Origin of the sequence: Empedobacter sp. R750 (genome assembly GCF_030324345.1) — a bacterium.
In the GTDB taxonomy this organism is placed as follows: Bacteria; Bacteroidota; Bacteroidia; order Flavobacteriales; family Weeksellaceae; genus Empedobacter; species Empedobacter falsenii_C.
Genome location: NZ_JACAGF010000003.1, coordinates 121,113 through 170,185, shown reverse-complemented (window position 1 = coordinate 170,185; position 49,073 = coordinate 121,113). Strand labels below are relative to the sequence as shown.

General features: G+C 31.7%; 46 protein-coding genes (1 of these 46 only partly in view). 26 read left to right on the top strand and 20 right to left on the bottom strand.

The window, feature by feature from the left end; translation table 11 throughout:
- Positions 1-126 precede the first annotated feature (126 nt).
- Entirely contained in the window at positions 127-1,020 is an 894-nt protein-coding gene (locus HXZ74_RS04900; RefSeq protein ID WP_038331920.1) for a lysylphosphatidylglycerol synthase transmembrane domain-containing protein, read from the bottom strand.
- Between the two features lie 121 nt (positions 1,021-1,141).
- Here HXZ74_RS04900 and HXZ74_RS04895 point away from each other — a divergent pair, with 121 nt between their 5' ends.
- Genes HXZ74_RS04895 through HXZ74_RS04875 form a run of 5 tightly spaced genes read left to right on the top strand, consistent with a single transcriptional unit; the run spans position 1,142 to position 4,863 of the window.
- Positions 1,142-1,942, top strand: a complete 801-nt coding sequence (locus HXZ74_RS04895) for an SDR family NAD(P)-dependent oxidoreductase (protein WP_286474102.1) — start codon at positions 1,142-1,144, stop codon at positions 1,940-1,942.
- Positions 1,943-1,945: 3 nt separating this feature from the next.
- Positions 1,946-2,398: a GNAT family N-acetyltransferase gene (locus HXZ74_RS04890; RefSeq protein WP_286474099.1), complete on the top strand. Its 453-nt coding sequence runs from the start codon at positions 1,946-1,948 to the stop codon at positions 2,396-2,398.
- A complete protein-coding gene (locus tag HXZ74_RS04885; protein WP_286474096.1) occupies positions 2,398-3,333 on the top strand; it encodes an SGNH/GDSL hydrolase family protein in 936 nt (311 codons plus the stop codon). Before HXZ74_RS04890 ends, HXZ74_RS04885 begins: the two co-directional genes overlap by 1 nt.
- Position 3,334: 1 nt before the next feature.
- A complete protein-coding gene (locus HXZ74_RS04880) occupies positions 3,335-4,273 on the top strand; it encodes a hypothetical protein (protein WP_286474093.1) in 939 nt (312 codons plus the stop codon).
- Positions 4,274-4,287: 14 nt separating this feature from the next.
- Positions 4,288-4,863 (top strand): hypothetical protein, encoded by a 576-nt coding sequence (locus HXZ74_RS04875; protein WP_286474090.1) that lies wholly within the window; start codon positions 4,288-4,290, stop codon positions 4,861-4,863.
- A 56-nt stretch (positions 4,864-4,919) separates the two neighbouring features.
- On the opposite strand, the gene HXZ74_RS04870 is transcribed toward HXZ74_RS04875, so the two are convergent.
- The 3 genes from HXZ74_RS04870 to HXZ74_RS04860 are packed head-to-tail and all read right to left on the bottom strand — an operon-like array spanning position 4,920 to position 8,433.
- Complete coding sequence (locus HXZ74_RS04870) at positions 4,920-5,807, bottom strand: DMT family transporter (RefSeq protein WP_038331936.1); 888 nt, start codon at positions 5,805-5,807, stop codon at positions 4,920-4,922.
- Between the two features lie 49 nt (positions 5,808-5,856).
- Positions 5,857-6,411 carry a DNA-3-methyladenine glycosylase I gene (locus tag HXZ74_RS04865; protein ID WP_286474088.1) on the bottom strand — a complete coding sequence of 185 codons (555 nt, stop codon included), beginning with the start codon at positions 6,409-6,411 and terminating at the stop codon, positions 5,857-5,859.
- Positions 6,412-6,429: 18 nt separating this feature from the next.
- The gene (locus HXZ74_RS04860) at positions 6,430-8,433 is read right to left on the bottom strand and encodes a thioredoxin domain-containing protein (protein ID WP_280045284.1); all 2,004 of its coding nucleotides are present in this window, start codon (positions 8,431-8,433) and stop codon (positions 6,430-6,432) included.
- A gap of 76 nt (positions 8,434-8,509) precedes the next feature.
- Here HXZ74_RS04860 and putP point away from each other — a divergent pair, with 76 nt between their 5' ends.
- The 8 genes from putP to HXZ74_RS04820 all read left to right on the top strand — a co-directional run bounded on the left by putP (position 8,510) and on the right by HXZ74_RS04820 (position 17,988).
- Positions 8,510-10,009 carry a sodium/proline symporter PutP gene (gene putP, locus HXZ74_RS04855; protein ID WP_125348690.1) on the top strand — a complete coding sequence of 500 codons (1,500 nt, stop codon included), beginning with the start codon at positions 8,510-8,512 and terminating at the stop codon, positions 10,007-10,009.
- The gene (locus tag HXZ74_RS04850) at positions 10,009-10,389 is read left to right on the top strand and encodes a DUF2750 domain-containing protein (RefSeq protein WP_125348692.1); all 381 of its coding nucleotides are present in this window, start codon (positions 10,009-10,011) and stop codon (positions 10,387-10,389) included. Before putP ends, HXZ74_RS04850 begins: the two co-directional genes overlap by 1 nt.
- Before the next feature lie 204 nt (positions 10,390-10,593).
- A complete protein-coding gene (gene mutL, locus HXZ74_RS04845; protein WP_038331948.1) occupies positions 10,594-12,378 on the top strand; it encodes a DNA mismatch repair endonuclease MutL in 1,785 nt (594 codons plus the stop codon).
- Between the two features lie 4 nt (positions 12,379-12,382).
- Complete coding sequence (locus tag HXZ74_RS04840) at positions 12,383-13,123, top strand: rhomboid family intramembrane serine protease (RefSeq protein WP_280062852.1); 741 nt, start codon at positions 12,383-12,385, stop codon at positions 13,121-13,123.
- Between the two features lie 3 nt (positions 13,124-13,126).
- Positions 13,127-14,011, top strand: coding sequence for a rhomboid family intramembrane serine protease (locus HXZ74_RS04835; RefSeq protein ID WP_280062853.1), 885 nt, complete (start codon positions 13,127-13,129; stop codon positions 14,009-14,011).
- A 1-nt stretch (position 14,012) separates the two neighbouring features.
- Positions 14,013-15,053 (top strand): endonuclease/exonuclease/phosphatase family protein, encoded by a 1,041-nt coding sequence (locus HXZ74_RS04830; RefSeq protein ID WP_280062854.1) that lies wholly within the window; start codon positions 14,013-14,015, stop codon positions 15,051-15,053.
- A 33-nt stretch (positions 15,054-15,086) separates the two neighbouring features.
- Entirely contained in the window at positions 15,087-16,616 is a 1,530-nt protein-coding gene (locus HXZ74_RS04825) for a helicase HerA-like domain-containing protein (protein ID WP_280062855.1), read from the top strand.
- A gap of 4 nt (positions 16,617-16,620) precedes the next feature.
- Positions 16,621-17,988, top strand: a complete 1,368-nt coding sequence (locus HXZ74_RS04820) for an exonuclease domain-containing protein (RefSeq protein WP_280062856.1) — start codon at positions 16,621-16,623, stop codon at positions 17,986-17,988.
- A gap of 97 nt (positions 17,989-18,085) precedes the next feature.
- Here HXZ74_RS04820 and HXZ74_RS04815 read toward each other — a convergent pair whose 3' ends face one another.
- Both HXZ74_RS04815 and folK read right to left on the bottom strand, forming a co-directional pair.
- Complete coding sequence (locus HXZ74_RS04815) at positions 18,086-19,492, bottom strand: OmpA family protein (protein ID WP_286474086.1); 1,407 nt, start codon at positions 19,490-19,492, stop codon at positions 18,086-18,088.
- A gap of 80 nt (positions 19,493-19,572) precedes the next feature.
- The gene (gene folK / locus HXZ74_RS04810; RefSeq protein WP_286474083.1) at positions 19,573-19,983 is read right to left on the bottom strand and encodes a 2-amino-4-hydroxy-6-hydroxymethyldihydropteridine diphosphokinase; all 411 of its coding nucleotides are present in this window, start codon (positions 19,981-19,983) and stop codon (positions 19,573-19,575) included.
- Between the two features lie 28 nt (positions 19,984-20,011).
- On the opposite strand from folK, the gene sppA reads away from it, so the two are divergent.
- The 6 genes from sppA (at position 20,012) to rodA (ending at position 27,841) form a co-directional block, all read left to right on the top strand.
- On the top strand, positions 20,012-21,781 hold the full coding sequence (sppA, locus tag HXZ74_RS04805) for a signal peptide peptidase SppA (protein ID WP_286474080.1): 1,770 nt from the start codon (positions 20,012-20,014) through the stop codon (positions 21,779-21,781).
- A gap of 168 nt (positions 21,782-21,949) precedes the next feature.
- Complete coding sequence (locus HXZ74_RS04800) at positions 21,950-22,975, top strand: rod shape-determining protein (RefSeq protein ID WP_038331974.1); 1,026 nt, start codon at positions 21,950-21,952, stop codon at positions 22,973-22,975.
- Between the two features lie 14 nt (positions 22,976-22,989).
- A complete protein-coding gene (gene mreC, locus HXZ74_RS04795; RefSeq protein WP_038331976.1) occupies positions 22,990-23,841 on the top strand; it encodes a rod shape-determining protein MreC in 852 nt (283 codons plus the stop codon).
- A complete protein-coding gene (gene mreD / locus HXZ74_RS04790) occupies positions 23,831-24,346 on the top strand; it encodes a rod shape-determining protein MreD (protein ID WP_125348710.1) in 516 nt (171 codons plus the stop codon). Before mreC ends, mreD begins: the two co-directional genes overlap by 11 nt.
- A complete protein-coding gene (gene mrdA / locus HXZ74_RS04785) occupies positions 24,343-26,328 on the top strand; it encodes a penicillin-binding protein 2 (protein ID WP_115001499.1) in 1,986 nt (661 codons plus the stop codon). Before mreD ends, mrdA begins: the two co-directional genes overlap by 4 nt.
- Positions 26,297-27,841, top strand: a complete 1,545-nt coding sequence (gene rodA / locus HXZ74_RS04780; RefSeq protein WP_286474077.1) for a rod shape-determining protein RodA — start codon at positions 26,297-26,299, stop codon at positions 27,839-27,841. Before mrdA ends, rodA begins: the two co-directional genes overlap by 32 nt.
- A gap of 58 nt (positions 27,842-27,899) precedes the next feature.
- Here the strand turns inward: rodA and HXZ74_RS04775 are convergent, their stop codons facing one another.
- The 14 genes from HXZ74_RS04775 to HXZ74_RS04710 all read right to left on the bottom strand — a co-directional run bounded on the left by HXZ74_RS04775 (position 27,900) and on the right by HXZ74_RS04710 (position 42,860).
- Positions 27,900-29,195, bottom strand: a complete 1,296-nt coding sequence (locus HXZ74_RS04775) for a TlpA family protein disulfide reductase (protein ID WP_286474073.1) — start codon at positions 29,193-29,195, stop codon at positions 27,900-27,902.
- Positions 29,196-29,255: 60 nt separating this feature from the next.
- Positions 29,256-29,480, bottom strand: coding sequence for a hypothetical protein (locus HXZ74_RS04770; protein ID WP_286474071.1), 225 nt, complete (start codon positions 29,478-29,480; stop codon positions 29,256-29,258).
- A 31-nt stretch (positions 29,481-29,511) separates the two neighbouring features.
- Entirely contained in the window at positions 29,512-31,584 is a 2,073-nt protein-coding gene (locus HXZ74_RS04765) for a DUF8694 domain-containing protein (RefSeq protein ID WP_286474069.1), read from the bottom strand.
- Positions 31,585-31,677: 93 nt separating this feature from the next.
- Entirely contained in the window at positions 31,678-32,826 is a 1,149-nt protein-coding gene (clpX, locus tag HXZ74_RS04760) for an ATP-dependent Clp protease ATP-binding subunit ClpX (protein ID WP_280062867.1), read from the bottom strand.
- A gap of 237 nt (positions 32,827-33,063) precedes the next feature.
- Complete coding sequence (clpP, locus tag HXZ74_RS04755; RefSeq protein WP_115001487.1) at positions 33,064-33,729, bottom strand: ATP-dependent Clp endopeptidase proteolytic subunit ClpP; 666 nt, start codon at positions 33,727-33,729, stop codon at positions 33,064-33,066.
- A 50-nt stretch (positions 33,730-33,779) separates the two neighbouring features.
- On the bottom strand, positions 33,780-35,099 hold the full coding sequence (locus tag HXZ74_RS04750) for a trigger factor (protein WP_038331998.1): 1,320 nt from the start codon (positions 35,097-35,099) through the stop codon (positions 33,780-33,782).
- A gap of 279 nt (positions 35,100-35,378) precedes the next feature.
- A complete protein-coding gene (gene accC, locus HXZ74_RS04745) occupies positions 35,379-36,743 on the bottom strand; it encodes an acetyl-CoA carboxylase biotin carboxylase subunit (protein WP_280062869.1) in 1,365 nt (454 codons plus the stop codon).
- A 20-nt stretch (positions 36,744-36,763) separates the two neighbouring features.
- On the bottom strand, positions 36,764-37,246 hold the full coding sequence (accB, locus tag HXZ74_RS04740; RefSeq protein ID WP_115001483.1) for an acetyl-CoA carboxylase biotin carboxyl carrier protein: 483 nt from the start codon (positions 37,244-37,246) through the stop codon (positions 36,764-36,766).
- A gap of 125 nt (positions 37,247-37,371) precedes the next feature.
- Positions 37,372-37,569 carry a 50S ribosomal protein L32 gene (gene rpmF / locus HXZ74_RS04735; protein WP_019975824.1) on the bottom strand — a complete coding sequence of 66 codons (198 nt, stop codon included), beginning with the start codon at positions 37,567-37,569 and terminating at the stop codon, positions 37,372-37,374.
- A 55-nt stretch (positions 37,570-37,624) separates the two neighbouring features.
- Positions 37,625-38,206: a YceD family protein gene (locus HXZ74_RS04730; protein ID WP_280062870.1), complete on the bottom strand. Its 582-nt coding sequence runs from the start codon at positions 38,204-38,206 to the stop codon at positions 37,625-37,627.
- A 72-nt stretch (positions 38,207-38,278) separates the two neighbouring features.
- Positions 38,279-39,352, bottom strand: a complete 1,074-nt coding sequence (gene pdxA, locus HXZ74_RS04725) for a 4-hydroxythreonine-4-phosphate dehydrogenase PdxA (protein WP_038332007.1) — start codon at positions 39,350-39,352, stop codon at positions 38,279-38,281.
- Between the two features lie 9 nt (positions 39,353-39,361).
- The gene (locus tag HXZ74_RS04720) at positions 39,362-39,838 is read right to left on the bottom strand and encodes a hypothetical protein (RefSeq protein ID WP_038332010.1); all 477 of its coding nucleotides are present in this window, start codon (positions 39,836-39,838) and stop codon (positions 39,362-39,364) included.
- A gap of 9 nt (positions 39,839-39,847) precedes the next feature.
- The gene (locus tag HXZ74_RS04715; RefSeq protein WP_038332013.1) at positions 39,848-40,234 is read right to left on the bottom strand and encodes a RidA family protein; all 387 of its coding nucleotides are present in this window, start codon (positions 40,232-40,234) and stop codon (positions 39,848-39,850) included.
- Positions 40,235-40,247: 13 nt separating this feature from the next.
- Positions 40,248-42,860, bottom strand: coding sequence for a putative LPS assembly protein LptD (locus HXZ74_RS04710; protein ID WP_286474066.1), 2,613 nt, complete (start codon positions 42,858-42,860; stop codon positions 40,248-40,250).
- Between the two features lie 72 nt (positions 42,861-42,932).
- Between HXZ74_RS04710 and HXZ74_RS04705 the strand changes: the two genes are divergently transcribed.
- The 7 genes from HXZ74_RS04705 to HXZ74_RS04675 all read left to right on the top strand — a co-directional run.
- Positions 42,933-44,228, top strand: coding sequence for an N-acetylmuramoyl-L-alanine amidase family protein (locus HXZ74_RS04705; RefSeq protein ID WP_257467976.1), 1,296 nt, complete (start codon positions 42,933-42,935; stop codon positions 44,226-44,228).
- Between the two features lie 59 nt (positions 44,229-44,287).
- Positions 44,288-45,262, top strand: a complete 975-nt coding sequence (locus tag HXZ74_RS04700; protein WP_286474064.1) for an MlaD family protein — start codon at positions 44,288-44,290, stop codon at positions 45,260-45,262.
- A 53-nt stretch (positions 45,263-45,315) separates the two neighbouring features.
- Positions 45,316-46,641 carry a 4Fe-4S dicluster domain-containing protein gene (locus HXZ74_RS04695; RefSeq protein ID WP_185144083.1) on the top strand — a complete coding sequence of 442 codons (1,326 nt, stop codon included), beginning with the start codon at positions 45,316-45,318 and terminating at the stop codon, positions 46,639-46,641.
- A 71-nt stretch (positions 46,642-46,712) separates the two neighbouring features.
- Positions 46,713-47,141 carry an LNS2 domain-containing protein gene (locus HXZ74_RS04690; protein WP_115001477.1) on the top strand — a complete coding sequence of 143 codons (429 nt, stop codon included), beginning with the start codon at positions 46,713-46,715 and terminating at the stop codon, positions 47,139-47,141.
- Positions 47,142-47,180: 39 nt separating this feature from the next.
- Positions 47,181-47,972 carry a (Fe-S)-binding protein gene (locus HXZ74_RS04685; RefSeq protein WP_115001475.1) on the top strand — a complete coding sequence of 264 codons (792 nt, stop codon included), beginning with the start codon at positions 47,181-47,183 and terminating at the stop codon, positions 47,970-47,972.
- Between the two features lie 197 nt (positions 47,973-48,169).
- Complete coding sequence (locus HXZ74_RS04680; protein ID WP_038332024.1) at positions 48,170-48,637, top strand: hypothetical protein; 468 nt, start codon at positions 48,170-48,172, stop codon at positions 48,635-48,637.
- A gap of 114 nt (positions 48,638-48,751) precedes the next feature.
- Positions 48,752-49,073, top strand: the 5' portion of a protein-coding gene (locus tag HXZ74_RS04675) for a LemA family protein (RefSeq protein ID WP_180904995.1). 281 nt of this gene lie beyond the right edge of the window; only the first 322 of its 603 coding nucleotides appear in the window; it begins with the start codon at positions 48,752-48,754; its stop codon lies beyond the right edge, outside the window.

Below are 49,073 nucleotides of genomic sequence, written 5' to 3'. Positions count from 1 at the left end.
TTCGTAATTGGATTGCAAATATAGGGCTGTTTTTGAATAATCCAAATAGTTAAAATGAAAAAAATTAAATAAAATTTAATGTTAGGACTTAACTCTTTTCATTTCAAAGAAATAATTTTTCAGATTTTAAAAAGAAATATTCGTCTTTTTCTTTTTCTCTTCAATTTTAACCCCTTTAAACAGGTAAATAATCCCAATAAATGAAATCGAAATGGTGATGATAGAGAAGATAAATGCCGCACTTGTTGCTAAAGTTTCATCAAAATTGAATCGATGTGCAGCGTACATAAACACAGCTTCTCTAATCCCAAATCCGCTAAAAGAGATAATCGATAAAATTCCTGAAACTAAAAAGATCAATAAATATATACTGAAATTATCTGGATGAATATTCAATCCTTCCAAAACAAAATACAACATACCAACTTGTATCAATTGTAATACAATCGAATAAATCATCGAGTTATAAAATGTGCGTTTATGAATAGGGAAAATCATTCCTAAAATAAATGGAACAGCTATAAAACCAACCAAAGAAAGGATTAATGAACCATATTGTACCCAAGGATAATCAGTCAGATTTGAGAAAAATATTAGAAAAATGATGATTAACAACATTGCACAAAGACCGATAATTTTGTCAAGAAAAACCGCCTGCGAAATTTCTTTTAGACTGATTTTATAGTTTTTATTCAACACATAGACTTTGTATGCATCGCCACCAATTCCACCTGGAACAAAGGTATTGTAAAACATTCCTAAGAAATATAATCGTGCATTTGATTTGTACGATAAGTCGAGATTGATATCCCGAAAATAATAATCTAATCGAAAAACAGACAAGGCTTGCGAAAGAACATAAAGAATAACAGCTATAAAAATATACGCCCAATTCGCATTTTTGTAATGACTGAAAATATCAAAAATATGTAGTTTAACAAAGAAGATATAATAGATTAACGCAATACTAATCGTTAATTTAATTCCTGTTATAATATATTTTTTAGTTTTTGGATTCAATTGAAATCTTTTGATAATTAACGCACAAATTTAGAGAATCTTCTAATAACCATTCAAAAAATTATTTATCTACCAATATTTGTCTGATATTATGTAGTTTTGTGGATAAATTAATCGAATCATGCAATCAAAAGTTATTGTAATTACAGGCTCTTCTTCGGGTGTAGGATTGACTTTGGCAAATTATTTTCACGATAAAGGACATCAAGTTTATGGTTTATCAAGAACAGCTAAAGGTCAAAAAAAATTTAAACATATTGCGACAGATGTTTCGGATAAAGAAAATGTAAAACGTAGTTTTCAGCAGATTTTTTCGGAAACGAACAATCAAATTGATGTATTGATTAACAATGCAGGAATTGGAATGTTAGGCGCTGTGGAAGATGCTTCAAAAGCTGATATCGAGAAATTATTGGACGTTAATGTGTATGGTCCAATTTATACAATGCAAGAAGTTTTGCCTACAATGCGTTCTCAAAAAAGCGGTTATATCCTAAATGTTTCTTCGATTGCGAGTAACAACGGTTTGCCGTTTAGAGGTTATTATTCGGCTTCTAAAGCGATGATTGATCGTTTGATTGAATCGGCTCGTTTGGAAAATCGTCATACAGGAGTGGAAATTGCAACATTGAATTTTGGAGATATCAAAACCAATATTGCAGAAGGTCGTGTGAAAACTTTTGTTTCAAAATTTTATCAAAAAAGATATGATGCAATGGTTGCCGATATCGATCACGAAGTGCAAGATGGTACACCAACAGAAGATTTGATTCCGATTATCGAAAATATATTGGCTCAACAAAATTTGAAACCACATTATTATATTGGAAAATCGATGCAGAAATTTTCTGTAACCTTGAAAAATATTTTACCTCAAAAAATGTTCGAAAATATTATTGCAAAATATTCAAAATTAGATTAATCCATGGAAGAAATTATTTGGCATTACAAATCTTTTGCTGATTTAACATCGAAAGAGCTATATAAAATAGTGCAATTGCGCAACGAAGTTTTTGTGATAGAGCAAGATTGTATTTATCAAGATTGTGATGATAAAGATTTGGTTTGTGGACATCTTTGGGCAACGATTGATGATGAGGTTGCGGCGTATTCTCGAATTGTTCCGAAAGGAATTTCGTATGAAAATGAACCTTCAATTGGTCGCGTAATTTCGAATCAAAAGTTTCGTCGTTATGGATTAGGAAAACAATTGATGAAAAATTCGGTTCAAGTCATCGAAAATCAATTTAAAACATCTGAAATCAGAATTTCAGCTCAATCTTATTTGAAAGAGTTTTATTCTTCGTTTGGTTTTGAACAAGTTTCAGAAGAATATTTAGAAGACGATATTCCTCATATCGAAATGTTGAGAAAATAATGAAATGGATTAAAAGAATTCTATTAGGAATACTGAGTTTATATCTATTTGCATTGATGTTAGATGTATTTATCTCAAAATCATTATTAAAAAGTAGTTTATATAATGATGAGTTGAAAACATGGAGTGTAATTAATAATGATATTTTAGATAAAGATATTTTAGTTTTCGGTTCGTCAAGAGCGATGGCACATGTTAATCCTGTAATTTTTAAATCAATAACAAATAAATCAACATATAATTTAGGGTATAATGCTCAAAATCTGCCTTTAATAAAATATAGGATAGACGTTAGTGAAAGTAAAACAAATGCAAAAAATTTTATTTTAGTTCTTGATGATTTTACTTTTCGAGACAATACGATCTTTAAAATAGATCAATTATCACCAATCCTATTATATAATATAAAACTTTACAATATTCAGAAAGGTATTGATTATTATAAAATTTATGATGTTTATATTCCTCTAATAAGATATTTTAAAAATTATAATGAAAATAATTGGTTTAAGGAACTATATAAGGTTTTTGCATACTCTAAAACGAAAACATTTAAAGTTAATGGGTATCGTAAATTGAATTTGAAATGGAAAGAAGAAAAATATACATCTCAAAATTCAATTATAGATTTTGATGAAAATATTTTTAATTTGCTAAAGCAAATTATTGATGATTGCAAAAAGAAAAATATTAATTTAATACTAGTTACTTCACCTACTTATATTGATTTTATTCATCATCAAAAAAATCATGATTTTATAATTGATAAAGTGAAGAAGATTTCTAATGAAAATAATATCCTTTTTATAGATTATTCAAGAATGCCTGAAATAATGGATAAACAATATTTTGCAGATAAACTTCATTTAAATTCTAAAGGGGCAGATATTTTTACAAAAAAATTAGCTGAAGATATAAAACCATATTTAAAATAAAATGAAATTTTTAAAATACTTCTTTATTACCTTATTCTCAGCTTTCATTGCATTGGTTTTGGTTGATGTCTATTATTCGAATCAGCTCAAAAAAATAGCTTTGTTTAGCGGAGAAGTACAAGAATGGAATCAAATAAAAGAAGGAAAAACGAATGTTGAATTGGCTATTTTTGGTTCTTCTCGAGCATTTATTCAAATTAATCCGAATATTTTAGAACAAGACTTAAAACTGACAACGCATAATTTTGGATTAAACGGAAGTAAATTCAAAATGCAATTGTATCGTTTCAATTTGTATTTGAATCATAATCCAAAACCGAAAGTTGTTGTTTGGAATTTAGATACTTTTTCGTTTTCACACATTGATGAAGTTTTTCAACCAAATCAATATACGCCATTTATGTTATGGAATTTTAAACTTTATGGTGCATTAAAAGAATATAAAGACACGAAATTGGTTGATTTTATTGTACCGCTTTATCGTTACAGAGATCAAACGTATTGGAAAGATCAAATTGTAAGGGCTAAGAAAGAAAAATTGCATAAAGACGGACTTTTTCGTGATGATGGTTTCAAATCATATAACCGAAAATGGAATGTTGATTGGGAAAAAATGAAAAAGAAAAACTCTGATTTTGACTTCTCAGATTATACTTTATTAGAAGAATTAATTGCGAAATGTGAGCAAGAAAATATTCAGCTTATTTTTACAATTGCACCCGAATTTTACAAAGGTCAAGATTATATGTTGAATCGAGAAGAAGTGATTAATCGTTATCACGCAACATTACAAAAGCATCATCTTCCGTTATTAGATTATTCGACTGATTCGATTAGTTTTGATCAAAAATATTTCTACAACACAACACACATGAATTACAAAGGTGCGGATGCTTTTACAAAAGAATTAGCAAAAGATTTGAAAAAATATATAAAATAGAACGAACTTTAATAATGAAAAAAACACTATCCTTTTGTTTTCTTTTATTGACATTCGTAACGATGAATGCGCAATCTTTTCAACAAAATATAAAACGTGATTATATAGCCTATACTCAATTTGTTATAGAAAAAAAGTTTGATCAAGCTCTGGAATATACAGATCCAAGAATTTTTGAATTTTATTCAAGGGAACAGTTTAAATCTGCAATGGAAGCTATTTTTGCAACAGAAGGTTTAGAGTTGAAGCTGACTTTACCAAGTTCGTTTAAAATTGGTGAGATTAAAAATATAGATAAGATTGATTATGTAAAAATGAATGTAGTTTCTTTTTATGAAATGAAGATAGCTGAAATAGATTTTGATAATGCAGATGAAGAGACTCTTAAATATGTTTTAACTGCGTTAGAAGAAGAATATGGTGATGGAAATGTAGTTTTTGATAAAGAAACTCAATTCTTTAAAATAACAGATAATTCAGAAGTTGTAGGAAGTTCTTTAGATAATAAAATGACATGGAAATTTCTTGTGATTGATCCTAATTTGAAATCAATTTTAGGGAAAATAATTCCAAAAGAAGTCTTAAATTAATAAAAATGCCTTACAAAGCTAGCTTTGTAAGGCATTTTTATTATGAAATATATTATCTAAATTACTTCAACTTCTTTTTCTTTTTTCTGCGTTAAATAAACGCCTGATAAAATCATTCCGAATCCAAATAAATGGATCCACGAAATTTTTTCTCCAACTAAAAATCCCCAAAATACAGAAACTACGGGCATTAAATAAGTCACCATTGAAGCGAACATCGAACCTGTAGATTGTATCAATCGGTAAAACAATATCATCGCTAAGGCTGTTCCTAAGAGCCCTAAAATAGCAACAAAGCCTAAACTTTTTAATTGTTGTTCTGTTCCTTCAAATACATCAAAAAATCCTGAAATAATTAAAATTAAAACTGAAGGTAATAACCAAATTGTAAACAAAGCTGATGATAATTGAAATGAAGGAACGTCGTTTAAATAGCGTGTTAAGATTAAACTATTTAAACCGTAAAGAGCAGTTGCTAATACAATTAATAAACAATGTAAAAGACTATTTTCCCCAGAAAAACCATCGCCGCCAATTAATAAAACAGCTCCAATAAATCCGATTATAGCTCCCAAAACTTGATTTTTAGTTCCTTTGATATTGAAAAATAAAGCGCCAAAAAGTAAAATAAATAATGGGACTAAAGAATCTAAAATTCCAGCCATTGAACTCGAAACATGTGTTTGCGCCATTGGAAATAAAAACATTGGAATGAAATTTCCGCAGAAACCAGCCAATGCGACATATTTTAATTTATTTTTCGGAATTTTAAATAGACTTGGAATTCCCCAAATAGCCAAAATTCCTCCTGCAATTGTTAGTCTTAATGCTCCAACTTGATATGGCGTGTACGCGACCAATCCTTGCTTGATGAGAATAAACGAGCTTCCCCAAGTTAGCGCCAAAACGCCAAGGATGATCCAATGTTTTAGTTCGATTTTCATTTTCTAAGTTTGCGCAAAGATGCACATTTCAGATGATTTTATTGAGCTGTTATTTGCAAAAACAATCTGTTGTATGGTCATTTACCATTCCTGTCGCCTGCATATGCGCATAAATAGTGGTTGAACCAAAGAATTTGAAGCCACGTTTTTTCAAATCTTTTGCAATTTGATCCGAAATTTCGGTTGTTGCAGGTACTTCTTTTATCGAATTCCAATTGTTGATAATTGGTTTGTTATCAACGTATTTCCAGATAAAATCGGAGAAAGAACCAAATTCTTTTTGAATTTCTATAAATAATTTTGCATTATTAATTGCTGCCGAAATTTTTCCTCGATGACGAATAATTCCTTCATTTTGTACCAATTCATCAATTTTAGTTTCATCAAATTTGGCTACTTTTTCAACATCAAAATTCGCAAAAGCTTTTCTGAAATTTTCTCTCTTTTTAAGAATTGTAAACCAACTTAATCCAGCTTGAAAAGATTCGAGAATCAAAAATTCGAATAAAATTTTATCATCTTTCACAGGTTTTCCCCATTCGTTATCGTGATAATTGATATAATCTTGGTCTTTGTTTACCCAAGCGCAACGTGTTTTTTCCATGGTTTTTTATTGTAATTTCTAAATATTTTTATAAGCCTCTTCAACTGAATAAACGGGTAATTGACAGGTGTAATTTTCGCAAATATGAATGGAAGTTTTATTTTCGATGAATCGATTTTGAGTGATTTCTAAATTCTCTGTTTTTGAAGCAACAAAAATTGCATTCGGAACATAACATTGTTGAATTTGCTTTGAGAATTCTAAGGCATTTTCGCCAACAATTACAATTTCTTTGAACGGATAAGCGAAATTTAGATACAACTGAATCCAATTTGCAAAACCAGTTGGGTAATCGTGAATTTTTTCTTCGATATTGGTTAACATTTGTTTTGCTTGTTCAATGTATTTTTCTTGATTGAGAATCTTCCCTAATTTGAACAAATTATTTGCCATTACCGAATTTGAAGATGAAATAACATTGTCATAAATTTCAAATGTTTCATTAACCAAAGGCGTGTCGTAATGCGATTTGTACGCAAACATTTTATTTTTGTGATTATAAAATTGATTAAAAACTTCTTCTGTTAAGGTTTGAGCAGTTTCTAAATAATGCATTTCCGAAGTGACTTCATAAAGCTTAATTAATGCTTCAATTATTAACGCATAATCATCCAAAAAACCTGGAATTGTTGTTTGATTATCTTTATAATTTCGGAACAAAATTTCACCATTCCATTGATTTTCTAAAATAAAATTGATTGCATTTTTTGCTAAATCAAGATATTCATCATTTTCAAAAGTGATGTATGCGTCACACAAACCTTTTATGCTTAGCGCATTCCAAGAAGTTAAAATTTTTTCGTCACGATGAGGTTTTATGCGCTTTTCACGAATTGGATTAAGGATTTTTTTCCATTCATTAACTTTGGTTTGAAGTTCTGTTGTTGAAATATTATTTTTCGATGCAAAATCTTCGTCGTCTGTTAATCGCATTAAAATATTATTACCATGTTCCCATTCACCAAATTCATCAACATTATAATATTTTTGAAATAAGTCAAAATCATCTTTCAAAATTGTTTTCAATTCATCCGATTTCCAAACATAATATTTTCCTTCTTCACCTTCAGAATCGGCATCAATAGCAGAATAAAAAACATTTTCAGGCGAAAGCATTTCATCTTTCAACCAATTAATCGTTTCTTCGACAACTGTTTTATATTCTTCTTCTCCAAAAACTTTACATGCATTTGAGTAAAGCGAAAGTAATTGCCCATTATCATATAGCATTTTTTCGAAATGAGGAACTTTCCAATACGGATCAACAGAATAGCGTGAAAAACCGCCTTTTAGTTGATCGCAAATTCCGCCAAAAGCCATTCTGTCCAATGTAATTTTGGTCTGAATCAAACAATGTTCGTTGTTAGTTTGAATTCCATATCGCAAAATAGTTTCCCAAGCATTTGGTAACATAAATTTTGGTGCACGATTAAAACCTCCCCATTCATCATCAAATTGTTGTTGCCAAAATTCGAAAGTTTCATCTATTTTATCTGTTGAAAAAGTTGAAGAAGATTTCAGTTCAATTGTTTCCATTTTATTTAAACCATCTGCAATAGAGTTGACATATTCCATTGTTTTAGCTTGATTGTGATGATATAAATGATTAATGTTTTCTAACAATTCAATCCATTGAACTTTCGGAAAATAAGTTCCGCCATAAAAAGGGCGACCATCAGGCAAAGCAAAAACATTGAGTGGCCAACCGCCAGATTGATGAATTAATTGTGAGACATTCATATACAAAGCATCTAAATCAGGACGTTCTTCGCGATCAATTTTAATGCAAACAAAATTCTCATTCATCACTTTTGCGACTTCATCGTCTTCAAAAGATTGATGTTCCATCACATGACACCAGTGACAAGCAGAATATCCAATTGAAATAAGCAAAGGTTTGTTGACTTTTTTTGCATGATTCAAAACTTCGTCACTCCAACTTTGCCACCAAACAGGATTATTTTCGTGTTGTTTCAAATATGGACTTGTCGCTGATTTTAGATTATTTTGTTGAAAATTCATGATTCTTGTTTAGAAATTTAAAGTTCGTACAATTTTTGTGGATGAAAAATTATATTTTCGACAAAAATTAAAACACATGAACATTTACGAATACATTTCTATTGGCGCATACATGGCTCTGATGATTGGAATCGGGATTTATTCCTACCGAAAATCAACAAGTAATTCCGAAGATTTTTTGATTGGAGGAAGGAAGATGGGAGCGGCTGTAACGGCGCTTTCTGCTGGTGCTGCTGATATGAGTGGTTGGTTGTTAATGGGTGTTCCTGGAGCAATGTATTTTACAGGTTTGTCGAGTGCTTGGATTGCAATTGGATTGACAACAGGATGTTTTTTGAACTATATTTTTGTCGCACCGCGATTACGAATTTATACAGAAATTGCTCAAAATTCGATTACTTTACCAGTATTTTTTGAAAATCGTTTCAAAGATAAATCTCGATTATTAAGAATTGTTTCATCGATATTAATCTTAGTATTTTTTACATTATACACTTCTGCTGGAATGGTTTCTGGAGGGAAATTATTTGAATCTGCTTTTGGATTAGATTATATGACTGGACTTTGGATGACAAGTTTTGTGGTTGTATTGTATACTTTCTTAGGAGGTTTTTTGGCAGTTAGTTTAACAGATTTCGTGCAAGGAACGATTATGGTTTTGGCTTTGGTTATTGTTCCTATTGTGGCGATTTCTGAAATTGGTGGAGTAGGAGAAACATTTTCGTTGATTAATGATAAAGGCGATAAATATTTGGATTTATTTAAAGGTACAACAACTATTAGTATTTTATCCTTGATGGCTTGGGGATTGGGATATTGTGGACAACCGCATATTTTGGTTCGTTTTATGGCAATTGGAAATCCGAAAGATTTAGCGAAAGCAAGAAATATTGGGATTACTTGGATGATTTTTACAGTTGGTGGAGCACTTTTAGTTGGATTGGTTGGAATTGCATATATGATGAAATTTGATCAAACAACAATGTTGAAATTTGATGGTTCTAAAACAGAAGCAGAAACAATTTTTATTTATTTTTCGCGTGTTTTATTTCATCCATTAGTTGGAGGATTCTTATTATCAGCAATTTTAGCAGCTGTAATGAGTACAATTTCTTCACAATTATTAGTAACATCAAGTTCGTTAACAGAAGATATTTATAAAGCATTTTTGAACAAAAAAGCAACATCGAAACAGTTATTAACAGCAAGCCGTTTATCGGTTTTAATTGTAGCAGTTATCGCAGTTTTATTATCCTTAACACCAAAAGATTCTATTCTAAATTTAGTTGGAAACGCTTGGGCAGGATTTGGATCAGCATTTGGACCAGTGATTGTTTTTTCACTTTTTTGGAAAAAAACTTCTTGGCAAGGTGCATTAGCAGGAATGTTGACAGGTGGAATTGTGGTGTTAACTTGGGTTTATACCAATCATGATTACAAAGATTGGTACGAAATGATTCCAGGGTTTATTTCTTCAGTTATTGCAATTTATGTGGTTTCATTATTAACTCAAAAACCGAATCAAGAGATTGATAAAGAATTTGAGGAAATGAAAGCTGTTTTGAAAGAAAATTAATGCATCCAAAAGAAATAGAAAATATATTAAAGCTAAATCCTTTTGATCGTTATCAATATTTTATTCGAAAAATTGCTGACTGGGAAATTGCTTATACATTGATTTTTCCTGATGGAAATTACGCTATTTCTAAAATTGATGATAAAAAACTATTTCCAATTTGGTCTGCGAAAGAATTTGCTGAATTATCTAAAACAGATGGTTGGGAAAGTTGTAATATTATTGAATTAACTTTTGATGATTTTGAAGAAACTCTTTTCGATTATATTGATGAAAATAATTTATTGCTAAATGTTTTTCCTACAGATAAAACAGGTTTTGTCGTCAGTTTAGAAGAATTCGCTAAAGATTTAAAAGATGAATTAGAACAATATCAATAAAATATAAATAAAAAAGGTAGACAAATGTCTACCTTTTTTATTGCTGAAAATTATCAATTTATTATTCAAAAGTTAAAACTTAAAACATCAACAATTGTTGATAAGTTTCACTTGTAGAGAATAAGGTCAAAAGAGAGATTTGTTTGTATATTTGTAAAGTTTGATTAAAAAATTAGTCAAAATTAAATCAATTTATACGAAAAGATGAACGATATTATTCAATTACTGCCAGATCATGTAGCCAATCAAATTGCCGCAGGAGAAGTTGTACAACGACCAGCTTCTGTGATAAAAGAATTGATTGAAAATGCGGTGGATTCTGGCGCAACTTCTATTCAGGTGATTGTAAAAGATGCTGGAAGAAGCTTGATTCAAGTGATTGATAATGGTTCGGGAATGAGTGTTACAGATGTCCGAATGGCTTTTGAACGTCACGCGACTTCAAAAATCAGAAAGACAGAGGATATTTATAATATTCATACAAAAGGTTTTCGTGGAGAGGCTTTGGCATCGATTGCTGCGGTTGCGCAAGTAGAAACGAAAACGCGTCGAGAAGATGATGAGGTTGGTTCTCAATTGGTGATAGAAGGCGGAGAAGTTCGCAACCAAGATCCTGTTGTTTGTCCAGTCGGAACGTCTATTTCGGTAAAAAATCTTTTCTATAATGTGCCTGCTCGTCGTAATTTCTTAAAATCAAATCAAGTTGAATTTCGTCATATTCAAGATGAGTTTCAACGTGTTTCGATGGCGCACGAAAATATTAGTTTCTTTTTACATCATAATGATGCAGAGGTTTATCATCTGAAAGCTGGAAATTTGAAGCAACGAATTGCTCAAATTTTTGGAAAGAAATTAAGTTCGCAAATTATTTCGGTTGAAGAAGATACAGAAATTGTAAAAGTAAAAGGTTTTGTTGGAAAACCAGATGCAGCAAAAAAATCTCGTGGCGAACAATTTTTCTTTGTGAATAATCGCTTTATTCGTAGTGGATATTTGCATAATGCAATCGTAGACGCTTTCGAGAGTTTGTTGCCAACAGGATATAGTCCTTCTTACTTTTTGTATCTAGAAATTGATCCTTCAAAAATTGATATAAACATTCATCCAACCAAAACAGAAATAAAATTTGAGGATGAGGCATTGATTTTTACGATTCTTAGAGCTGCTGTAAAACACGCTTTGGGACAATTTAATGTGATTCCTTCGTTGGATTTTGAACAAGATCCAAACTGGGCTTTTATTCCGTCTGCGACAGAAGATACAGAAATTAAAATGCCAGAAATTACGGTTGATTCAAGTTTCAATCCTTTCGAGCATCAACAAACAAGAGCTCCAAAACCGTCTGATATTCGTGCGAATATGGATTTTTATAAAGATGCTGTTGAGTTAGAAATCGAAAATAATCATGCGCATCAATTATTTGAATCTGAAGATTTTCATGACAGTTTTGAAGTCATTCAATGGATGAATCAATATTTGGTAGTGGAATACCGTGGCGAATTGTTAATCATTGATCAACATCGTGCGCATCAAAAAATATTATTCGAAAAATTTATACATTCAAATAATGGAAGTGCTTTGGTACAACAAATGCTTTTCCCGATAGAGTTGGAACTTTCGCCAAATGATCGTCAGAAATTAATTAATGTAGAACATCAATTGTTGAGTTTTGGTTTTGATATTTCGTTAGACGAAGAAGCGATACAGATTAATGCGATTCCTGTTGATGTGCAACAAGAGGATGTTGTGTCTGTTTTTATGGATTTTATCGAGGAATTGGAATACCAAGAATCAATTGAATTAGAAAATACGTTTGCAAAAATTTTAGCAAAAAATGCAGCTGTTAAAAAAGGAGTTTCATTAAAATCTGAACAAATGCAAACTTTGGTCGAAGAATTGCTAAGACTACCAAATCCGAATTATACGCCATACGGACGCCCAATTTTTGTGCAGATGAATACGGCTGATATCAAAAAAACATTACAATAAACGAATGAGACAATCTATACCACCGATTACAAAGAATCTACTTATTATAAACGGTTTGTTCTTTCTTGCGACTTTTGTTTTTGGTACAAAAGGAATCGATTTGAGCATGATTTTAGGTGCTTTTTATCCAGAATCTCCCAATTTCAAATTTTGGCAAATTTTGACGCATATGTTTATGCATGCCGATTTTTCGCATATTTTGTTTAATATGTTTGCGTTGTGGATGTTTGGTTCTGTGGTCGAACAAACTTTTGGACCAAAGAAATTTTTGACACTTTATTTGTTAGCAGGTTTAGGAGGTTTTATATTGTTTAATGTTGTAAATTATTTTCAAATAGAACACTTAAAAGATATATTAAATTCACAATCGTTTCCTATATCAAAAATACTTCAATATTCTGTTAGAGGTTTAGACGGCTCTTATTTTAGTAATGGTTTAATTGACAGTAATATTAATGCTAAAGAATTACAAGGTTATTACTTGAGTAATATGGTTGGTGCTTCTGGAGCTATTTATGGTTTATTGTTAGCATTCGCAGTATTATATCCGGACGAAAAATTAATGTTAATCTTTTTCCCAGTGCCGATTAAAGCAAAATATTTTATTCCAATTATGGTATTAATTGAGTTTTACATGGGATATCAAAACATCGGAAATGTGGCTCATTTTGCGCATTTAGGAGGCGGATTGATTGGTTTCTTGTTAGCAAGACATTGGAAAAAGAATTTATATAGATGGAATTAAAAAATGGCAAATAATATCTTAGACGATTTAAAATTAAAATATTCATCAGGAAATAGTGCAACGAAGTTAATTTACGTTAACGTTGTGGTGTTTTTCACCTTGTTGATTATTGATTTTGTTCTTCGAACGGTAGCAAATTCTACGATTACAACAACTGGTTTGTTTGCGTTGTCATCTTTCAATGATTTGATTGTAAGACCTTGGCAAATCCTAACCTATTCTTGGTTACATGGCAATCTTTTTCATTTGATAATGAATATGGTGTTGTTATATTTTGTTGGACAAATGTTTTTGCAACAATTTCAGAACAGAAATTTAGTTACATTCTATATTTTTGGAGGAATCGCTGGTGGAATTTTCTTTCTATTGTTTCAGAATGTTTTCAATTATTCACATATAGTTGGAGCTTCGGCAGCTGTTTATGCGGTATTTTTTGCGATGATTTCGTATAATCCGAAAATGCCCGTTCGTTTGTTGTTGATTCCAACTTCATTTCCATTGTTGTATGTTGGTTATGTATTTATTGCTTTTGATGTGTATAATATTATAGCTAATCAAAATGCGGGCGGAAGTATTTCGCATTTGGGAGGTGCTATTTTTGGTTATCTTTATATGAAACAATTTGAGAGAGGAAATGATTTTTTAGGTAACTTTATTTTCAAAATAGAGGAGTTATTTAAGAAAAAAGAGAAATCAACTTTCAAAACATATAAAAATACTTCTTCAACTTCTTCGCGATCAAATGTTCCGAAAGATGATTACGATTTTAATCATCAAAAAGTTGAAAAACAAAAGAAAATTGATGTAATTTTAGATAAGATTTCTCGTTCAGGTTACGAGAGTTTGTCCAAAGAAGAAAAAGATTTTCTGTTTAGAGAAGGTAGATAAAATGAGTATAATCAGTAAGTTTAAACTAAATTATTTCAATCGTTTAGTACTAACAATTAATATCGTTTTTTTGTTGGTGGCTTATTGTGTCTATTTAAATAAAATTTTTACGCCTACAGAAATTCCATATTTTAACTTTATTTCGATCGGTTTTCCAATATTATTTGCATTCGGAGCAATGTTTTTACTGTATTGGTTACTATTTAGCTGGCGACATTTTTTGTTAATTTTAGTTCTTTCAGCTGGATTGTTTTACCCAATTTATCTTTCATATCCAATTGTACAATTCAATAAAGTTGAAGATAAAAAAGCTGATTTATCTGTATTGACATATAATGTACATGGTTTTAAAGAAGAAGGAACAAAAGAGCTTTTGATTAAGAATAAAGCAGATATTATGTTGCTTCAAGAAGCGTATGAAGGTCAGCAGAAAAGTCTAAAAAATAAAGAATTTAAGAATTATTATTCAGAATTTTATGGTTTATTGACGATTTATAGTAAATATCCTATTATTCAAACCAAAAAAATAACGCCTGATGGTAATGAAGAATTGAATGGACTTGCCGCTTATGCTGATATCGATTTGGGAAATGATACGATTCGTGTGATCAATGTTTATCTTGAGCCAATGTACATTGATAAAGCGATGGTGAAAGAAATTATTCAGTCTGATGATTCACGAACTGCCGAAATTTCGAGTCGAAAAGTTGAGTTGAAATTGGTGCAAGGAATGCAAAAACATCAAAAACAGTTAGAAGCAATTATTCCATATATCACATCTTCGCGCCATCCTGTTATTTTGGGAACGGATCTTAATTCGACTCCAGTTTCGTACGAATATGAGAAGTTGAAAAAATATCTTCAGGATTCTTATATCGAAGTAGGAAAAGGAAATGGGACAACTTTTCATGGATTTAAATTTCCAATTAGAATTGATTATTTATTTCATTCTAAATCATTTAAACCTGTTGAAGCGCATGTTATTCGGAAAAAATTCTCGGATCATTATCCAGTAGCTGTAAAATATAAAATTTCAGAATAAATTTTTCCTATATTTATTCAATAATCAATCAAAATGAACCAGAAAGAAAGCTTTATTCAAGAGATACAAAGTCGTTATTCTTATAAAAACGATAAAATAATTTTAGGCAAAGCCAAATTAGATGGCGAAATTGTAGAAGAAGCTGAAATTTCAGTTGCGCTAAAAACAATGAATCGTCACGGGTTGATTGGTGGTGCAACGGGAACTGGGAAGACAAAATCTTTGCAGATTATCGCTGAACAACTTTCTCTGAAAGGCGTTCCAACATTATTGATGGATATCAAAGGAGATTTATCAGGAATTGGGGCTGCAGCAAATTCGGAAGATAAAAATGCGCAAGAAAGAATGGAAGCCCTTAATTTGCCTTTTGATCCGCAAGCTTCTCCTGTCGAATTTTTGTCTATTTCTGATGAACCAGGAGCAAGACTTCGTGCGACAGTAAGTGATTTTGGACCAATTTTATTCAGTAAAATTTTAGAACTGAATGAAACACAAGAAAGTATTATTTCAATCATATTCAAATATTGTCAAGATCGTAATTTACCTTTGATTGATTTGGAGGATATTCGACGAGTTTTGCAATATGTGACAGATTCTGACGAAGGAAAATCGGAGTTGAATTCAAATTATGGAACAATTGCGCCAGCTTCTTTGGGAGCTATTTTGCGTAAAATTGTTGCATTAGAACAACAAGGAGCAACAAAGTTTTTTGGAGAACCAAGTTTTGATGTTCAAGATTTATTGAAAACGAAAGACGGAAAAGGAATTGTAAATATTATTCGTTTGATTGATATTCAAAATCAGCCTAATTTATTTTCAACTTTTATGTTGAGTTTATTGAATAAAATTTATTCTCAATTCCCTGAATCTGGAGATTCTGATAAACCGAAATTGGTGATTTTTATTGATGAAGCACATTTGATTTTTAAGGAAGCTACGAAAGCTTTATTGAATCAAATTGAAACAATGGTAAAATTAATTCGCTCTAAAGGTGTGGGATTATATTTTGTAACGCAAGTTCCTGGTGATGTTCCTGATGCAGTTTTGAGTCAATTAGGTCTTAAAGTTCAACATGCGTTAAGAGGTTTTACTGCGAAAGATCGAAAAGAAATAACAAAAGCAATCGAAAATTATCCGACAACAACCTATTATAAAGCGGATGAGGTCATCACGCAATTAGGAATTGGAGAGGCTTTTGTGACAGCTTTAGACGAAAAAGGTATTCCAACTCCTTTGGCGTATACGTATATGCGAGCGCCAAATTCGAGAATGGATATTTTGACTTCAAATGAAATCGATACGATTACCTCAAATTCAGATTTAGTGATAAAATATGCAACTGATATTGATCGTGAATCTGCAAATGAAATTTTATCGAAAAAATTAGAACAACAAAAAAATATAGAGAAACCTGCTGCTAAAGCAACTTCAACAAGAAGTGTTCCTAAGGAAAAAGATTGGACAGATAATCCTGTTGTGCGTGATGTAAGTCGTACTGCAACTCGAAAATTGATGGATTTTGGAATGAAAATGTTAACTAATTTTTTAAAAGGAAAAAAATAAGCACGTGTACGCGATTTTAGATATAGAAGCGACTGGCGGAAAAGTAGGGGAAGAGTCAATCATAGAGATTGCGGTGTATAAATATGATGGAAAAGAAATTGTCGATCAGTTTATATCATTAGTCAATCCCGAAAAAAAGATTGATCAATATGTACAAAGATTGACGCATATTTCTGATAAAATGGTGCTTACAGCGCCTAAATTTCACGAAATAGCAAAACGTATAGTTGAGATTACAGATGATTGTATTTTAGTTGGACATAATGTAATGTTTGATTATAGAATGCTAAAACAAGAGTTCGATCGTTTGGGGTATAATTACGAAAAAGAATGGATTGATACGTTCGAATATAGCGAAAAATTAATTCCAGGATTACCTTCATATTCTTTAGGGAAATTATGCGAATCGCTTGGAATTGTAGTCACAGATAGACATAGAGCTTCTGGAGATGCAAGAGCGACAATTTCTTTGTTTAAGTTATTATTAGATAAAGATTCGGAGAAAATAATCACGAAGAAAACAGGTTTGAAACAACCTAAAAAAGCACATTCTAAATATCAGAAACTTCTTGAAGGTTTACCTAATTCTATCGGGGTTTATTATTTATACAATAGTCGAAAACAACTTATTTATATTAGTCGAAGCAATAATATTGCACGATCTATTAATCAAATTTTTACATCAAAAACTCTAAAAGCAAATAAACTTAAGCGTTATACTCGTTCTATAAAATTCGAAGAAACCGGAAGTGGTTTTCTTGCAGCAATTAAAGAAAATAATGAGGTTTTGAATAATCAACCAATGTATAACCTAAAGTTGGTAGAGAATAAAGTTTATCCTTTTGGATTGTATTATTTAGAATCTAAACGTGGTTATTCGAGATTAGAAATAGGGAAAGTTAGAAAGACACAACCTGTTTTGAAATTTAAAACTAAAGAACGTGCAAAAGAGGTTTTAGAGAAAATTGTGAATGATTATAACCTTTGTCAACAAGTAAATGCTGGAATAAAATCTGATGATTCGTGTTTCCAATATAAAGTGAACAAATGCAAAGGAGCTTGTATTAAAGAGGAATCTAAGGAAGTTTATAATGAGCGAATTCAAAGTTTTATTAAAACAACTGAATATCCTTCCGAAACTTTTTTGATTATTGATAAAGGACGAAAAGGAATTGAAAAATCATTTTATTTAGTGGAGAATGGAGAATTTAAAGGATATGGTTATTACGAATATCATCATCAAATAAAAACGCTAGAGAAGATTCTTAATATCTTAATTCCGATTCATGAAACAGAGGAAATAAAAAATATGCTTAAATACTTTTTGTATAAAGTTTCTTCTAATCCTAATCAAATCATTATTCTTGAATAATTAATTTAAATAATATTCTTTAAAAGAAGAAAGTATAAAACAATAAAAAAGCTCAGTTATATTTAACTGAGCTTTTTTTGTATGATTAAATTTTAGACTATTTAATTTCTTTGAAAATTACACGTCTGTTTTCTAAGTTTTTCCAAGCAGGACAATTTGTAACAGGATTACATTCTGGCCATTTTAAATCAGATTTACCTTTTCCTACAGACGACAATTTAGTTGTGTCAACACCTTTGTTAGCTAAGTAACGAACAACAGAAGCAGCACGTCTTTCAGATAATTTTTGGTTATAATCAACACCACCAGCAGCATCTGTATGACCTTCTACTACGAATTTGAAATCTGGATTTGCTAACAATACCTCAGAAGCATGATTTAATTTTTCATAAGATTGCTCTCTGATACGATCAGAGTTGTAATCGAATTCGATACCCTCTAAGTATGCATTAATTGTTGTTGCAACATCTTCACCAGAAATTCTGATTACTTTCTCAGGACAACCACCGTTTGTAGGAGGTCCAGGAATTGTAGGACATTTATCTTCACTATCTGGAATATTATCTCCATCAGAATCTAAAGAACATCCTGATCCGTCTACGCGAATACCTTCTGGAGTTCCAAGACATTTATCCCATTGGTCACAAACACCGTCACGGTCTTCGTCAATACATTCGAATGGAGTTTGTTCTACAGGAGCTTTGTAAGCTAAAGGAGATACCCATTGTAATGCATCTTTGTGTTTACCAATTTTATAGTGTAATCCCAAAGAGAATGTTATCATATTGTCATCACGACCTTCTTCAGTATCAGCGGCAGTCATACCACCTGAGTTGTGATAAGGCATTGGTTTTCCTGATCCATCAAATTCTTCATCACCAGACATATAGTACATTCCACGTAACTCTAAATCAAATTTGTCATTCAATTTGTAACGTAAACCAGCACCAACTTGAGAATAAATAGATTTATCAGAGATATCTTGATCAGTTATTAATGTAAAGTTAGGATCTCCTTGAGGAGCATAATTATTTCTATAAGCTTTATAGCCATGTATTCCTACTCCAGCATATAAATGCATAGCCCATTTAAATTCAGTTCTGTTATCAACTCTTCTTAGTAAATTTGAAGCATTTAAATCAGCTAAAACTCCAATTGCTTGGTATTTAGTTTTACCATACGCATATCCATGATATCCACTTAAAGCAGAATCATCAATATTACCCTTTTGTCTAGTTTTACCAAATTCATATTGTAAACTAAGACCAAAAGCATGAGAGATTTGTTTATTAACTTGTAATTGAACATCATATCCTGGGGTGAAATATTTTCCCATCCAAGAGACTAAGTCAGTATTTTGTAATGCATTCAATCCACCAAAAGCAGAAACAGACCAATCGTTGAATTCTTTTTTACTATTGTTGAATGGTTTTTCATCGTACTTGGTCTGCGCACTAGCACATGCCGCAGCACCTAAGATTAATAAAGATAAAAGTTTTTTCATAGGTTAGAATTATTTTTATAACTAATATAAAGCATATCTTAATATAATTTTACAAAACTAATGAATTAATAGTTAATATCTTAATAAAAATATAAACTTTTGATAAAATCTCTCGAGTAATTTTGAGGATGAGGAATTTTTAAATAATTGCAATTAATTAAAAGCTTATTATAGAATAATATATCAATATCTATTAAGCGATCAACGTAACTTTCATTTTCTTTGGGTTTAGAATAGATTCTTCCCATTTTTTGTTCGATATCTTTAATTTTTTTCAAAACCTCAAATGGAGAATAACTTGTATTGATTTCTATTTTCTGATTTAAGAATAAATGATCTGTAGTAAATCCTTCAGCTTTATTTTCAAGAATATTTGATTCTTTATTTATTTTACCTACCTCTTTGTTTATAAGGTTTTTAGCGATTTCTAAATTATTTTTTTTGTCACCTAAGTTTGTACCGAGTAACAAAATGACTATATTTTGCGACATATAGAGCAAAAGTAATAATAAATTAAAAATGAAAAACTTTTTCGGGAGAGTATTCTCAACAATCATAGGAAATCTATTAACGATTAGTGTATTTGTCATACTACTTTTCGTGTTGATATTTGTTTCAGCATTATCTGCTCCAACAAAAAGTGTAAAAGACGGTTCTGTTTTAGAAATTTCGTTAGAAGATCCGATTATGGAAAGTGATATGGATCGTTCCGTTTCTATTTTTGATATGTCAGAAGATCCAAATGTTTTTTTACAAGATATTATTCATTCGATTGAAGAAGCGAAGAATGATGATAAAATAAAAGGAATTAGTTTAAAATTGGATAAATTTTCTGGTGGAGCTACACAAGCGACTGATATTCGTAATGCGTTAGAAGATTTTAAGAAATCTGGGAAATTTGTGTATTCATATTCTAATTCAGGAAGTCAGTTGTCATATTATATAAGTAGTGTCTCTGATAAAATTTATCAAAATCCTTTGGGAGGAACTTTATTGCAAGGTTTAAGTTCTAATATTATGTTCTTCAAGAATGCAGGAGATAAATATGGTGTAGATTTTCAGGTGATTCGTCATGGACAATTTAAGAGTGCGGTTGAGCCGTATTTGAGAACAAATATGTCTGATGAAAATCGTTTGCAATTATCAGAATTATTGAATGATGTTTGGGGTAATGTTTCAAACTCGATTACAAAATCGCGTAAAATTTCTCCTGAACAATTCACAACAGTTACAGACAGTTTGTATGCTTTTATTCCAGAAATAGGAAAAGAAAACAAGATTTATGATGTATTGGCGCAAGAAAATGAGTATCAAAAAATGTTATTCGCAAAACTTGGGTTGAAAGAAGAAAAATCAAAAACTGATTTTGAAGTTCTTGAAAAACATATCATAAAAGTGGAAGATTATTTCGAGACCTTATCAGATAAATCTGAAAAAGATAAAATTGCAGTCTTATATGCATCAGGAACAATTTCTGAAGGAGATGGTTTTGATGGTATTCAATCAAAAACTTATGTGGACGCGATTCGTAAAATCAGTCAAAACGATAAAATCAAAGCTTTAGTTTTACGTGTAAATTCTCCTGGAGGTAGCGCAAATGCATCAGAAGAAATTTTATATGAATTGATGCAATTGAAAACGAAAATGCCAATCGTAGTATCTTTTGGAGATGTTGCAGCATCTGGTGGATATTACATTGCACAAGCTTCTGACAAAATTTATGCTCAACCAAATACAATTACTGGTTCGATTGGAGTTTTCGGAATGATCCCAAATGCGCAAAAATTATTCAATAATTTTGGATTAGATTTTGACGAAGTAAAAACAAATGCAAACGCAGATCAGTTGAAAGATGTGATGACGCCAATGTCTGCAACGGCAAAAAATACAATGCAAAAATCGATTGTATTGATTTATGGAAAATTCGTAAATCACGTTGCAACAAATAGAAAATTAACATACGAGCAAGTTGATAAAATAGGTGAAGGACGTGTTTGGTCTGGAACTCGTGCAAAACAAATTGGTTTGGTAGATGATTTTGGGAGTTTAGATACAGCGATAAAAGAAGCTGCTAAATTGGCTAAAATTGAAAAATATTCGACAGAAAATTATCCAAAAAGAAAAGATTCTTTCGAAGAATTTATGGATAATCTTCAAGGAAAAAATACTGAGGCAGCAATTGCAAAAGAATTAGGTTCGGACGGAATCCGAATTTACAAAGAAATAAAGATGATGAATGAGCAAAAAGGTGTTCAAGTTAGGCTACCTTACGATATTCAAATTCAATAAAAATCATAAAAAAGGGTTAAAATATTTTTAACCCTTTTTTATTGTTAAAATCTTACTATTTTAGTAAAAATATTTAGATGATTAAAAAATTAAATTCTCTTTTATAATCATCTAAATTTATTATACTTTTGTACATTCATTTTTAATAATACTGAGACATAATCAACGATGGGATTATTTGATTTTTTCACGCAAGAAATTGCGATTGACTTGGGGACTGCTAACACTTTAATTATCCACAATAATAAAGTTGTAGTAGATAGTCCATCTATCGTCGCTATACATAGAAGAACAAATAAAGTTATTGCTGTTGGAGAACAAGCAAAACACATGCAAGGTAAAACGCATGATGATATAAAAACAATTCGTCCTTTGAAAGACGGAGTAATTGCAGATTTTGAAGCTTCAGAATTCATGTTGACAGAGTTCATCAAGAAAATTCCTGGAATTCAAGGAAAATTATTTTCACCTTCATTGCGAATGGTGATTTGTATTCCTTCTGGAATTACAGAAGTTGAAAAACGTGCCGTAAAAGATTCTTGTGCACGTGTTAATGCTAAAGATGTTCGTCTTATTTACGAACCAATGGCTGCTGCGATAGGAGTTGGAATTGATATCACTCAACCTAAGGGTAACATGATTATTGATATAGGTGGTGGTACAACTGAAATTGCTGTTGTTGCATTAGGTGGTATTGTTTGTGACAAATCTGTGAAAATTGCAGGTGATGTTTTTACAAATGATATTGCATATTACTTAAGAACCCATCATAATTTATATATCGGAGAAAGAACTGCCGAGCGTGTTAAAATTGAAGTTGGAGCTGCTGTAGAAGAATTAGAGCATGCACCAGATGATATGCCAGTACAAGGACGTGATTTGATTACAGGAAAACCAAAAGAAATTACTGTAAACTACCGCGAAATTGCACGTGCGTTAGATAAATCAATTTTACGTATCGAAGATGGTGTAATGGAAACGTTATCTCAAACTCCTCCAGAATTAGCTGCAGATATTTACAACACTGGTATCTATATGGCTGGTGGTGGAGCTATGTTGAGAGGTTTGGATCAACGTATTTCTAAAAAAACAGGTTTACCAGTTTTCTTGGCTGATGATCCTTTACGTGCTGTTGTTCGTGGAACAGGTATTGCACTTAAAAATATTGATAAATTCACTTTCTTAATGAAATAGAAGAGTAAAGAGCAATGCAATATATTCTGAATGCCATTAGAAGAAATGGAATGCTATTAATTTTTGTCTTTTTAGAGTTAATTGCGTTGTTTCTTGTCTTTAAGAAAAATATTTATCACGAAACTATTCTTGCCTCTGCAAGCACTTCGTTTACAGGTTATGTGGATGATAAAATTGCAAAGGTGACAAACTTTATTAATTTACCGAGTACCAACAAAGATTTGATGGACGAAAATGCCTTTTTGCGTGAGCAATTGGTGCATTTGGGGATTAAAGATGCGAAAACTAAAAAGTTTTACAAATCGGATACCTTAGGTTATCATCAAACGTATTCTTTTGTACCTGCTGAGATTGTTAATAACTCGATTATCAAAACGCAAAACCTTTTGACGATTGATAAAGGAACAAATGACGGAATAGAAAAAGGTGACGGAATCATTACAAATAATGGTGTAATTGGTATTGTAACTTTTGCAGGGAAAAATTATTCTCGTGCAATTTCGTTGTTAAACAAGGATATCAATATCAATGCACGTATCAAAGGAAATCAATATTTCGGGACAGTGAAATGGGATGGAAAAGATCCTCGTTTTGTCCAGTTATATGAAATTCCGAAATACATCGAAGTGAAAAAAGGTGATATCATCGAAACAGATGGTAAATCGCCAGTTTTCCCAGAAGGAATTATTATAGGTAAAGTTGTAAGCAAAGGAATTGACGAAACTGGAGAAATGAAAGTTCAAGTAAGATTGAAACAAGATTTCGCCAATTTAGCACAAGCTTATGTGGTTACAAACCTTAATAAAGTTGAAATTCAACAAGTAGAAAAATCAGATACAATAACAAGTCCAAAGAATGTTCAATAAAGATTTTTTAATCAATATTATCAAGATTATCGTTTTAGCTTTGCTACAAGTTTTTGTGTTCAATCACATCAACTTTTTAGGAAGTTATCAACCATATATCTATATTGTATTTGTATTATTTTATCCACCTTATCAAAATAAATATGCGTTATTAATCTTATCATTTATGTTAGGATTAATGATAGATATTTTCGAATATACAGGTGGAATTCATGCTTTCGCATTAACACTTATCGCATTTCTTAGAAATCCAATTATCAAACTTTTGGCAGGAAAACAAGATTACGAAATGGAATTTTTCTCTTTCAATTCGTTCAGTTTTGCGCAATGGTTATTTTATTTGATTATTCTAATTCTTGCACATCATATTATTTTATTACTTCTTGAGAATTTTAAACCATCAGGAATTGGACCTTTGATGCTGAAAGCATTAATCAATTCGGGAATAACTTTTGTGTTTGTCTTTATTTATAAAATTTTATTTAAAAATAAAGTTGGAGTATGAAAAAGTTGATGGTTGTTTATGCACTCATCCTGTTTATAGTGTTTCTATTTATAGGACGTTTGGCGTATTTGCAATTATTTACAGATCGTTATACGTTAAATGCATTTAATACGTCGATCAAACAAGAAATCATTTATCCCAATCGTGGTGATATTCTTGATCGAAACGGAAAATTGTTGGTGAGTAATACCTATTCGTACGAATTAGATGTTATTCCAGGAAAATTAATTGACAGTTATGGAGAATATATGAATGGTTTTGATAAGCCTAAATTCTCTAAAATGATTGGAATTTCTACACAACAATTTGATTCTATTTTAGATAAAATTGTTACTGCAAAAGATTACAAAAAATTATCTCCATATCCTTTTTTAAAGAATATTTCGCGCGAAAATTTTGCTCGTATGCAAGAGCAATTGTATCTGTATCCAGCGTTTAGTATCATCAAACGTCCTGAGCGTAAATACATGGTAAATTCTGCCGGGAATATATTGGGCTATATAAATGAGGCCAATCAAGCATATATCAAAACAGATTCTACCTATTATCAACCTGGAGATTTAGTAGGAATTGCTGGAGTTGAGAAATCGTATGAAAAAGATTTGCGTGGAGTAAAAGGTGTAAAAAACTGGATTGTAGATCGAACAATGAATGTTGTTGGTCCATATAAAAATGGTGACTATGATCGACCTGTAAAAAGTGGGAAAACAGTTCATTTGACAATTGATTATAGATTGCAAGAATTAGCAGAACAAATGCTTCAAAATAAGCGTGGAGCAATTGTCGCTCTTGATCCTAATAATGGTGAAATTTTGGCTTTAGCATCTGCTCCTACAATTAATCCAAATGATTATTTGAATACAAAGTTAAGAAGTTCATTAATCAACGATTCTATTGCTCGTCCAACTTATGATAGAGCTTTACAAGGAACTTATCCTCCAGGTTCTACATTCAAAATGGTAACGGCTTTGGCTGGTTTGCAAATGGGAACGATGACAGAAAAAACAACATATGTTTGTAAACACGGTTTCCGTTATGGACGTATGCACATTGGTTGTCACTGCGGAATGTATTATTCTCCACAAGGTTTAGAACATGCGATTGGAAAATCGTGTAACAACTTTTTCTCAGAGGCTTACCGAGATATTGTTCGTAAAGATCCGAATGATTATAGTGTCGGAATTAATGAATGGGCTTCTATCATGAATAGTTTCGGCTTAGGTAAATTTATGGGAACAGATTTACCTGTTGGTAGCAAAGGTCTTATTCCGACAGCCGAGTTTTACGACAATCGTTTTGGAGAAGGTGTTTGGAATCCTTATCGTATTATCTTTAATGGTATGGGACAAGGAGATATTAATACAACTCCGCTGCAAATGGCAAATTATACGGCGATTATTGCTAACAAAGGTTTTTTCTTTACACCACATATTGTACATAGTATTGATGGAAAACCATTGACGGATTCTACTTATATGGTGAAAAAAAATACATTGGTTGATCCAAAACATTTTGACATCATTCAACGCGGAATGCGTAATGTATTTACAATGGGTACTGGTCGTAGTTTCGAAACTAGTTTATTTACTCAAGCAGGTAAAACGGGAACTTCTCAGAACTCTCATGGACAAGATCACTCATTGTTTGTATTGTTTGCTCCGGCAGATAAACCAAAAATTGCGATTGCTGCAATTGTAGAGAATGGTTCTTGGGGTACAACTTATGCTGGACCAATGGCGAGTTTGATGGCTGAATTGTATGTAACAGATACAATAAAAAGAACTCCTTTATTGCAACGTATGAAAAATGGTAATCTACAAGGCGAATATCGTCGTCAATGGATAGATTATCTGAAAAGAAAAGGATTATACGTAGAACCTGTTAAAAAGGATTCGATCGGAAATAAAATAGATAGTTTAAAATTAAAAAAAGATTCAACAAAACTAAAACATGAGCCAAAGCAGATTACTAAAAGGAATTGATTGGACCGTACTGATCCTTGGGTTTCTGATAGTAACTTTCGGGATTATGAATGTGTATAGTGTAAATCCAGATTTAGGTGTAAAACAGCTAATTTGGTTTGGACTTGGAATGGTGATGATATTGATTTTGATAATTGCGAGTGGAAACAATCGTAATTTCTTCGAAATTTATAGTCCTGTTTTTTACATTATTTCCCTCGTTTTGCTCGTCGGAGTTTTGATTGTTGGAAAAGAAATTAATGGTGCAAAAGCGTGGTATCGTTTTGGTCCTCTGAGTTTGCAACCAGCCGAATTTGCGAAGATTGGTACAGCTTTGTTGATTGCTAATTTTATCAATCATTCAAATGCAAATCTAAAAGACTTAGGTTTTATAGGAAAAATATTGTTGATTATCGCAATACCAGTAGTTTTAATCCTTCTTCAACCCGATTTAGGTTCAGTAATTATTTTCTGTTCATTAAGTATTGCGTTGTACAGAGAAGGACTTAATCCGTGGATAATTTTAGCGCCAATCATATTATTAATCATTTTCTTGATTTCGATTGTACAAATTCCTTTTTATGTTTTATTAGTTTTTGGATTTATAATTCTGACAATTGCGTTATTAATCTTAGCTTTCAATTATAATCAGAATGTTGTTGATGCGATGCATGGTGTTTTAATCGGTTTATCAATTTTCTTTTTATTATTGATTGGAATTTGTTATTTAGTTGAAGATTTATCAGAAACAACAAGAGAATCTTTCGGACATTTATTCCCAATGCGTTCCTTATTTTTCTCAGAACCGATATTTTTTAATACAACTTTCTTTGGTTTAATAGGATTCTTTATATCAATTATTCCAGTTTTAATTTTAAAATTAACCGAACAAAAAGAAATTAATGATTCACCATTCAAAACACAATCTGGATTAGCTGCAAATGTTCTGAATTTTAGTATTATTGCGTCTATTGTGTTGTTATTATTTGCAAGTACGGTTAGCTTTATTTCTCCGATCATTTTTGAGAAGTTACCGAAACACCAAAAAGAGCGTGTGATGGTTTTGTATGAAGGAGAAGCAAAATACCGCGATACTTCAGGATATAATTTATTGTATGCAAAAACAGCGATTGGTTCGGGCGAATTATATGGAAAAGGTTACAATCAAGGAACTATTAAAAAAGGAAGATTTGTGCCAGAACAACAAACCGATTACATTTTTACAGCAGTTGGAGAGGAGTGGGGTTTCATAGGAAGTACAGCTTTGGTAATTGTCTACGCAATTTTTGTTGGACGATTATTTTTCTTAGCCGAAATCCAAAAAAATAGATTTGCACGATTTTATGGATATGCAGTCGCCTCTATTTTATTTTTCCACTTCTTTATCAATATTGCAATGGTAATTGGGCTTTTCCCAACGGTTGGTATTCCGTTACCGTTTTTCAGTTATGGAGGAAGTTCGTTATGGGGATTCACAATTCTGATTGGAATTTTCCTAATCATTCATTACAAGAATAGTCAAGGATTTATTTAGAATAATAATTCAATAAAATAAAAAAGCTACATTGATTTTCAATGTAGCTTTTTCGTTATTATTTAGATACTTCTAACTCAGAAATATGATGAACTTTCTTAATTAATTTATTGTCTTTATCAACCAAAATTAGAGTAGGAGTAGACTCTATTCCAAACTCAGCTGCGATTGGCGAATCCCATCTCAAAAGATCAGTATAATTGTACCAAGGTAAATCCTTTGTAGCGCTATTAAACGCTGTTTGATCGTAGTCTAAAGAAATGGCAACAATTTCTCCGCCTTTTGATTTAAAGTTCTTGTAAAACTCTTTAATATGCGGAATTTCTTGTTGACAAGCAGGACACCAAGAAGCCCAGAAAACAATTAATTTTTGATCTGCTTTGATATCATACAACGATTTTTTTCCGTTAATAGGTTGAGGAAAAGTGATATTCGGAACTTTACTTCCTGCTTGCATAGAAGCGCTTTGTCCTACTTTCTTTTTCAATTGATCTGTTACGTTAGAAGTCAAACCTTTTACTTTATCTACGTATTTTTTATGAAAATTTGCATATTCTTTTTCAGGAACAAAGTTTAAGATAGTTGTCAATACATTTTGACCTCTTGTTGTTTTGATATCTGTTTTAGCTAAAATTTCGTCTGTAGCAGCAATTAAATTTCCTTCTACATCTTGATTGTTAGCAACAGCTAATTTTCCATTAATATAAGCAAAAACTAAATCATTAAAGATTCCAGATTGCTCCAATCGTACATCATCTTTTACAAAATGATTTACAATTTCATTTAGGGTTTCAGTATCTTTATTTGTTTGAGCTTTTTGTTTCAAATCATTCAACTCATTAATATAGGTAATTAATGGTGAGAAATTTTCGTTACGTTTCAACTCTTTTATTCGTTTATCTTCTTTTACCATTGCTGTATAAAACTCGTCAGTCGGTTTATACATTTGCATTAAATAAGGAAAAACTTGGTTCTGAATTTCATTTAATGGTTGAAGAGCTAAAACTTTATTGTATTCTTTTTGTGTATTTCCCTCTAAAATTTCAAGCTTAGAAGACATTTCTTGTCCACTTACCGTTTTGAATTTTAGATTTTTGTTATCTGTTAATAACGAAAGATTTTCTCCAGTTGGTAAATCAATACGTACAAAACCATTGTATGCTTTCGGAACTTTTACAGAGAAATTTCCATTGTTGTCAGTAATCGCATTGTTGATTAATTTCATTTCGGCATTCTCGAAAATCTTAACCAAAACAGGTTTGTTAGCATAATTTTCTATTTGTCCAGAAACGTTAAACTGTCCAAAAACAGAACTTCCTAAAACAACAAGCGGTAGTATAAATTTATTTTTCATAGTTTGTTTGATATAATAAAAAAACCTCAATCGAATAGATTGAGGTTTAAAAGTATGAATTTATTTTTTAATAATTTGTCTTTGTCTGTAGGAAAAATAGCCTGCAATTGTTACAGCTGTAACGATTAAAATAGGCGCATAATCATCAATCGGAACTTTTCTTCCTCCAGTTCCCCCTCCTTCTTCTTCACCACCACCAGAGCAATCAAAACCTGGTTCTTCACAAGGCTCAGGTAAATTAGCAGCTTCTAATGTAGTAAAACTAAAAAATATTGTTATAATCAATATATGTTTTAAAAAAAATTTCATAGTTAGGTTATTTGTTAATGGTTTTCTTCGTTACTACTTTACCATCTTTATATGTTATTTTAACGACATACATAGTAGGTATATTTGCTAGATTAAGTTTATAATCAGTATTTGTCATAATATTTGTTTTATAAAATATTTGACGTCCAGTTAAATCAAAAATTGAAATATCTGCTGTTGTATTTTTATCTTCAAATCTAACATACTGACTTCCATTATTTGTATAAAAAAAAGTAGCGTCAGTTCTAGTTAAATCACTTGTTCCTAACGTAGTTGGGAGTTCATTCCAATAAAACTCAAAACGTTCGTTAATTTTATCATCAGCAACAAAACTTAATTCAGTAGCCTCACTAACATCTATGGCTTTTTTTGTAACATTATCATATAAATAATACTTACCTAAGCTTAGGTTTTGTACTTTGTTTAAGATAGAATATTCATAAAGATTTAGGTTTAGTCGATAGTTTTTACCATTTTCTAAATTATAAAAACCTATTCTTAAAGGTTTACCAACATAATCTTCATTATTGAATTGATTAGTTAATGTTTGAGAATCTAACAATACATTTCCTTCTTTGTCTTCTTCATAGAAAAAAATAGGATTAGTAATTTTAGCAGGATTAGAAGAGCCTGTAGCCATAAAGTTAGCATTTAACAAATAGGCCGCATTTCCTTGTAATTGGTTATCTTTACTCAAATACAATTCCAATTGTGTAAAATCAAAATCTGTTACTAAACCATTTTCTTTTAATTCTTGATTATCAAGTAATGTGGTGTCTTGATTTGTTTGATTTTGTGAACTTCTACTATAAACAGGACTAGAAGTTCCTGTTGTGATAAAATTACTATTAAATGTTTTATTACTATCTTTAAGGTTTACATTAGCACTAACAATACGTCCTCCATTAACAGATGAATTAATAGCGTAATAGTCTACATAGAATGATTCATATGGTTTTACTAATAAAGCCTCAGGACTTCCTATCCAAAAATAATTATTATTTGATCCATTTTTTGATAAGTAAGCACTAAGTGCAGTTGTATTTCCTGTACTAGTATTTCCTGAATTACTATTCCATTTAATTATGTAATCATTAGCTACCTTGAATACTCTAAATCTTAATGCTCCCCAAGCATTTGCTGGTGATTGATTTGAGCCAGCAGTTGTAGCAAATGTAATCCATGAAGAATTAGTATTTACATTTGATAAATCTAAATTTGATGTAAATGGATTTGCTAGTCTATGTAAGTTTTTTCCAAAAAGTACATCAGTATCATATTTAGTTCCTGTTTGATTTCCTAAATATGAATCATAAGACTCTGCATAATTATTGATTCTATTTTTCCAATCTTTCCAAGCAAGATTTGCAAAATCGGAAGATTTTCCTTTTAATCCACTTTTTAGAGTATAATTTGTTTGATTGTTATTAGGAATACCAGCAAATACTAACGAACTAACAGCTCCTAAAGAATTAATTGTAGACTTTACATTAGTTCCATTTCTTAAATTTAATAAATATCTACGTTCTGGAGTAATGGTATAATTGTTGTCAACAGCATCATATTCTGTTTCTTCAACATCCCACACAAAAAGAGATTGAGTATACCTTTTGTTTAAACCACAATCTACATTAATAGTACAATTTCCTGAGAAGAAATTACCTCCAGTCATAGAATTTATAACATCTTTAGCTAATGTATTTTTGTACGGTAACGAGATAATATATTCATCATTTGTTAAATCAGGAACAGATCTTTCAATAGCTACTTTTCCTGTAACACTACTAGCATCTTTAATGATTAATTGACCATAAGATGTTGAGCTAGTGTACTTGTTTACAAAGTTTTTTCCAGTTTCATTTACGTTTGTAAAACCACCTTGAATTTGGATATTCCCTTGATTAATTATTTTCTCAGTTGTAGCAGTTATTTGATCTGTACTAACATTTACATTTCCTCCGTTATAGAATAAAGTATTAGGATTAACTTTGACTATCACAGCGTCTTTGATATACGTATCTTGCGCAGAAGCGCTATATATCGCACCAAGTACGAATAAAGCAAGTAGATTCTTTTTCATAAATTATGTTATTTTGGTAGGTTTTTATTAAAATTAAAAAATAATTTCATTACAAATATAAAAATATTTATTAATAAGTTACTATACAATAGATTATATTATAACTTTTTCTGGTAAATCTTTAATGTTATACATTAAATCAGTAAAGATTTCTTCCGTAACTGCTCGCAATCCTCGAGCTCCTAACCCCAGTTCATTGGCACGGTCTACAATTCTATTTAGGGTTTCGTCCGTCACTACAAGCTCTTTTCCGTCTAGGGCAAAAAGTTTTGTATATTGTTTCATTAGAGAGTTTTTTGGTTCTGTCAAAATAGCTCTCATCGCTTCTTTATCTAATGCTTTAAGATACGTAATAATTGGTAAACGTCCAATTAATTCTGGAATGATACCAAAGTTTTTCAAATCTTGTGCATTTACTTCATCCAAAAGATTTTCGATTTCTTTGTGATCCTCATTCTTGAAACCAATTACGTGTTTCTTCAAACGATCTGCAATGTGTTTTTCTATTCCAGAAAAAGCTCCACCAGCCACAAACAAAATATCTTTTGTATTAACTTCTATAAATTTTTGATCAGGATGCTTACGTCCTCCTTTTGGTGGCACGTTAACAATAGTTCCTTCCAAAATTTTAAGCAAAGCTTGTTGTACACCTTCTCCAGAAACGTCACGTGTAATAGATGGATTGTCACTTTTACGTGCAATTTTATCTACTTCATCAATAAATACGATTCCTTTTTCGGCAAGCTCTACATTGTAATCAGCAGATTGTAAAAGACGCGTCAAAATACTTTCTACATCTTCTCCTACATATCCAGCTTCTGTAAGTACAGTTGCATCAACGATTGCAAATGGAACATTTAATAACTTAGCAATTGTTTTTGCTAATAATGTTTTTCCACTTCCTGTTTCTCCAACTAAAATAACGTTCGATTTGTCAATCTCTACATCATTTTCTTTGTCTAGCAATATTCTTTTGTAATGGTTGTATACGGCAACTGACAATATTTTTTTTGCCTGGTCTTGACCAATCACGTAATCATCTAAAAACTCTTTAATTTCTTTCGGAGATTTTAGCGTTAATGGTTTTATTAAATCGTTATTTTCGTTAAATTTCGATTCTTCTAAAACTATACCATGAGCTTGTTCTATGCAATTATCACAAATATTACCGTCGATTCCAGACACTAAAATATTTACTTCGTTTCTGCTTTTTCCGCAAAAAGAGCACTTATTTTCTTCCAATTTTCTATACTTAATTAAGATGCAAAGGTATTTATTTTCTTTTAGATAGAAAATATTTATTTGTTAATTTCTATCAGTATAAATTATGGTAAAATAAAGGATAAAATTATCCTATTTTAGACTATTGTTTTTTATGCTTCATTCTTATGATTTTACAAATTTTTAAGTATTTGTAAACGAAAAAAAGGATACTCAAAATTTTGAGTATCCTTTTTTTGTATTTTATTGAATTTAAAATTATTTACGAGGTAATAATACTTCGTCAATCATTCCATATTCTTTTGCTTCTGTAGACGTCATCCAGTAATCACGTTCACCATCTTTTTCGATTTGCTCGAAAGTTTGACCAGAATGAGTTGCAAGAATATCATATAATTCTTTTTTCAATTTCAAGATTTCCTTCAATGTAATTTCCATATCAGTTGCTTGTCCTTGAGCTCCTCCTAAAGGTTGGTGAATCATCACGCGAGAATGTTTAAGTGCCGAACGTTTTCCTGCTGCACCTGCACATAATAAAACTGCTCCCATAGAAGCTGCCATTCCTGTACAAATTGTTGCAACGTCTGGTTTTACTAACTGCATAGTGTCGTAAATTCCTAATCCTGCATAAACACCACCACCTGGTGAGTTAACATAAATCTGAATGTCTTTTGTTGCATCCACACTTTCTAAGAATAATAATTGCGCTTGAATAATATTCGCAATTTGATCATCGATTCCTGTTCCTAAAAAGATGATTCTGTCCATCATCAAACGAGAGAAAACGTCCATTTGTGCAACGTTCAATTTTCTTTCTTCAACGATGTAAGGCGTTGTATTTTGGATGTAACTCTCCATATGTAAAGAGCTAATTCCTTTGTCTAACAGCGCATATTTTTTAAATTCTTCTCCTACGTTTTTCATTATTAAATTTAGATTTTAAATGAAAGGTATAAAGAATTTTTTAGAAGTGATTAAGCTTCTGCTAATTCTTTATTTTTTTCTGTAATAATGTCAACAAACTCGTCAAATGTTACTTCTTTCTCGTTCAATTTTACATTGTTTTTGAAAATGTCTAACATTTTGTCTGTAAACACTTGGTATGATAAACGGTTGTATTCTTCTTGATTCTGTAAAGCAGACATTGCAATTTGTTGTAATGTTTCTTCTGGAATAGAAGTTTGACCGTACATTTTTAATTGATCTTTGATTGCAGCAAAAGCAGCTTCTTTTACTTCCTCAGCATTTACTTCTACATTGTTAACTTCAGCAATTTTAGCTTCGATTAATTGGTAACGTAAACCTTTGTCCATTTTTACCAATTCTTCTTTTGCTTGCTCTTCAGAAGTTACATTTTCGTTAGAAGTGATTAACCATTTTGTTAAAAATTCTGTTGGTAAATCAAATTGAACTGTATCTAATAATTTAGCTACAACGTCATTGATAATTTGTTTGTCAGATTCTTTGTTGTACATGTTTTCTGACTCTTCTTTGATTTTGTTACGGAAAGCTTCTTCTGAATCTACAGCTCCTTCTCCATAAACTTTATCAAATAATTCTTGATTAACTTCTGCTTTTTCAGCTTTGTTAATTTCTTTGATTGTATACGTAACGTTAGTTCCTTCTTCAGAAACTTCTGTGTTCAATTGTTGTGCAGCTTCTTCAGCAGTGTCAAAAATATCGTTAGAATTTACTTCTACAACATCACCAGCTTTTTTACCGATAAATGCAGAAGCATCTTTCAATTCTTCTAAACGGATAAATGTTGGTTTAGCTTCTTGTCCTTCTACAGCAGCTTCTACTTTCAATACAGCTTCAGCTTCAGCTTCAGTTAAAGATTTTAATGATCCAAAACGAGCAGCGAAATTATCTACATATTTTTGGATTTCGTCGTCAGCAACTTTTACTTTGTAGCTTTCAACTTCTACTTTAGATAAATCAACATCAAATTCTGGAGCTAATCCTAATTCGAAATCAAATGATAATTGATCAGCATCCCAATCAACGTCTTTCATTACAGGAACTGGATTTCCTAAGATTGATAATTTTTCTGTGTTGATGTATTCAGATACACTTTTTTGTAAAATTTCGTTAACTGTATCAAAAATAACAGCTTGTTCGTATTGTTTTTTTACAAAGCTCATTGGAACTTGTCCTTTACGGAAACCTTTGATGTTAGCTGTTTTTCTGTATTGGTTTAATACGTCAACTACTTTTTCTTGATAATCTGCCTTATCAACAGTTACAGTTAATACTGCGTTTAATTTGTCTGTTGTATTTTTAGTAATATTCATCTACCTTAAATTTGGAGTGCAAATGTATAAATTATTAATGATTTTTAATAGTAAAAAGTAATATTACAATCAATTCATTCACTATAAATTAACAATTCGGATTGAATCTTATCAAATAGTTTAGATTTTGATTTTAGATGTGATGATTGAATTGATTATTTACTACTTTTCTGAGGTGATATTTTCAACAATTAAGCCATTTGATTTTTGCTGACACAATGACATAAAAAAATCCAGAACATTCGTTCTGGATTTTTAATATTTCGAAAATTTAATTTCTTATAATTCTCCGTAATTTGCGTAAGATTCGTCAAAAACAAAATCCTCCATAAATTTAGTTGTGTAGTTACCCGCGATAAAATCTGGGTGATCCATCAACTGTAAGTGGAAAGGAATTGTAGTTTTGATACCTTCGATATAGAATTCTCCTAACGCACGTTTCATTTTTGCAATTGCTTCTTCACGTGTTTGTGCAGTAACAATGATTTTTGCAATCATAGAATCGTAGTTTGGCGGAATTGTATATCCAGCATAACAATGTGTATCTATACGAACACCATTACCACCAGGAATATTAATATTTGTAATTTTCCCTGGAGAAGGGCGGAAGTCGTTGTAAGGATCTTCTGCATTGATACGACATTCGATAGAATGTCCGTTTGGATAATAGTTTTGACCAGAGATTGGCTCACCAGCAGCTAACATAATTTGCTCACGAATTAAATCGAAACCTGTTACTTGCTCTGTAATTGGGTGCTCTACTTGGATACGAGTATTCATCTCCATAAAATAGAAATCTCCATGTTTGTCAACTAAGAATTCAATTGTACCAACACCTTCATAACCGATATATTCACAAGCTTTAACTGCAGCATCTCCCATACGTTGACGTAATTCGTCTGTCATGATTGGAGATGGAGTTTCTTCTGCTAATTTTTGATTACGACGTTGAATAGAACAGTCACGCTCTGATAAGTGACAAGCTTTACCGTTTTGGTCACTTGCAACTTGAATCTCGATATGACGTGGTTCTTCGATCAATTTTTCCATGTACATTCCGTCGTTACCAAAAGCTGCAGCAGCTTCTGTACGAGCAGATTCCCATGCGTGTAATAAATCTTCTTCTTTCCAAATTGCACGCATACCTTTACCACCACCACCGGCAGTAGCTTTCATCATAACTGGGTATTTAATTTCGCGCGCAACTTCTAAGGCTTGCTCATAACTTTCTAATAAACCATCAGAACCTGGTACTACAGGAACACCAGCTTCTTTCATAGTAGCTTTCGCATTAGCTTTATCTCCCATACGGTCGATATTGTCTGCAGAAGCACCGATGAATTTTATTCCGTTAGAAGCACAGATTTTAGAAAAAGTAGAGTTTTCAGATAAAAACCCGTAACCTGGGTGAATAGCATCCGCGTCAGTAATTTCTGCAGCCGCGATGATGTTAGCCATTTTTAGGTACGAATCTTTACTTGGAGCAGGACCAATACACACAGCTTCGTCAGCGAAACGTACGTGTAATGAAGTCTCGTCTGCTTTAGAGTAAACAGCAACCGTTTTGATTCCCATTTCTTTTGCAGTACGTATAATACGCATTGCAATTTCACCTCTATTAGCGATTAATATCTTTTTAAACATAATTTTTTAGATGTAATTGATTAAGCTGGATCAATTAAGAATAATGGTTGATCGTACTCAACTGGACTAGCGTCGTCCACTAAGATTTTTACAATTTTTCCAGAAACTTCTGATTCGATTTCGTTGAATAATTTCATTGCTTCAACAATACATAAAACTTTACCTGGAGCAATAGCATCACCTACATTAATAAAAGGTTCTTTACCTGGTCCTGCAGAACGGTAGAAAGTACCAATCATAGGAGATTTAACTGTAATTAAATTACTGTTTTCTTCTTCTGTTGATGTTGTAGAGTTATTTGCTGGTGCAGCTGCAGACGCTTGAGTAGCGGCAACTGGAGCTACAGGAGCTTGTGGTACATAAATTTGTTGAGATGCAACTTGTGCAGGTACGCTTGCTAAAGTTTTGATTTTGATTTCAATGTCATCTTGTTTGATGCTCACTTCAGCAACTTCTGCTTTTGATACGAATCTAATTAAATTTTGAATGTCTTTAATGTCCATATAATGCGGTTTTTTATTTGACCTTTTATGTTTGTTTTCTATAAAACGATTTCAAAGGTATTGAAAAAAAAATAAAAAAAGCTGTTTCTTTTTAGAAACAGCTTCAAAATCTTTCGAAGATTATATTATTCAGTAACTTCTTGTACTTTTTCTAATACTACTTTTCCTTTGTAGTATAATTTTCCGTCAGACCAGTGAGCTCTGTGGTATAAGTGTGCTTCACCTGTTGTTTTATCGATTGCTAATTGTGGAGCTTCGATTTTGTAGTGTGTTCTACGTTTATCTCTTCTTGTTGACGACTGTCTTCTCTTAGGATGTGCCATATCTAACTACTTTTTTTTCTTTATTTCTATAATTTATTTTAATAATAAAAACCAATTAAGGTTTCAAATCTTTCAATTTTGCCCAACGAGGATCAATGTCGTTATTATCGTCATCGTCATCATTGTTGTTGTCTTCATCGTAATGCTCGTCTTCTGCATCTTCGTCTAATTCGTAAATGCTGTATTGGTCTAACAATTCAATCATTTCAGAATCGCTTTTGCCATTCAAGACATCGGGATGAATTCGTTTTGTTGGTACTGATAGCATTGCCAATTCATAAAGAACTTGCGCAATATTGATTTGGTATTCTTCTCTTGGAATTACCCACATCTCAAAATCAGTATCGTCAAACTCGTCGCCAAATTTAACAATTAATTCTGCATTATTCGAAATTTCTTGCTGAAACAATTCTCCAGTCAAATCACAAGGAACTGTAATGTCCCCTTTTAAGCTGATTTCTAACTCAAGCATTGTAGATTTTTTATCTAAAATAATTGTTGCAATTAAATTAGGATTGTCAAAATCTTGCTCAATTTCAAATAAATCAAAGAACGATTGTGATAATTCGAATGTAAAATCACTCTTACCAAAAGGCAAGCTTGTAAATACAATATTATAATTTTTTAACTTGTCCATACCACAAAAAGGTGTGCAAAGATAATCTAATTTATTTAAAATTAATAGCTCTTTGCAACTTATTTTAAATTTTTATTCTTTATTATCGCCTTTTTCTAATTTTAGAGGAATATGTTGCAATACATTTTTTGTTAGCTCTTGGTATTCGTTTCGATTTTTATATAATTCGATTGCCGAAAAAATAGCTTCCTTAAATGATTCTTCGTTTGCAATTCCTTTTCCTGCGATGTCGTAAGCTACACCATGATCTGGCGAAGTTCGTACAAATTTTAATCCAGCTGTATAATTAACTCCTTCATCAAAACTAATTGTTTTGAAAGCCACCAATCCTTGATCGTGATACATGGCCAAAACAGCATCAAAAGCGTCTAAATTACTTGGATTGAAAAAACTATCTGCTGAATAAGGTCCGAAAACTAATTGATTTTCGTTAATGCAACGCTCGATAACTGGCGAAATAATTTCTTTTTCTTCTGATCCTAACAGACCATTGTCACCTGCATGAGGATTAAGTCCAAGAACTGCAATTTTTGGTTTTTCGATGGCATAATCTTCAATCAAACTTTTATGAATTTGTTGAATTTTTGCATAAACAGATTTTGGATTAATCTGTTTGGCAACTTCGCTAATCGGAATATGTTGCGTCACTAAACCGACTCTCAATTTCTCTGAAACTAAGAACATCAAAGGTTTTCCTCCCCAAACTTCTCCTAAATATTCGGTATGACCTGGGAAATGAAATTCTTCGGACTGAATATTATCTTTATTAATTGGAGCTGTTACCAAAACATCTGTAAAACCATCTGAAACAGATTTTGCAGCCGCTTTTAATGATTGATAAGCGTGTTCACCAGCTTCTTTGGTTACTTTACCATAATGTACATCAATTTGATCTTTCCAAAGATTAACCACATTGATTTTTCCGTCTACAATTTGATTTGCATCTTGAATACCTTGAAAATTGATTCGGTCAAATTTTAAACGATCTTTTTGATACGATAATAATTTGGTAGAACCGAAAATAACAGGTGTAAAAAACTCAGTTATTTCTTTTTCTTGTAAGGTTTTTAAGATAACCTCAATTCCGATTCCGTTATAATCGCCAATCGAAATGGCAACTCTAATTTTTCTATCTTTTTCAGACATAATGTTAGTTTAATATGATTGGCTGGATGGTTTGTATTTTTTGAAAAATTTCTTGTAAATCAAATCTACAATTAAACCTCCAATCCATGATGAAAAGAATAAAACTGGACAGATCGCAATTTCGTACCAAGTTGGGTGATAAGGCGTGAAAAGAACGTCGCCTAAAGCAACGATTAGCACAATAAAACCTACAAACATCGTGTAAGCTTGTTTAGCTCTTCTTACGATAAGTGCTGTTATGACACCTCCAACTAAAGCTGCAATTCCACTAATTGCTAGCATTGATCCAAAAAATTGAACTTCGAATTTTTTCCCTTCTTGGTGCGAAAAATATTTGATGATGTGTCTCCATTCCGGAAAAACTTTGTCGTCCCATCCTAATCTATCCGCGTTGTATATAAGACCAAATTGTATGATAGCATAGATTACAGCTAATCCTACTATTACAGCAATTGTGTTTCTTAATACAGTTTTGTCTTTTAGCATAATATTTTATTAGTCTGCAATGGCGATTACAGAAATTTCAACATTTACGTCGCGTGGTAAACGAGCAACTTCTACACATTCGCGTGCAGGATAATTTTCATCATTAAAATAAGAAGCGTAAACTTCGTTAACAGCATTGAAATCATTCAAATCCTTAACGAAAATAGTTGTTTTTACAACTTGATCAATTGTTGTTCCACCAGCTCCTAAGATAGCAATTACATTTTTCATGACTTGATGAACTTCATCTTGAATACCAGTCGTAACCAACTCATTTTTTTCTACATTGAAAGGAATTTGTCCTGATGTGTAAATAAATCCGTTGTATTTTACACCTTGTGAATAAGGTCCAATTGCTTGTGGTGCTTTTTCTGTATGAACGATTTGTTTTTTCATATTAATATTTTTTTTAGTAATTAAGTCTTGATCTGTCGTTGTATTTTAAATCTTGTAAGATTGATGCTTTGATTCCGATAAAGAAATCATAACTTTTATATGTTCCCATTGGCGTCCAGTTGAACGATAAGGTAAAGCTTCGTAAATCTCTTTCAAAACCAAAACGTACATAGGTAATTTCACTTTTGATGAAATCGTAAGTTGCATTTGCCGAAATTGCCCAATATGGTGTTGGCGAAATTTTACCATTCATTGCAATAGAACCTGTGCTACTTCCTTTTCGTTCTGTTCCTTTGCTATAATTATAACTTAAATTTGCTGTTAAACTCCAAGGAATAGCAAATTGAGCATAATTATCGCTGTCGTAATAGAAATTTTCGTCACGAACTGTTCCTCGCTTTTTATAGTTCTTGGCATCGAAACGTTTTCCACCAAATGTACTATTGTCAAAAGTATAACCAGTTCCTAATGTCATATTAGAAATACGAAGATTTCCTAAGCCAAGTTCATCAATGTATTGAGCAACTTCATTTCCTTCAGCATTAATGTAACGTTGAATTTTATATGGATTAACAGTTGACGAGAATTGCACATTAACTTTTCTATCAAACAAAGATGTCATTCCATTAATACTAATTGGAGAAAGTTTAAATTCGTCCGCAGAGAAATTATAAGATGAACTCAAACGTAAATATTCAAAAATCTTTACTTTTTTGAAACCTTTCGGATCGTTAGCATCCTTAATTTTCATCTCCAAGTTATTCGAAAGTCCAAAGTTTAATGAATTTGTTAAACCAGGAATTGATACACCATATAACATGTTTTGATATTGGTTGTACCAAACTTCTTCTTGATTTTGGTTTTGATAAGGTTTGTAATATCCCCAAGATTGACTTTGGAAATCTGGCGTATAACTATAACCAATAGATGGTGTAATTACGTGCTGAATTCCTAAAATCTTAGCATCTTTATTTGGATTAAGATATAATCCATAAATATTTGTTGAAACAGAAGCATTGAAATTAAATGTTCGATAAGAATTGAATCCTTTCAATGTTGTATCTTCTACTTTTCCGTTAACAGAATTGTAATTTTTAATCAAACGATTATCACCCCAAACTTCATTATAGTCAGAAGAAAGTGTTAATGGGAAATAATTAGCAAGTGTAATACCTGTTTGCAAACCAATTTTGTGATTCGCACCCATTCGCATTTGATCTTTCCACATTTTATCTGTAAAAATATCTTTGTCGTTGGTGTTAACTTCATTTCCGGCTTGCATACTATATGTTAAACCAAGATTTTGAATTAAACCTTCTTTTGGCATATTTTTCTTTGCAAAAGGGAAAATACGAGACATTGTCAAATTGAAACGAGGAAATGCAATGTTAATATCTCCAGTATTATAGTTTTGAGAGTGAGACAAACTCAATTGAGCTGTTAGAGGTGCATTCTCAAAGTTTTTTGTTAAGTTGATAGACGAGTTAACGTTGTTTGTAAAAACTTGTCCAGTATTGATGTATTGATTTCGTACAGATTCACGGTAATATTTCGAACTCGAAAAGTTAACGTTGGCATTGAACAGCCAATATGGATTTGCTTTTGGGTCTTGGCTATGCGACCACATTACACCAAACATATTTTGTTTAGAAAACGCATTAGAACCTTCGGTAAGACCTTTGATACCAGTTAAGCGATTTTCTACATTCGCTGCAAGTCGTCCATTGTATTTATAACGTTTTTTATAGGTAGACTCGGCTCTAGCAGCCCAACTACCTTTTGTATAAACATCTCCCGAAAGTTTTAAATCGAAATTATCTCCAAATGGAACATAAAACCCTAAATCTTCGATAAAGAAACCAAGATTTGTACGCTCACCTGGGCGAGGCATCAAAATACCTGCGGCACGTTTTGCGCCCATCGCTGGGATGTACCCAAATGGTAATGCTAACGGTGTTGGCACATCGTAAATCCACATATTGATAGGGCCGGTAATTAATGTTTTCTTACCATTTTTATCAATCATTTTTCCTTCTTTGGCACGAAGAAAATAATCTGGTCGCGTATCTTTTCCTTCTTTAAAATAAGTATCCGTTGTAAAATCGGCACGTTTTAGTAACATTACCGAATCATTAACACGTTTCGCTTTATCTGCAATGATGATTCCATCTTCTTGAGTCATGCGAATGTTATACGCAATTCCAACTTTCGTTTTGAAATTTACCTTGAAAGCATCTTGCAAAATTTCTTGTTGACCTTGTGTAAACTTAGTTTTTTCAATAATATTCCCAATAGAATCGCGTTTACCTTCGGCATATACATCACCTGTATCCCAATTTAGTTCGATATAATCTGCATCAATAGTCATATCGCCGTAAACTACATGTGCCTTACGCAAAAGGTAAGTCATACGTTTTTTACGATTATGTATTTCGTCCTCGGAATTGTGCTCTACCACAAACTCTAATTTCTCTTTTACAGGGATAATAGTATCTAATTTCACAGAATCAGAAACTATCTTAGAGTGATCTTTATCGTTATTATTTTGCTTAACTTGTCCAAAAGAAACGGTGCAAACCATAACTGGACTAAAAAATAAAATCGATTTAATTGCCTTTGTAAACAAATTGAAAAACTTATTTTTTATAAATTGCGTCAAAATTAATCAAAAAAACAAACCTATAGTATGAGTTTAAAAATGATTAACATACAAAAGTATTTATTTTTTGCGATGATGATGGTATTTTCTACATTTTCATTTGCACAAAAAAAGCAAAATTTTGTAATTGTTATTGATGCTGGTCATGGTGGACATGATGCTGGAGCAAGGGGAGTCGCTGATTATGAAAAGAATATCACGTTAGATGTTTCGAAAAGATTGGCGGAATTAATTAAGAAAAATCACAAAGATGTTAAGGTAGTTTTAACACGTGATACAGATATTTTTTTAGAATTATGGGAACGTACACGAATTTCAAATGATAATCATGCGAATTTATTTGTCTCGATTCACTGTAATTCTGCTGATAACAAAAGCGCAACAGGAACAGAAACATTTGTAATGGGATTGAAACGATCTAACGAAACAGATGAGGTTTCTAAACGTGAAAACTCGGTTGTGTTTTTAGAGAAAGATCAAGAACGTTACGAAAAATTTAATCCAAATGATCCAGAAGCGGTTATCGCTTTCGAGATTATGAATGCAGCTTACAAAGAGCAATCTATTCGTTTTGCAGATTTGGTAGAAAAAGGTTTCGTGAATCGTGATTTCAGAAAAAGTAGAGGTGTTAAACAAGCAAATTTTCACGTGTTGAGAGGAAATGCTTCGCCTTCAGTTTTGGTTGAGCTAGGTTTTATTTCGAATTATGATGAAGGAACATTTTTAGCATCAGACGAAGGAAAAGATAAAACGACGACTACAATTTATGAAGCTTTTAAACAATTCAAAAAAGAATATGATCGTAGAAGTGGAGTAGAAGACGAGGACGAAAAACCTAAACCAGTTAAAAAAGTTGAAAAACCTGTAGAAGGAAAAAAATTGAAGGTAAGGGTAATGGAATCTAAAATGAAATTCTCTTCAACTTCGCCGCAATTAAGAGGTTTAACAGATTTAGATGTGATTCAGGAAGGTGATAATTACGTCTATTATTACGGGGAAACAGATTTGCAATCTCGTGCAGATGATTTATTGCAAACGGTAAAACGTAAAGGATTTTCTGGTGCTAAAATTGTGGAATTTGAAACGAATAAAAAATTAGAAGGCGGTAAAAATTATCGTGTTCAGTTTATGACATCAAATAAAAAATATAAAGACAAAGACGAAAAGTTTAATGGATTGACAAATGTGTTGCGAGTAAAAGAAGGTGGACTTCAGAAATATTATTATGGTTCTGATAAAACAATGGAATCTGCTCAAAAAACATTGAAACAAGTACAAGACAAAGGTTTTAGAAACGCCTTTATCGTTACATTTAATGGTGAAGAACCAATGTAAACGTAATATAAAATGTTTCTTTACAAATTAAATTTTATTTTTGCATAAAATCATAACAAGTGAAGTTATCTAAAGAATTAAAAATAGGAGTTGTTACCATCTTAACCTTAGTAGGTTTTTTCATGCTATTCAATTTCTTAAAAGGTCAAAATATTTTTTCATCAGGACGTTTGTTTACAGTGAAATACGAAAATGTAAGCGGATTAGCTCCTTCTAAACCTGTTTCTGTAAACGGTTTGAGAGTTGGACAGGTGAAAGAAATTAAAATTATAGATACTGCAAAACCTATCTATTTTGAAGTCGTGATTTCTGTCGAAAAAGATATTCAATTTTCGAAAAAAACAATTGCAGAAATTTACGAACCAGGAATTATGTCTGGACCAGAAGTTAGACTTTTATTAGACTATGGACCAGATGTAGCAAAAGATGGTGATTATTTACAAGGTCGTATTGCAGGCGGAATGTTAGATGGTTTGACGAAACAATTAACACCAACTCAAGCAAAATTAGACAGTGTTCTATTAAGTTTTAATCAAACATTAGGAAGTGTAAATAACGTATTAGATCCGTCAACTCAACAAGATATTAAAGCAATGTTGAGAAATTTGAATCATACAATTGATTCGTTCGACAAAACAGCGCAATCGTTGACTGCAACATCAAATAGTGCAAATAATTTGATCAAAACAAACGAGAAAACATTGAACACAACGCTTAACAACGCAAGTGCTACAATGGCTTCTGCAAAAGCTACGGTTGACAAATTTGGAAAAACTGCGGATAAATTAAATTCGTTAGAATTAGATCAAGTGATTAAGAATTTCGAAAATGCATCTAAAAACTTAAATACATTGTTAGAAGATATGAACAATGGAAAAGGTTCTTTAGGAAAATTAGCAAAAGACGAAACGCTTGCTAACGAGCTTGAAGCGACAATCAAAAATATGAATGAATTGGTAACAGACTTAAAGAAAAACCCAAGTCGTTATGTGAACATCTCTGTTTTTGGTAAAAAGCAACCAGTTCAGCCATAAAATCAAAACTAAAATTTAAATACTCAAAACTCAAAAAAAACTAATAAAAAATGATGAAGTACATTCCAAATGTAATCTTTCTTCTAATTATGATAGGAAGTATTTGGTTCTTTGCGCAAAACGTAAAGAAACTTATACGTAACATCAAATTAGGGAAAGAAATAGATCGTTTCGATCATCCTGCGGAAAGGTGGAAAACGATGGCTCGTGTGGCTTTAGGACAAGGTAAAATGACTGTTCGTCCTCTTGCTGGTATTCTACATGTTTTTGTTTATGTAGGATTTGTTTTAATCAATATCGAAGTATTAGAAATTATCATCGATGGTGTATTCGGAACACACCGTATTCTAAGTTTCTTAGGAGGTTTCTATAACGGAATGATAGGGTTTTTCGAGATTTTAGCCTTTTTGGTGATGGTTTCGTGTATCATTTTCTTCTGTAGAAGAAACTTTGTAAAAGTTGGACGTTTTTGGAAACCAGAAATGAAAGGCTGGGCAAAAGACGATGCTAATTATATCCTAATTATGGAGGTTGCATTTATGTTGGCTTTATTTACAATGAATGGTGCAGATCAAGTGTTACAAAAAATGGGTGCACCTCATTATATCGAAACAGGATCTTTTCCAATTTCTTCTTGGTTAACAGCACCAATTATTAGTCAATTCAACGACATCACATTTATTACAATTATAGAAAGAGCAGCTTGGTGGTTTCATATCATCGGAATTTTCTTTTTCTTAAATTATTTGTATTATTCAAAACATTTACACATCATTTTGGCTTTTCCAAATACATGGTTTTCTAAGTTAGAACCAAAAGGAGAATTCAATAATTTACAATCTGTAACAGATGAGGTAAAAATGATGATGGATCCAAATGCAGATCCTTACGCAGCACCTGCCGAACCACAGGGAGAGCCAGAAACATTTGGAGCAAAAGATATTTTTGATTTAAACAGAGTACAATTATTGAATGCCTACACATGTACGGAGTGTGGGCGTTGTACGTCTGAATGTCCAGCAAATTTGACAGGGAAAAAATTATCTCCTCGAAAAATTATGATGGATACTCGTGATCGTTTAGAAGAAGTAAGTAAAAACATCGATGCAAACGGAAGTTTTGTGGATGATGGTAAAATGCTTGTCAACGATTACATTTCACCAGAAGAATTATGGGCATGTACATCTTGTAATGCATGTACACAGGCTTGTCCAGTAAATATCGATCCGTTATCAATTATTGTTGATTTACGTCGTTATTTGGTAATGGAACAATCTGCTGCACCAAACGAGTTGAACATGATGATGACAAATGTCGAAAACAATGGAGCTCCTTGGCAATTTAACAATGCGGATAGATTGAATTGGGCAAACGATTAAAATTGTAAAATACAATTACTCATTCTCAAAGAACTATTAATTTTTGTACATAACACACAAACACAGCACACATGGAAAATTTCTTAGAGGAAAAAATTGAAAACGGAGAAAGAGTAAGTCCTATTTTACCAGAAAATGTTAAAAATTATTTAATTGACATTGATGGAACAATTTGCGATGATATTCCAAATGAAGAACCAGAACGTATGCTAACTGCGGAGTTATATCCTGATGCTTTGGTAACGTTAAACAAATGGTACGACGAAGGGCATATTATCACATTTTTTACATCACGTACAGAAGAACATCGTGAGTACACAGAAATTTGGTTGAAAAAACATGGTTTCAAATATCATGGACTTTTAATGGGAAAACCTCGTGGAGGAAATTATCATTGGGTCGACAACCATTTAGTAAAAGCAACACGATACAATGGTAAATTTACAGATTTGGTAGAAAAAAATGTTTCGATTCAAGTTTTTGATGATGGAAAACATTAAACCAAATCCATTCAAATAACACAAAGACTACAAAAAAATATGTCAAATATTACAGTTAAAACAATGGCTCAATATATGGCCGAAGGCAAACAACCAGAAGTTTTGTTTTGGGTTGGATGTGCTGGAAGTTTTGATGATAGAGCTAAAAAAATAACACGTGCATTCGTTAAGATTTTAAATAATATTGGTGTAGAGTTCGCCGTTTTAGGAACAGAAGAATCATGTACAGGTGATCCTGCAAAACGTGCCGGAAACGAATTTGTTTTTCAAATGCAAGCTATGATGAACATTGAAGTTCTGAATGCTTACGAAGTGAAAAAAATCGTAACGACTTGTCCACATTGTTTCAATACCTTAAAAAATGAGTACCCAAGTTTAGGTGGAGAGTATGAAGTTTTGCATCATTCTCAATATTTACAACAGTTAATCAACGAAGGTAAATTGAAATTAGAAGGCTCTGAAACGTTCAAAGGAAGAAGAATCACTTTCCACGATCCTTGTTATTTAGGACGCGGTAACGATGTGTATGAAGCGCCTCGCGAATTAATCGAAAAATTAGATGCCGAGTTAGTCGAAATGAAACGTTGTAAAACACGTGGATTATGTTGTGGTGCTGGTGGAGCGCAGATGTTCAAAGAACCAGAAAAAGGAAACAAAGACGTCAATATCGAGCGTACAGAAGAGGCTTTAGAGAAAGAGCCACACATTATCGCAACAGGTTGTCCATTTTGTAATACAATGATGACTGACGGTGTAAAACACTTCGAAAAAGAATCAACGGTTATGGTAAAAGACTTAGCTGAGTTGATTATGGAAGCGAAAGATTTATAATCGAATTTTTAAAAATAATACTGAATAAAGCCATCTCAACGAGATGGCTTTTTTTGTACTAAAATTTTAACTTTCTAACATCTAACATCTAACATCTAACATCTAACATCTAACATCTAACATCTAACATCTAACATCTAACATCTAACATCTAAAATTTCCGTATCTTTGAAACACAAATTTTAAATAAAGAGAAAATGAATTTAGCAGACGATTCAAGAATTTGGATTTTTCAAGCCAATCGTAAATTCTCAACAGAAGAAAAGCAAGCTATTACAGCTAAACTAAATACTTTTATAGCAGATTGGAATGCGCATGGTGCTGAACTTTTAGCTGATTTTGATTTACCTTACGATCAATTTATTGTAGTTGGTGTAGACGAAAATCAAGCAACAGCAAGTGGTTGTTCTATCGATAAATTAACGAAAATCGTACGTGAAATTGATGCAGATTATTCGTTTGATTTATTAAACAGAATGTTAGTTTCGTATGAAAATGAGGAAGAAGTTTTTATTGAAAAATTACCAACATTCAAACAAAAAGTAAAAGAAGGAGAAATCAAAAATGTAAAAGTTTTCAATAATGGAATTTCTTCTTTGAATGATTTTAAAAATAATTGGTTGTTACCAATCGAAGAAAGTTGGGCAAAAACATTATTAAATTAAACGTTTAAAATCCATAAAATATTAAAGCCGAGTTTCGAAATAAGCTCGGCTTTATTTTTGATAAAATATTGTTGAAAAAATACTATTTTTACGTAATAATAAATTAAAAATACTATGAAAAACAAAGGATGTCTTATTGGTGGAGTGATTCTTTTACTTCTTGCAGGAATCGTTTTCTGGGGAATTGGAGTTTCGAATACGATCAAAACAACAGACCAAGGTGTGCAAAAACAATGGTCGAATGTAGAAAATACATATCAAAAACGTTCAGATTTAGTTCCAAATTTAGTGAACACGGTAAAAGGTGCTGCGAATATGGAAAAAGAAACGTTAACAGCTGTAATTGATGCACGTGCAAAAGCGACTTCTAATCAAATTAAAATTGATGATCCAAGTCAATTAACAGATGCAAATATTGCGAAATTTCAACAAGCGC

Excerpts from the sequence above, each read along its gene's own strand:
- HXZ74_RS04895 (WP_286474102.1), top strand. The coding sequence starts at position 1,142 with ATGCAATCAAAAGTTATTGTAATTACAGGCTCTTCTTCGGGTGTAGGA.
- HXZ74_RS04890 (WP_286474099.1), top strand. The coding sequence starts at position 1,946 with ATGGAAGAAATTATTTGGCATTACAAATCTTTTGCTGATTTAACATCG.
- HXZ74_RS04885 (WP_286474096.1), top strand. The coding sequence starts at position 2,398 with ATGAAATGGATTAAAAGAATTCTATTAGGAATACTGAGTTTATATCTA.
- HXZ74_RS04880 (WP_286474093.1), top strand. The coding sequence starts at position 3,335 with ATGAAATTTTTAAAATACTTCTTTATTACCTTATTCTCAGCTTTCATT.
- HXZ74_RS04875 (WP_286474090.1), top strand. The coding sequence starts at position 4,288 with ATGAAAAAAACACTATCCTTTTGTTTTCTTTTATTGACATTCGTAACG.
- HXZ74_RS04870 (WP_038331936.1), bottom strand. The coding sequence starts at position 5,807 with ATGAAAATCGAACTAAAACATTGGATCATCCTTGGCGTTTTGGCGCTA.
- HXZ74_RS04865 (WP_286474088.1), bottom strand. The coding sequence starts at position 6,411 with ATGGAAAAAACACGTTGCGCTTGGGTAAACAAAGACCAAGATTATATC.
- HXZ74_RS04860 (WP_280045284.1), bottom strand. The coding sequence starts at position 8,433 with ATGAATTTTCAACAAAATAATCTAAAATCAGCGACAAGTCCATATTTG.
- putP (WP_125348690.1), top strand. The coding sequence starts at position 8,510 with ATGAACATTTACGAATACATTTCTATTGGCGCATACATGGCTCTGATG.
- HXZ74_RS04850 (WP_125348692.1), top strand. The coding sequence starts at position 10,009 with ATGCATCCAAAAGAAATAGAAAATATATTAAAGCTAAATCCTTTTGAT.
- mutL (WP_038331948.1), top strand. The coding sequence starts at position 10,594 with ATGAACGATATTATTCAATTACTGCCAGATCATGTAGCCAATCAAATT.
- HXZ74_RS04840 (WP_280062852.1), top strand. The coding sequence starts at position 12,383 with ATGAGACAATCTATACCACCGATTACAAAGAATCTACTTATTATAAAC.
- HXZ74_RS04835 (WP_280062853.1), top strand. The coding sequence starts at position 13,127 with ATGGCAAATAATATCTTAGACGATTTAAAATTAAAATATTCATCAGGA.
- HXZ74_RS04830 (WP_280062854.1), top strand. The coding sequence starts at position 14,013 with ATGAGTATAATCAGTAAGTTTAAACTAAATTATTTCAATCGTTTAGTA.
- HXZ74_RS04825 (WP_280062855.1), top strand. The coding sequence starts at position 15,087 with ATGAACCAGAAAGAAAGCTTTATTCAAGAGATACAAAGTCGTTATTCT.
- HXZ74_RS04815 (WP_286474086.1), bottom strand. The coding sequence starts at position 19,492 with ATGAAAAAACTTTTATCTTTATTAATCTTAGGTGCTGCGGCATGTGCT.
- folK (WP_286474083.1), bottom strand. The coding sequence starts at position 19,983 with ATGTCGCAAAATATAGTCATTTTGTTACTCGGTACAAACTTAGGTGAC.
- sppA (WP_286474080.1), top strand. The coding sequence starts at position 20,012 with ATGAAAAACTTTTTCGGGAGAGTATTCTCAACAATCATAGGAAATCTA.
- HXZ74_RS04800 (WP_038331974.1), top strand. The coding sequence starts at position 21,950 with ATGGGATTATTTGATTTTTTCACGCAAGAAATTGCGATTGACTTGGGG.
- mreC (WP_038331976.1), top strand. The coding sequence starts at position 22,990 with ATGCAATATATTCTGAATGCCATTAGAAGAAATGGAATGCTATTAATT.
- mreD (WP_125348710.1), top strand. The coding sequence starts at position 23,831 with ATGTTCAATAAAGATTTTTTAATCAATATTATCAAGATTATCGTTTTA.
- mrdA (WP_115001499.1), top strand. The coding sequence starts at position 24,343 with ATGAAAAAGTTGATGGTTGTTTATGCACTCATCCTGTTTATAGTGTTT.
- rodA (WP_286474077.1), top strand. The coding sequence starts at position 26,297 with ATGAGCCAAAGCAGATTACTAAAAGGAATTGATTGGACCGTACTGATC.
- HXZ74_RS04775 (WP_286474073.1), bottom strand. The coding sequence starts at position 29,195 with ATGAAAAATAAATTTATACTACCGCTTGTTGTTTTAGGAAGTTCTGTT.
- HXZ74_RS04765 (WP_286474069.1), bottom strand. The coding sequence starts at position 31,584 with ATGAAAAAGAATCTACTTGCTTTATTCGTACTTGGTGCGATATATAGC.
- clpP (WP_115001487.1), bottom strand. The coding sequence starts at position 33,729 with ATGAAAAACGTAGGAGAAGAATTTAAAAAATATGCGCTGTTAGACAAA.
- HXZ74_RS04750 (WP_038331998.1), bottom strand. The coding sequence starts at position 35,099 with ATGAATATTACTAAAAATACAACAGACAAATTAAACGCAGTATTAACT.
- accC (WP_280062869.1), bottom strand. The coding sequence starts at position 36,743 with ATGTTTAAAAAGATATTAATCGCTAATAGAGGTGAAATTGCAATGCGT.
- accB (WP_115001483.1), bottom strand. The coding sequence starts at position 37,246 with ATGGACATTAAAGACATTCAAAATTTAATTAGATTCGTATCAAAAGCA.
- rpmF (WP_019975824.1), bottom strand. The coding sequence starts at position 37,569 with ATGGCACATCCTAAGAGAAGACAGTCGTCAACAAGAAGAGATAAACGT.
- HXZ74_RS04730 (WP_280062870.1), bottom strand. The coding sequence starts at position 38,206 with ATGGACAAGTTAAAAAATTATAATATTGTATTTACAAGCTTGCCTTTT.
- pdxA (WP_038332007.1), bottom strand. The coding sequence starts at position 39,352 with ATGTCTGAAAAAGATAGAAAAATTAGAGTTGCCATTTCGATTGGCGAT.
- HXZ74_RS04720 (WP_038332010.1), bottom strand. The coding sequence starts at position 39,838 with ATGCTAAAAGACAAAACTGTATTAAGAAACACAATTGCTGTAATAGTA.
- HXZ74_RS04715 (WP_038332013.1), bottom strand. The coding sequence starts at position 40,234 with ATGAAAAAACAAATCGTTCATACAGAAAAAGCACCACAAGCAATTGGA.
- HXZ74_RS04705 (WP_257467976.1), top strand. The coding sequence starts at position 42,933 with ATGATTAACATACAAAAGTATTTATTTTTTGCGATGATGATGGTATTT.
- HXZ74_RS04695 (WP_185144083.1), top strand. The coding sequence starts at position 45,316 with ATGAAGTACATTCCAAATGTAATCTTTCTTCTAATTATGATAGGAAGT.
- HXZ74_RS04690 (WP_115001477.1), top strand. The coding sequence starts at position 46,713 with ATGGAAAATTTCTTAGAGGAAAAAATTGAAAACGGAGAAAGAGTAAGT.
- HXZ74_RS04685 (WP_115001475.1), top strand. The coding sequence starts at position 47,181 with ATGTCAAATATTACAGTTAAAACAATGGCTCAATATATGGCCGAAGGC.
- HXZ74_RS04680 (WP_038332024.1), top strand. The coding sequence starts at position 48,170 with ATGAATTTAGCAGACGATTCAAGAATTTGGATTTTTCAAGCCAATCGT.